Below are 57,671 nucleotides of genomic sequence, written 5' to 3' on the forward strand. Positions count from 1 at the left end.
GTCGCATCCTGGGGGTGGAGAAGCTCCCAAGGGTTGGGCTGTTCGCCCATTAAAGCGGCACGCGAGCTGGGTTCAGACCGTCGTAAGACAGGTCGGTCTCCTATCCACTATGGTCGTGGAAACTTGAAGAGGCCCTTCCTTAGTACGAGAGGACCGGGAAGGACGAAGCTCTAGTGTACCAGCTGTTCCATCAGGGGCATTGCTGGGTAGCTACCTTCGGTTAAGATAAGCGCTGAAAGCATCTAAGCGCGAAGCTGTCTCTAAGATTAGGTTTCATAGACTGGTTAGAGAATATGACCTTGATAGGCTCCAGATGGAAGCGCAGTAATGCGTGTAGTCGAGGAGTACTAATAAGTCGTTTGATTTTCCCACGCTTTTGTTTTTCAAAAATTTACATATAAAAAAGACTATTGTTTTGGTGGCTTGGCGTTAGGGTCACACCTGATCCCTTCCCGAACTCAGAAGTTAAGCCTAACAGCGCCAATGATACTTGGGCCTGAGCCCTGGGAAAGTAGGCAGCCGCCAGAACAATGGTCTTTTTTATTTATTAATATTAGCCATATTTTACTATGGCTTTTATTATTATCTTTTTAGTATTGACAAAATATATTTAATATGCTATTATATAGAGTCAGATAATATAACTTATATGTCTAAAGCCAAAGCCCTCACATATATCATAGCCATGCTAATAGTCTCAATTTTAGTCGTGGTTTCTGAATATTCATATGCCAGGGCTTTCTAAATAAATAGCTTAATTTATATAGCTAACGGTCGTCTCTCACGCGACCTTAAAAATACCGGCTTGGTAGCCGGTTTTTTAGTTGTTGGATTTTATGAAAGCAGTGTATAATGTCTTTATCAATATCAATATGCCTCTTATCAAATCAATTTCGGGAATCCGCGGGACCTTGGGTAACCTTCCGGGGGAAGACTTAACTAAGGTTGATGTCATTAATTTTACCAAAGCCTTCGCCTTATTAATCAGGGAAAAGGCCTGGGGTGATTTAGTGCTTATAGGCAGAGACGCTAGGCCTTCCGGTTTAGAATTCAGCCAGTTAATTTCCGAAACTTTTTCGTCGCTTGGTTTCCGGGTGCTTGATTTAGGCTTAGCGGCGACGCCGACTCTGGAATTAGCGGTGATATATGAAAAAGCGGCTGGAGGGGTGATGGTTTCTGCTTCCCACAATCCGATTGAGTGGAATGCTTTGAAGCTAGTTAATAATGAAGGAGAATTTTTAAGTGCTAAAGACGGTCAACGTTTGTTAGAATTAGCTGATACAAATAAGCCAGTGGCGCCGGTAACTAAGGGGATATATTCAACGGATAATGATTATGGAAACCAGCATATTGCCGCGATTGCCAAGCTCGATCTAGTTGACTTTGAAGCTATCAAGAAGTCTGATTTTAGAATAGTGGTTGATGGCATTAATTCGGTCGGTGGCCTCATTATCCCGAATTTATTAACCCAGTTGGGAGTTAAAGAAATCATCAAGATAAATTGCGAACCTAACGGGCAATTTGCTCATAATCCCGAGCCCCTAGAAAAGAACTTGGTTCAGCTAAGTGAGGCGGTGATCGTTAATCAGGCTGATTTAGGTTTAGTGGTTGATCCTGATGTTGACCGCTTAGCTTTTATTGACGAACAAGGGAAGATGTTTGGCGAAGAATATACTTTAGTTGCGGCCGCTGAGTATGTTTTGCGGCACTATTGTCCTTGTTTCTATCAAAAGATCAGTGTTTCCAACCTGTCTTCTTCCCGGGCCTTAAAAGATGTTACAGAAAGACATGGCGGCGCCTATTACGCCGCCGCGGTGGGAGAGGTAAACGTAGTAGCGAAGATGAAAGAAACTAAGGCGGTTATCGGTGGCGAGGGTAATGGCGGCGTTATCTTGTCAGAACTCCATTATGGCCGGGATGCTTTAGTGGGAGTCGCTTTGTTCTTATCAGCTTTAGCAGAGAGCGGGCAAAAGATGTCAGATTTCAAAAAGAATTTCCCGGAATATTTTATGATAAAAGATAAATTGGAGCTTAGTCCCGGTATAAATGTAGCGGATTTACTAGACAGGGCTAAGATGGAATACCAAAAGGCAGAGTATGGCGCCGAAAAAATCACCGATATTGATGGCGTTAAGATCGATTGGCCGGAGTATTGGCTGCATCTGCGCGCCTCCAATACGGAGCCGATTATCCGCTTGTACGGCGAAGCAAAAGATAAGGACTTTTTAGAATTGAAAATAAGGGAAATGAAAGATAAGATTTTGGCTTATATTAAATAATTATTATTGAAAAAAAGCTTTGAGAATGATTTGCTCAGAACATCTAAAAATGCTAGAATATAAGGGAAATTCTTTAGGATTTCCCTTATTTTTAAAGGTTAAAGTTAGAATATGAATCAAATAATTATTATGGCTGCCGGCAAAGGAACCCGGATGAAGTCAGAATTAACCAAAGTTTTAGTACCCCTTAAAGGGCGACCAATGTTAAGCTATCTTTTATCTACGATTGCCAAGATAGGCCCGGAACTTAAGCCGATCGTTGTGGTTTCTCCTGAAAATAAAGACATGATTTCCGCCGCCATGGCTGATTACGACGTTCAATATGTAGTCCAAGAGCAGCAGTTAGGTACTGGCCATGCCGTGGCTTGCACCAGAAGTTATATCGACCCGGCGGCAAGTTCTATTTTTGTTTTAAATGGTGATCACCCTTTTTATACTGAGAAGACCTTGAAAGATTTACCCTTGAAACATCGCGGGGTTTTATCGATGGTGACGATCGCTGTCCCAGATTTTACTGGTTGGCACCATAATTTTTATCATTTGGGCCGGGTTGTCCGCGATGAAAATGATAATGTTAGCCGGATCGTAGAGTTTAGAGATGCCAGTGACGACGAGAAGAATGTTAGAGAGATAAATCTTAATTGTTTTTGTTTTGATAAAGATTGGCTATTTTCACATATCGCTAATATAAATAACAATAACAATCAAGGCGAGTACTATATTACCGATTTAGTTAAGATGGCTTTTAACGAAGGGAAAATCGTTAAATCATTTTCTATTCCACCCCAAGAAGGGATGGGAATTAATAGCTTAGAAGAATTACAAATCGCTGAAAGTTTATTGGATTAATCAATATTATGCGCCAGATTCTCGATCTTCATATCCATTCCCGTTATTCCCGCGCTTGTTCACCGCAGCTGACCCTAGCTAACCTGGATCGGTTTTGTAGGATTAAAGGTATCGATATCATCGCCACCGGAGATTTCACCTATCCGGAGTGGTTTAAGAATATAAGCGAAGAACTGGAAGAAATTGGCCCGCACGCCGGTCTTTATAAGTTGAAGAGGAGTGATGGTTTAGTAAAGTTCATCCTAAGCACTGAAGTGGCTTTGATATATAAGGATCAAGATAAAGTCAGGCGCCTGCATTTAGTCATCCATGCGCCCAATCGAGAAGCGGCGAAGAGTTTGAATGAGTTTTTAGACAATAAGTATAATATTCGTTCTGATGGTAGACCGATCTTAGGGATGAGTGCGCCGGAGCTAGTAAAATTATGCCTAAGCGTCGATCCCAGGTTTCTGGTTTATCCAGCTCACATCTGGACGCCCTGGTTTTCGGTTTTCGGTTCTAAGTCCGGCTTTAACACTCTAGAAGAATGCTTCAAGGAGCAAACTGGAAATATCTATGCCTATGAAACCGGTCTATCTAGCGATCCGGCTATGAATTGGCGCTTGTCAGCTCTTGATAATTTAACCTGCTTGTCTAACTCGGACGCTCATAGCCTGGAAAATATTGGTCGTGAGGCTAATATCTTCGATTTAGAAGACATTAGTTATAATGAGATATATCGGATAATAAAGAATAGGGATTCGAATTGTCTAAAGGGTACGATTGAATTTTATCCAGAAGAAGGCATGTATCATTTTGACGGCCATCGGGATTGTAATTTTAGCTGTGAACCATCTAAGAGCCGAAAATTGAAGAATATTTGTCCGGTCTGTAGCAAGCCTTTGGTTATAGGGGTCTTTAATCGGGTGGAAGAGTTGGCTGATCGCCCCGAAGGCTTCAAGCTGGTTTCGGCGCCTAGCTTTAAAAAACTGGTCGAACTTGATAAGATTATAGCGGAGGCCTTAATGATCAAGAGTCGTAAATCCAAGCAGGTCCAGGCAGAATATGAAGTCTTAGTAAAACGGTTTGGCCCGGAATTATCTATTTTAATGGATTTAGATTTGCAGGTTTTGGAGGGCTCGGTTGATAGCCGCATTGTCGAGGCCTTGCGCCGGGTGCGGGCCGGTGAATTGATGATTAAGCCGGGCTTTGACGGGCGTTACGGCGAGATAAGAATATTTTCTGAGGATGATAGCAATAAAAAGCAGAAAGCTTTGTTATAGATATTCAATTTATTATGAACCTTCGTTTTTGGGGAAATTTTTTAACAGTCATCGGTATCCTGGGTTTGGCTATTTTCTCTTTAATTACTTTTACCGATCAAGATTTAGAGGATTCCCAAGCTGGAAATGATAAGAATTATTATATCTTTTTGAAGACAGTTAAGACTGGCCGAGAGGTTTTACGATTCTTTGAAGATCCGCGCCTAATTTTTACTAGCGATGTCTGGAAAAAGGGTAAGGCATCTTTGAGCCCGAGCCAGGCGACAAGTACCGAGCTTGCCCCCAATGAATCATCTGATCTAGATTCAGAAGAAGCGGTTAAAGAAAATAAAGAGTTCGATTTAGATGAGGAGGTTAAGGATATCAAGGAATCACTATCGCGCATCAAGGATCCAGATTGGCGCAGCCAAGAGTTGCCAGATAAAATATCGGAAACTTTGAAGGATTATTCAGAGTCTTCCTCTGATTTAATGGGTGAAAGGGGTTTTTTCTACAGAAAAACGGATGAAGGCAAGGCTATCGGTTGGCGGTCGGCCAGCGGCCGGGAGTATAAGGTAACCCTCCCCTAATTGATAATTATTTTATTATTTCTTTGATTTTTCCTGTAGCTAGTCATGCTATCATTATTTCATTAATTTAAAAGGCGTGATCAGGGCTTTTGCCCTGAGTGCGCTCCATAAAAATATGCCAAAAGAAAAAAAGAATGTCGTTTTAAACGAAGAGAAAGCTAGCGGTAAAGATCTTAAATTAGAAGCCGCCATGAGCGCAGTTGAGCAGATCAAGAATCGCTTTGGCGAGGGAGCGATCATGAAATTTGGTGAAGTAGGTAAGACTAGCGTCGATGTTGTATCGACTGGTTGTTTGTCTTTAGATTTAGCCTTCGGCATCGGAGGCGTCCCCCGTGGTCGTATCATTGAGATTTACGGTCCGGAGTCCTCTGGTAAAACAACCCTGGCTCAACACATCGTCTCCGAGGTCCAAAAATCTGGTGGAATTGCCGCCTTCGTCGACGCTGAACACGCCCTAGACCCTGATTATGCCGCTAAAATCGGCGTTAATGTAAAAGAAATGTTGCTTTCTCAGCCGGATAGTGGCGAGCAGGCCTTAGAAATCGTCGAGACTTTAGTCCGTTCTAACGCGGTTGATGTCATAGTGGTTGACAGTGTAGCGGCCTTGGTGCCACAGAAAGAGATTGAGGGCGAGATGGGAGACCAGCACATGGGGCTGCAAGCTCGTTTGATGAGCCAGGCGCTCAGGAAACTGACGGCTATAATCGGCAAGACTAAGACTGTCGTTATATTTATTAACCAGATTCGCAACAAGATCGGCGTCTTCTTTGGCAATCCAGAAACGACTACTGGTGGTAACGCCTTGAAGTTCTATTGTTCCGTGAGGGTTGAGGTGAGGCGGATGGCTCAGATTAAACAGGGAGAAAACATCATCGGCAATCGGGTTAAGGTCAAGATTGTAAAAAACAAGGTAGCCGCGCCCTTTAAGACTTGTGAATTCGATATTATGTATAATGAAGGTATTTCCGTGGCTGGTGATTTATTGGATCTAGGGGTAGATCAAGGAGTGATAAAGAAGAATGGTAATAGCTACGTCTACGGAGATATTAAGTTGGGGGTGGGACGAGAAGTCGCTAAAAAATTCATAAAAGATGATAAAAAACTGATCGCCGAATTAAGGAAGGCTATCCTGGCAGAGGTAAAAAGCAAACAGATTGAAGCTAGTAAAGAGAATTAATTTATCTTTTATTCATTCTTATGACCTATATTTTATCCCTAGGTGGATCGCTCATAGTTCCTGCTTCAGGGATAGATTACAAGTTCCTCCGACAGTTTAGACGGTTAATAGTCAGGGAAGTAAAGGCTGGCCACCGATTTTTTATTATAACCGGCGGCGGTTTGACGGCTCGCACTTACATGAAAGCTGCATCTAATGTCGGCTCTTTAAGCCAAATTGACGGAGACTGGCTAGGAATTCACTCTACCAGGCTTAACGGCCATCTCATTAGAACCATCTTAGCTGATGTCGCTCATCCCGAGATTATAACTAACCCCTTAAAGACTCTTAAAACTAGAAAGCCGGTCGTAGTCGCAGCCGGCTATAAGCCAGGCTGGTCTACTGATTATGTTGCCACCCTTTTAGCCAAAGAGTATCACATCAAGACATTGTTGAATTTATCTAACATTGATTATGTTTATGACAAAGACCCGAAGAAATTTCCTCAAGCTAAGGCGGTCAAGGAAATTAGTTGGCCCGCTTTCCGGAAGATAGTTGGTAATAAATGGAGTCCTGGCTTAAACGCTCCCTTTGATCCGGTGGCCTCTAAATTATCCCAAGCACTAGGATTAAAAGTTATAATCCTTAATGGACGTCAGATTGGCAACCTAGAGAAATGTTTGGCTGGTCAGAAGTTTAAAGGGACGATAATTTCTTAATATTTAGTCTAGTATAATAAAACCCCCATTTTCAGGGGGTTTTATGCTATAAACTATTTCTTTAGTTCTGTATAAGCTTGTTCAATCCTGGTTTCTATCTCTTCAACTGTTCCTTCGCCGTCTATCTCGATTAAACAGCCTTTAGCGCGGTAATGGTCAAGGACTGGTTTAGTGAGGTGCTCGTAGATTTCAAGGCGGTTTTTAATCGTTTCTTCGGTGTCATCCAGTCGTCCTTCTAACTTTTCCCTTTTGAGCAGTCTTTGTATCAATTCTGGCTCATTAGCTTCGAGGCGAAAGACCGCTTTTATTATTTTCCCTTCACGAGCGGTAATTTGGTCGAGAGCTTCTGCTTGAGCATTGGTCCGAGGAAAGCCGTCAAACACGAACCCTGGTAAATCAGCAAAATCTTTTAATTGTTCGTCAATGATCGAGATGACTATATTATCAGGAGCAAGGTTACCACTATTTATATACTGAGCGGCTGTCCGACCTAGTTCCGTTTCGGCCTGCATTTCTTGGCGGAGTAATTCTCCGGTAGAGATGTGCTTGAATTCATGTTTTAGAGCGAACTTTTTAGCCTGAGTGCCTTTGCCGACTCCAGGCGGCCCGAAAAAGATATAAATCTCCATATTGTATAGTTAGTTTTTAAATATTATATTTTTGAAAAATATAAATCCCGAAATTTCGGGATCTATGGTGCCCCGTGCAGGATTCGAACCTGCGACCGTTTGCTTAAGAGGCAACTGCTCTACCAACTGAGCTAACGAGGCATGATATTATTAAGTTTTTGGTGGCTGGGGAGAGGCTTGAACTCTCGACCTTGGCGTTATGAGTGCCACGCTCTAACCAACTGAGCTACCCAGCCGCATTTCGTGAAGCTTTTCGGATGCTTACGCGGTGCGCCCGGCAGGATTCGAACCCACAACCCCTTGGTCCGAAGCCAAGTGCTCTATCCAGTTGAGCTACGAGCGCCAGATGCGCCCAGTTTTGAGCGCTAGTTGAACACAGATAAATTACGAACCGATTAATCCGCTTTTTATCCTTCTTGAAACTTTTTGTTTTTAGCGTTTCCCTTTAAGGGCGAGCTTAAGGTTGTAACCAGTTTTGAATTTAGCCACCTTAACAGCCGGAATCGTAATCCTTTCATTCGGCTTTTGCGGGTTAACACCGCCGCGAGCATAACGGACTCGGGACAAGAAAGTTCCAAAGCCGGTAATTGTTACTTCGCGGTCATTTTTAAGCTCTTCGATGATAGTGTCGGTTAAGACATCAATCATCTTTTCCGCTTGTTTCTTGTTAATGCCTTCAACTTCTTGGTTTAACTTCTCAATTAGTTGGGCTTTATTCATATTATTTCGCCGATGGGCAGGCGGCACCAGGGGTGTGAGCCAGGCCCTCTCGGTTGTATATTATGTTTTGCTAATTATCGCTTAACGGGCGTATTCTAGTATCCTCATTTCCCTAATAACGTTGACTTTTATCTCCCCTGGATATTTTAACTCAGTTTCTATCTTTTTTGCAATATCTCTAGCCAAATTATAGGCTTTAAGGTCGTCGACCTCTTCTGGGCGGACAAAAACCCTCACTTCACGTCCAGCCTGGATAGCATAGGCTTTTTCGATACCATCAAAGGAAACAGCAATGTTTTCCAGCTCTTCTAGGCGTTGGAGATAGTTCTCGTAGTTATCATTTCTCGCTCCTGGACGGGCGGAAGAGATGGCATCGGCCACCTTGACGATGACTGAGACAAGGGTGGCAGGGTGGTCTTCGTGATGGGTTTCTATCGGGGCGATTATTTCTGGAGGTAGATTGAATTTTTTAGCTATATCGCGTCCAATTTCAGTGTGATTGCCCTGGATTTCATGATCAACCGCCTTGCCGATATCATGGAGGAGGCCACCTTTTTTAGCTAGGGTGACATCTGCTCCTAATTCTTCAGCGAGCATGGCAGATAAATGGGCGACTTCAATTGAATGTTTAAGGGCGTTTTGGCCATAGCTTGTGCGATATTTAAGGCGGCCGATAATCGAGACCAGTTTAGGATCAAAACCGGTTATGCCTAGTTCATACATCGCCTCTTCTCCCGCTTTTTTGATATCGATTGCCAATTCCTTCTTAGCGTTTTCCACGGCGTCTTCAATCTTAGTGGGGTGGATCCGTCCGTCTTTGATTAAGTAATCTAGGGTTTTTTTGGCGACATGGCGTCTAATTAAGGAAAAACCGGAAATAGTAATAGCATTAGGAGTATCGTCAACGATGATTTCTACCCCGGTCATCTGTTCTATCGCCTTGATATTTCGTCCTTCGCGGCCGATAATCCTGCCTTTCATTTCATCGCTAGGCAAGTCGACGGTGGTAGTAGTTAACTCAGCCGTATAGGTTGAGGCTAGGCGCTGCATAGCAACCGCCATGATATCCTTAGCCTTTTCTTCTAATTTCTCCGCATTTTCATTTTCTAACTTTTTAATCCTGACCATCAGGTCTTCGGAGCTTTTCTCTTCCACATTCTTAAGGAGAACATCCTTGGCCTGATCTTGGTTGAGACCAGCTATTTTTTCCAACTTAGCCACTTGTTCTTCCTTGATTTTTTGGATTTTTTCCTTGATTTCTTGGACTTCGTTCACCTTGTCGTATAATTTTTGTTGCTTGTCTTGGAGATCTAGTAGCTTTTGGGAGAAAGATGTCTCTCTTTGTTCCAATCTGTTCTGGAGATTGCTAATTTCTTTGCGACGGCTAGCTTCTTCGCCTTTAGCCTCTTCAATTATTTTGATGGCCTTATCTTGGGCTTTAAGCAGTAGCTCTTTTTCTTTTAATTTAGCTTCATTTAAGATTTTGTCCGCACGAGCGGCGGCGCTGCCGACTTTATTAGTAGTGCTTTTTTTGTAGAATAACCAGCCGATCAAAAAACCACCCACTAACAGAACGGCATAAATTACATATTCCATATAAGTTTAAGCACCGTTTTAGGAATCGAGGTGGCTAGTATGTATTAACAAAAAATTTCCTTTTTTAGATTAAGGTTCTTGAATGTTGTAATAATTTTTCTTTATTATTAGAGAAATAATTTTTTATCAACATAATTCAGGGGCTTTGTGGTCAAGGTAATTTTTGTTTAATTTCCTAGAAACAGTGGTTTTAAAAATTTAGATTAACATCTTTACTCTAGCATAGCTTTGGCCGCTTGTAAAGAGGGCTTATTATGTAATATTAAATAAATAGCTTGACTTTTTTGCTTGCTTAGATTAATTTAAAAGTAACAAACAAGGAGGTCATGATGAAAACGCTAAAATGTTTTTTTGCTCTTTTCTCAATGTTCCTGTTTGCAGTTGTTCCCGGGAAAGCCGGGCAGATGACTCGATGCTCAAATCAGTGTAATTCGGTCTTGGTAACCCAGATAAGCGTTCCTCTTCTGAGGGTGGCTGATTATGGTCTGCCAAGAAATTCACCAGCCCCATGGGTAGAAAAATTGAAAAATTTTTCTTTTACATCTTTTCAGGGTGTAAATTGTGAGTTTTCTTTTCTTTTTAAGAATCGAATTGTGTCCACTCTTAGTTCATTGAGTCAACAAACCCAAGTTTTTGCAAACACCGCTACGAAGGTGAAGATCTACTGGCTGTACCAGAAGGTGCCTCCGTAGCTATTATTGGGACAACTGCCGACCACTTTTTAAAAAGCCCTGAAGTTTCTTCTGAAATTTTCAGGGCTTATTTTTTTAGCATTAATTTGCTATACCAGTTCCAAGATTTTACGACCGTAGGTCTTTTTTTCTTGGGTAAAATGTATGAGTCGGCCAAAAACATTTTTTATTTTTTGGTCTTTGCTCTTCAAGAAAGTCTGGGCATTACCAATAATAATAAGTTCATTACGGGGCCGACTGAGAGCGACGTAAAGGCGGCGGATATCAGAGCTAAATCCGATTTGTCCCTCGTCGTTGGAACGAACGAAGCTTACGATAATCGCCTCTCTTTCTGACCCTTGGAAAGCATCGACGGTGTTTACCAAGTCATTTAAGATGTGGTCAATATTTTGCTGATTGACTAAGTCTGTAAAGAGGGGGTGAAATAGCAGAGTTTGGCGGATTTTTTCCTTGATGGCTTTAACCTGTCCGCGATAGGTGGCAATTATTCCTAAAGAATTAAGATTTATTTCCCCGCTCGCCTTTTTTTGACGTTGGAAGAAGTTTAGCATTTCCTGACTGGCCAGTGAAACTTCGCGGTCATTCTTATAAGAAGTGCGAACACGGGTTTCTTGGCCATCGGAATCTAGAAAAACAACGCTGCCTTGGAAATGAGGGTTAAAGCGCCCAATCCGCAATCGTTTATCAAAGACATAATTCAACAGATCGGTTATTACCGGCAGGGAGCGCCGATTGATATTTAAGTTATTGCTTTCCAGGTGGCTGTTATTAATCAAAGAATAGAACATCCCCTGCGAGAAGTTATCAAACCAATCTATGATTGCTTCTTTTGTTGTCTCGATGGGCTGGAGAGGGTGCGATTCCTCCAGGGTTGAATATAGCCTAGCTCCACGGCCGTCAGGATTTGGTATTAGTCCGCTCATTATTTTGCCCAACATTTCCTCTTTTATTTCCAGCGGGATGGGAATGTTGCCTAATTGATCCGTGTCTCCAATCAAAATTAGTTTAGAGTCAACTTTTTTTATGATTGGCAGAAATTCAAAGAAACGTCCCTTAGTGGCCTCATCGATTAGGGCGGCATCAATTATAAACTGCGGCTTAGATTTCTTCCCGTCTTCGTTATCTCGGGCCATGTATTCAGAAACTGCTATCGGCAGACTCATTTCTGTAAGCATGTAATCTTCGCCAGGGTTTCTGAGACGGTATTTTGTAATTCTATCCAATCTTTCCCAGCTATCGGAGAAATCTTGAGAGCAAGCCAGTAGTCTGTCGTGGTAGAGCAGGAGTCTTAGGGTTTCATCGAATTGGAAGGAGTTGATGGTTATACCCAGAACCAAACCTTCATTCTTGCATATTAGGCGCCAAATTTCTTCGCTCTCATAGTATATTTCCTGACTGTTGGCAAAAAAATGTTTGGCGGCTTTTTTTAGGCTTTCAGGATCATCGGCTTTTTCTTTATTCTTTTCAAGCCAGCTGGATATGAAAGCCTGGCGATCCTTCTCAATCTTTTTCCGGTATTTTTCGTGTCGATGCCAGGCGCGAGCTTTTTTAGAGTTGATCAGTTGCGGTTTATTACCAAGTCGAAAGATTTTTTTCGGGCTGACGTGTTCAGATAAAGCTTCGAGCAGGTTATCTAGTCCTTGGTTACTATGCGCGGTTACTAACACAATTTTTCCTTGTAGGACTAATTGTTTGATAGCTACCGAGCTAAGTAAGGTCTTGCCAGTGCCTGGCGGACCCTTGATCAGGCTGATAAAGTTTGGTCCTAGGATATCAGTCAAAGCCTGTATTTGGGAAGAATCTTGGAGGACGACTTTCGATTTTCCATCTAGCATCAAGCTAGAAATTGGCAGGTGCAGTTTGTTGTGATTTGGCAGATAACCGCGCAGGAAATCCTCTGGACGATAGTAGAAGTTTTCTTGTGAGTAAATGTAATCCTTTAATGATAAATCAGAATACCCAGCGCATAAACCTGTGTAAGCTTTGACCAGCAGATCTAGAAGATTGCCCCCTTTTCTGAATGATTTTTGCTGTTTTAAAGTCATTTTTGCTGTAGGGAAATCCAATAATATTTCTAAGCCTTCTTCATCCGCTGCTACTACCGTGCCTGTTAGAGTTGTGCTTTTTAGGCTTTGAGCGCAGGCTTCGTTATAATCGTAGTGGTCATAGTATTCTTCCCGTTCCATAAGGGGCGGAGCAGAAGAAAAGATTATACCTTCTCCTTCACGAAAAATCGCCTCCCCTCGGTGTTTATTGCTGAAGGGGATTATCAGCCTTCTGATTTTAGTTTCTCCCTCCAGCCTGAGGTCTAAGGAGAATTGCATTTTATTAACCTCTTCAAGCCATCCTTCGAGCCAATTAAGATAGAAACGGGAAAGGAGGACAGAGAACCAAAAAAAGTTAGCGCTAGCTTTAGCCGCCCCCCTTTTTTCTAGCTGTGGGTCGCCTTGGTAATTAATGGTGTATTCATTATCTTTCCGGGTGGCGATTAAGGAGCGGTTCTTTTCAGTTGGCGGATGTTTGATTTTGGCCCAGAAATCATTCCAGTTCTCAAACAAGAGGTATTGATGGTTTTTATCCTTATCTATTATTACTAGGTTTGGCTGGAAATCCTTTTCACCGCCGCGGCAAAGGATTATTTCCATGTCGGGATGACGAGTCTTGATATTTATAGCCTCGTTTTCGCCTTTATTGATAAGGATTAAGGAAGAATTTGCCAATTTTGGCAACTGGATGTCAAGGTCATTATAGTTTTCAATAATCTCGACTAGTATGCCCACTGGATCATTCTTAGCGCAGGCCAAGATTTTTTGGGCTAAGATATTCTTATGATCTCCATAGATTATCAATTTTTCCATTTCTTGAATTTTTAAGGGTTATTTTGGATTGTTAAGGTTCGATTTAATCATTTTACCTTAACTAATTATAGCCAAATAGTCAACCATCTCTAATTGACTAAATTAATAAAACAAAGTAAAATAAAGGCAATTGTTTATAAGGTTTTTTGCTTTAAACCTTTTATTTTTTTATGAATATTACAGAGTTAGCCCGTATTTTAAGAATTTCTCCTCAAGAACTCAGGGACCTTTTGCCTCAGATGGGTTTTGCGATTGGGCAGAAAGCCATTAAAGTAGATAATCAGACTGCCCGCAAGATTATCCGAGATTGGCCTATATTTAAAAGACGCTGGGAACAGCAGAAATTCGCTGCTACCCAAGCTAAAGTTGACGCTGAGGTCCTACCAAAAGAACGCCGGACCATTTTTATCCCTCAGGCGATTACCGTCAGATCTTTGGCTGAATTAGCCCAGTTGCCAGTTAATCGTCTATTAGCCGAATTAATGAAAAATGGTGTCTTTGCTTCTATCAACGAAAAGATCGATTTCGATACAGCTTCTATTATCGGTGATAACCTTAATCTGGACGTACAACCTTTGGCGGAAAGCGAAATAGCTCCGGTGGCCGAAGAAACTAAGTTGAGTAAAATTTTAGAATCAGAGACTGATAATGATTTGCAAAATCGTCCCCCGATTATCGTCGTGATGGGCCATGTTGATCATGGTAAAACTAAACTATTAGATTCTATCCGCCAAACCAATGTGGTGGCCGGAGAAGCCGGTGGTATTACCCAACATATCGGTGCTTATCAGATTACCCGTCAAGGGCAGGTTTTAACTTTTATCGATACTCCCGGCCATGAAGCTTTCACCGCTATGCGCAGTCGGGGAGCCAAGGTGGCAGATATTGCGATTTTAGTGGTGGCGGCTGATGATGGAGTAAAACCACAGACCGTTGAAGCTTTCAGAATTATCGAAGCGGCTAAAATACCCTATCTCGTAGCGATTAATAAGATTGATAAGCCGGAAGCCGATATCAATCGGGTGAAGCAAGAATTGTCTACCCAGCTGAATATAACCCCTGAAGATTGGGGCGGAAAGATAATCTGTGCCCCGATTTCCGCTAAAGACGGTACGGGGATCGAAGACCTCTTAGACATGGTTCTTTTAGTTTCTGAGGCCGAATCTGGTAATTTACAAGCTAACCCGGAAGCGAGCGCGGCGGGAACGGTAATCGAATCGAATGTTGATAAAGCGGCTGGTCCAGTCGCTACAATCTTGGTCCAGAACGGTACTCTTCATTTGGGTGATCAGCTTTGTTTTAACGGGGTTGTCTATGGCAAGGTTAAAGCCCTGCGGAATTATAAGGGGGAGATTATTGAAGCCGCTGGTCCCTCGACTCCAGCCAAGATTTTGGGTTTAAAAACATCGCCCGCCGTCGGTGATATTTTAGAAGTCGGCGATGGCGAAAAGATGAAAGTCAAAAAGATCAAAGGTAAGAACGAAGCCGCGCCGGCTGTCGCCGGGATTAAACAGGATAGTAATAATGAAGACAATGTCCCTCAAGTAAAGCTGATTATCAAAAGCGACTTTTTGGGGTCGGCCGAGGCGATTGAAGAGTCGCTGTTAAAAATAAATACGGAAAAAGTTAAGGTGAAGATTATTGCCAAAGGCTTAGGTTATATTACCGAAGGTGACATCAAAAGGGCCGAGGATTCGAGTGCTAAGATAGTTGGATTTAACGTCCGTTTGACACCCACGATTGAAAACTTAGTCAGAGAAAAGAAGGTCAGCGTCAAGGTTTTTTCTATCATTTACGATCTGATAAAATACGTGAAAGAAGAGATGCAGCTTTTGGTTAAGCCGGAAATCAACCACGTGAGCTTAGGTCGCTTAAAAGTCTTGGCGGTTTTTAGGAGCGAAAATAACGCCCAGATTGTCGGGGGTAAAGTTTTAGACGGTGTTATCATGAACGAAAGCTTGATTAATGTACGGCGCGGTGAGGAAATAATTGTCTCTGGCCGCTTAAGCCGTTTACAGGCCGGCAAACAAGATGTCAGCGAAGTGAATAAGGACCAAGAATGCGGCTTGCGTTTCGAGGGGAAGCCTTTGATCCAAGTCGGCGATATTCTTGAAGTATACCGAGAAGAAAGAGTGGTAGAGAAATTATAATATGTCTAAGTTGGAACAGGTTAATGAAGTGATCAAACAAGAATTAGCTTTAGCGGTTAACCGGGAAATCGCCCTGCCCGAAGCCTTGATCACTATCAGCTATGTTGAATGTAGCGCTGATTATAAATATGCTCGGGTTGGATTTTCCGTGTTACCTGACCGTTTGGCCGGGACAGCAATCAAGAAGTTAAAAGCTAGTTCGGGCTTATTGGCCGCTATCTTGAAGAAGAGAACTAAGTTACGCCGGGTTCCTCATTTTAATTGGTCGTTTGACGCGACGGAAAAGGAGGCGGCTGTTTTGGAAGATTTTATTGGCCAGATATCTTAAAATAAATAATAAAAGATAGTTATTAAATTTCCGGCTTGGCCGGATTTTTTTATCTGGACTTTTTTAGCGTTTTTCTTTATTATATAGGGTTAAATTATGACTATGGATATAAAGCAAAAATACCAATTAGCTTATCAGAAAATCTTGTCCGCTAAGCGGATACTTCTGGTTGGTCATATTAGCCCTGATGGGGATGATTTAGCCTCTCTGTGCCTCCTGGGGCGCTTGAGCGCTTCTTTAGGTTTATCGCGAGTGTTATATTGCGAAGGCGCTAGAAGCCCCGAATTTTCTTTTTTGCCGGGCATCGATGAAATCATAGATAGCAAGAACAAATTACTAGATTTTCTGTCTGCAAAGGACAAGGACGATTGGCTCGATGAATTCGACCTCTTGATCACTTCTGATTGCGGATCGATTGAGAGGACGAACCTGGCCGCGGAAATAAGAGGTAGAAAGAAGACATTTGTTATTGAATTCGACCACCACCAGAAAGTCAGTGATTATTCGGATCTAGAAATACGCCAAGCCGATAAATCATCGACGGCTGAACTGCTCTACCATTTTTTGGATGCGAATCACTTGAGCTTCGATCGAGAATCGGCCACTTGTGTTTTAACCGGCATTATGACTGATACTGGTAATTTTCTCTACCCTAGTGCTAGTGCTGACACTCTAGCCGTTGCCTCGCGAATGCTAGCCTTAGGGGTTAATGTTAATCGGATAATGGGGGCAGTTTTACAGAATAAAAAAGTAGCGACCCTAAAGTTATTAAGTCGAGCCCTGGATAATCTCAAGATTAATGATAAGCAGGGAATCGCCGTGTCAGTCCTTAGGCCAGAAGATTTTGAGAGTTGCGGACACGACTTTGCCTCGGAAGCCTTTGATGATATAGTAGCTGTTTTGGCTAACTTGGCAGACGTAAAAGCCGTATTGCTACTGCGCGAATACGAAAGCGGCAAGATTAAAGGCAGTTGGCGAAGTAAACCGGGCGGCCTGGATGTTTCGATTTTAGCTAAGAATTTAGGCGGCGGAGGGCATAAACATGCGGCTGGTTTCCAGGTAAGCGGCCATATTGTCTGGGAGAATGATTTTTGGCGTGTCCGCTGAGAAAGTATTGACATACCGAGAAGTTTCTTCTAAACTAAAAACATTCATTTAGATCTTTTATTACCTTAATCTTTTATAAACACAAAATCTTTGTCATGGAAGGAAAAAGTAGCTATGAATGGTTCCTAAAACCATTGGACGCCGACACCAATAAGGCGATCTGTAGATTTTTATTGGATAAGGGGTGTTTGGAAGAAAACATCATGCAGTCGATGCCCGATGGCGATGGCCGTAATATCCAGGTCATCAGGGTAAGAGACTATAGCGACGTAGGCTATCTGCGTGAGAGTGCTAAATCCTTGAATTTGAAATTCAAGATCTATAATCGTGCCGGTAACCGTGGCCCGATCCGGGAATGTTCTTTCTTTAATAAGAAAAAAAATCTTCAAGCAAAGCCTTAAGCTTGTGCTTAGTGATATTAAGATTCGGCCAGAAACCGAATCTTTTTTATTTATTCCGGATTATTTTTTGATTTTTTTATTATTTTCTCGCCACTCTTTTATCTTCTTATGGTCGCCACTTAGTAGGACGGGAGGAACCGAATATTTTTTTCTTTTGGCAATAAAAATTTCCGGCTTAGTGTATTGAGGATATTCTAAGACCCCAGTTTGGCTATAGGATTCATCTTTATGGCTGTCTGCGTTACCTAGGACTCCTGGTAAGAGACGGGAGATAGAATCGATTATCACTAGAGCGGGAAGCTCGCCGCCAGTCAGGACATAATTTCCGATAGATATTTTGTCGTCGATGAATTCTTCCACGCGCGCATCAACCCCTTCGTAACGCCCGCAAACGAAGACTATTTCTTGGTATTTAGAGTATTTTTTAGCTAGATTTTGGTCCCAGGTTTTTCCATTAGCCGCTAGCAGGATGACAGCCTTTTTTCCACGGTTTAACTTTTGCTTGGTCTTTTTTATATCTTCCAAGGCTTGGTAGATTGGCTCTATCTTCATAAGCATGCCAGCCCCGCCGCCATAAGGGCTGTCATCGACGCTTCGATGCTTATCTTTCGTCCACCGGCGGAGATCGTAGCTTTTAATGTCGATTATTTTTTTGTCTATAGCCCTCTTGATCATGCCCTCTTTGAGATAGGAATCAAAGATTTGCGGGAAAATACTAAGTAGATGAAAGGTCATATGTTTTTATTTATTTGATATTATTTATATTATAACAAAAAAGCCACGGTTGTGGCTTTTTTGTTTATTTGATTGATTTTTACTTAGATTTTTAAATCATCAACCGCGGAAGTATCAACGTCTTCGTGGACGCGGTTCATCCGGGAGCGGTTGCCGCCTTCCGGGTCATAAATCTTCAAGTTGACACGGGAGTTATTCTTGGCACCGACGATCTTTAACAAAGTTCTTATCGCTTGAGCAGTTTGACCCTTGCGGCCGATCACATAACCCATATCAGCTGGATCGATTTTTAAGGTCAAAAGAACCCCTCTTTCATCTACGGTTCTTTCAACTGATACCGCGTTCGGGTTACCGACAATGCTTTTCACCATTGTCTCTAAGAACTGTTTGTCTCTTTCCATAGTAGTTTTTCTCTCAAATTGACTGTTTATCAGGCAAGCTTGAAAGATTAATTAATTATATTTCTGCTTTTTAAAAAGCTAGAATAACTTTATTATAACAGATTTAGCGTATTTGTCAATATTTAGGCTTGATTTTCGCTAGTTTCAGGGATATTTTCTGCAACAGCCTCTTCTTTAGGTGTTTCTTCGGCACTAGGAGTAGAGCCAGCGGCCTTTTTATCAGCCTTCGCCTTGATTTGGGCGGCTCTTTTTTCGCTTTGGGTGCCTACTTTTGAAGCTTTTACCTTTTTCCCCTCAATCACATTTTGTCCAACCAAGAGGTTATTAACGGTATTTGTCATCTGGGCCCCCTTGGAGAGCCAATATTTAATACGTTCGGCTTTAGCTTGTAAATCCTTAGAATAAGGGTTGTAGGCGCCAAGAATCTCTAAGACATTACCATAGGGGTCACGTCCTTTTTCTGAGATAACCAAACGGAATACTTTTTTGTTGGTTTTGCCGATTTTTGACAACTTGATAGTTAGCATAATTATTGCTGATTTTAATTTATTTTATGACCAAATATTAGCTTAATAGTCCAGAAAAGTCAAGACTAGCCTTAGCGGGCGAACCGACTGGGTCGGCGTGGACCGGAAGGCCGAGCCCCCCTATCTCCTCGGTTAAAGCCATTTGTGAAGGAAGATCCATTAGATTTACCCTTTTCATCCTTCCATAAAATCTGGTTTTCCGGTAAACCTTTCATGCTCAGGTTAATCCTTCCTTGGTCGTCTATCTCTTTTATCTTGACTGTCACTATATCGCCCAGATTTAAGAAATCTCCAGGTTTTTCAATACGATAGGGGGCAAGCTCGCTAACATGGACCATGCCATCTTGGCTGCTATTTAAGGAAACGAAAGCTCCGAAGTCCAAAATACGGACGACTTTTCCCTGGATTATTTCTCCAGCCGCGAAAACGTGGACGATTTGTTTAACTTGATCTACTGCTTTTTGTACCATGGCCGCATCTGTGCCGCAGACCATGACCAGGCCACTGTCATCAATATCGATACTGACTCCGGTTTCATCAATGATTTTATTGATAACCTTGCCTCCTGGACCGATGATAGCGCCGATTTTTTCAGGATCAACATTGAAGCTGATAATTCTCGGGGCATAGGGAGAAAGTTCTGCCCGAGGCGCCGGGATAGCTTTGGTTAATACGTTCAAGATCTCATTAAGAGCCTGTCTGCCTTGGCTTAAGGTTTTAGTAATTATCTCTTCGCTTAAACCTTCCGTTTTAGTGTCTAATTGGATGGCAGTTAAGCCGCTATCTGTGCCGGTGATTTTAAAATCCATACCGCCTTCTCCGTCTTCTAAGTCTTGGATATCAGTTAGAACTTCCCAGCGACTCATGTCGGCGTTGGAAGCTAAGCCCATGGCGATGCCAGCCACTGGTTTTTTAATCGGGACACCAGCATCCATTAAGGCTAAGGAGCTAGCGCAGGTAGAGGCCATCGAAGATGAGCCGTTTGAGCCCAAGGTTTCACTAACTACGCGGACTGTATAAGAAAATTCATCGCGATTAGGAATCATAGGCATCAAGGCTTTTTCTGCTAGAGCCCCGTGTCCGATTTCTCGGCGGCCGGTGCCTCTTAAGGGGGAGGCTTCGCCGACTGAATATGGGGGGAAGTTATAATGATGCATATATCTCTTTTTGCTCTGGCCCTCAATACCTTCCAAAGACTGCTCTAAACCTGGCGCCCCTAAGGTCACGATTGACATGACCTGGGTTTCGCCTCTAGAGAACAGGGCTGTGCCGTGGTCACGCGGCAAAATTGCTACTTCGGCGGATAAGGCCCTGATTTCTGTTAAGCTGCGGCCGTCAACCCGGCGTTTATCGTCTAAAATCGCTTTAGTTATTTCAGTTTCAACCATGCTTTCTACTAATTTTTTAATTGCATAGGACCGTTGAGAGCTAGTAATGCCTTGGTTGAATAAATATTCATCGAGACCATCTTTAATAACGCTGATCGCTAGTTTTCTTTCCCCTTTAGTATAGTATATCTTATCAAATAATATTTTTTTGATATTTTCTTCTAGCCAAGTCTTGCCCAGAGCTAAGGTTTTTTCTTTTTCAAGAGCCTGTTCCTTATCTTCCGTGCTTTCCCGCTTTATTTTAGCCTCTTTATTTTTAGCCGGAACCGTCTTTTTTAGCTCCTCTATCAATTTGATTGCTCCTTGCATCTCTTTCTGTCCAGCCATTATTGCTTTAAGCATCAAGTCTTCAGGGATCTCGTTAGCGCCAGCTTCAATCATGATGGTTTTCTTGTCGGTTCCAGCCACGATTAAGTCAAGGCTGCTTTGTGCTTGCTGTTCATAGGTTGGGTTATAGATAAACTCATTATTAATCAAACCAACCCGGATGCCACCAATCGGACCCTTCCATTCTAATCCAGAGATAGCTAAAACCGCAGAAGCAGCCAAGAGGGAGACGATATCATAGTCGTTTTCCTGGTCAACCGCTAATACGGTGATGATTACCTGGACATCACGATTATCGCCTTTAACAAATAAAGGGCGGATGGAGCGGTCTATCATGCGTCCGGTCAAGATTGACTGGTCGGTTGGGCGCCCCTCTCTTTTAATCCAGCGCGAACCCTTGATGATGCCGGCTGCATATAATTTTTCTTCAAATTCCACCATCAAGGGGAAGAAATCTATTCCTTCCCGTTCAGTTTTAGCCTGAACTACCGTCGCCTGGACCACGGTTTCTCCATACTGTGCCCAAACAGCCGCATCTGCTTGTTGGGCGATTTTGCCGGTTTTGAAGCTAAGTTTTCGGTCTAGCCACTCACTGCTGACAATTTTTTCTTTATTTTCCATAAATTTTTTAGCCTGGCCGGTAGATTACAGACTATAAGAATCATCTTACAGCTCTATTTATCTAACGGACAGACACTTAATTATTTATTGTTTATTAATCATTAGTTTATAAAAATATGATGATTTTGTAAAGGTTGACTAATATTTAATTTTATTATAGTATTTTGGGATATTCGTTATTTACAACTTAAAACCCTAAATATAAATCAACATGGATCTTTCCCAATTTTCCGGCCCTAAGGGCTTAGAATTAAACCGGACCTACTGCCAGGTAGTAGCCAATGTCGTGGGCAATCAATTGTATGATGGCCACGGAACGACCCACCCCGAACCCTTGGAGGCTCTAAGGGCGATAAACTTTATGCATCAACGCCACGGCTTAAGCCTGTTTCAGGAAGCCTTACTCAGTTCCTGGTTTGACCAAGGCACGGCCTTAGGACAGATAGCTGAAATGGTGGCCGTGATGGAAGTGTTCTTTAAAGACACAGACATCTCTGTCGCCGAGATTAAGCAAAACAGTTTCGTGCCCTATCTCTTAGATAGGTTCCAGGAAACGGGCGATGAGCATTATTTGGATGATATTATATTCGTTGAGAGCAGTCGTTTCGTGTTGTGTGTCGATGGTCACGAAATTGACCCCTTGATTGAATTTACTGACCTCAAAGAATCATTACCTGAGAATTTTGTCCATGAGATTTCAGACTACCGCCCAGCTTGGGAGTTACTCACCGCCGCTAAATTGGCCAACCAGATGTTGATTATTGGCGATGAGGCGGAAGCGCAGACCCTCTATGACAGAGCCGAATCAATGTGCAAGAATTTATTGCTCACCAGAAGATTCCAATCTATCCGCTGGCTGCTTGAAGGTCAACACAAAGAAGCTTTACGTTTGGCCGAGATCGTACATGCTATCGCACCGACTGCCACCAGCCTCTATCTGCTCTATTATTTATCAGAAAATGATAAATTCTTGGTCGAGTTATCTGAAAAATATTCCGAGCTAATGCTGCCCCATGTCAAAGCTCGTTTAAAGGGTTTTCTTTAATAGTTCTTTTTGTAAACAGAAAAGAAGGTTGCCAAACAACCTTCTTTTTTCATAGTTTTATGAGATTAAGAAGCGGCGATTCGAGCCCAAGTCCATGAAGTCATCTGCCTCCTCGACCAGTCTAGATGAAGTGGTTTTTCTAAAGGCCATAACTTCAACTAAGCAGCCCTTGTTATTCTGGAGATAGGAAACCAAAGGTATGTAGTCGCCGTCGCCGGATACCAAGATGATTACGTCCAGCTTGTCAGCTAGTTTAATGGCATCAATTGCAATCCCGACATCCCAATCTGCCTTCTTGGCTCCGCCGGCGAAAATTTGTAGATCTTTCATCTTGACTTCAAATCCTTGTTGGCTCAGCGCTTCGAAAAAAGGCATTTCTTCCTCACTTTCAGTTTTAACTACGTAGGCCGTCGCCCGGACAAGTTTGCGGCCAGCGACTCCTTGATTCAAAATTTCCTTGAAGTTAACTTTTTTACTGTATAGGTTCTTGGCTGAGTGATACATGTTGGCTACATCCACCAAGAGACCGACTCTTTGTTCTTTATGTTTAATCATATAGTAATTATATAACATTAATCCGCCCTTTTGAAGGGGCGGATTAAATTTTTATTTCTCTTCTTCCTCTTCTTTCGTCTCTTCTTCGGTTTCAGGATTAATATATTTTTTTTCTTTCATCAGCTCTTCTTGTTCTTCTTCCTGCATTTTTTGGGCTACCTTTAATTTTAGCTTTTGGGCGAGTTCTAGGAAGGCGGCAGAATTTTCTTTTTGCAAGTATTTTAGCAGCTTGCGTCTTTCGCCGACTTTTTTTAGCAGACCGCGGCGGGAAGAGTAGTCATGTTTGTGCTGTTTTAGGTGTTCGGTTAGTTCTTTGATCTCTTCGGTTAGAATGGCGATTTGGACCTGTGCCGATCCGGTATCACTCTCATGGGTGCGGAATTTTTTGATTATTTTTTCTTTAGTTTTTTTGTCTAACATGTTTTTTCGCTCTATCCGAGACGTGATATCTAGCAAGCGGCTTAAGCCGATGGTCCATCACCTCCAAGAAAGAGTGGCTGTTAAATATTTTTATTTGATTGAATTGATTTTTTTCTGTAGGCGTGATTTTTTACGGGCGGCCGTATTTTTTTTAATCAAACCTTTCTTGGCAGCCTTATCCAAGGCTTGGATGGTCGCCTTGAATTCGTCTTTTACTTTCTTTTCCTGAGCTTTGATCGCATTCAGATTATTTTTCACTAGCTTTCTCAAGCCAGCCATTTGTTTCTGGTTAGCTGTTTTTCTCTTTAAGTTTTTGCGTAGTTCTTTTTTAGCAGATTTTTTATTAGGCATAAGATACTTCTTATATAATATTTTAGTACTAGGAGTTTAACAGAATTGTATATAAAAGTCAATGGTCGGGGTGGTGAGATTCGAACTCACGATCTTCTGGTCCCAAACCAGACGCCTTAGACCAACTGGGCCACACCCCGCTAACTAAATTTTGTTTTTAAAGCATCAACCCAGCCAGAAAGGCGGAAAAAGGCGTTTACATTGTTTATTCTTAGATGAATTGTGCCGTATCTAAGTTTAGTGGAAATCCTCTTTTTGCTAGATTTACTTAGGGTCGTATGAGTTTTGAAAAAATTTTCTTTTGGTATACCTGTTAGATTATGCCAGAAAGATTTATATTTTTCAATATCATCGCCTTCATGGCCCATGATTTGGATTTTAATGTTTTTCTTCTCTATTTTTAAATATTTTTGAAAGAATAGGATTATAATCCTTATCATTGCTGGGTCAGAGTTAGCAAAATCTATACTTTTCCATTTACTTTTTTCCCAGCCCTTTTTATAGCCTTCGGCCCAGTATAAAGAAGTGCCAGCGATAAATAATGGTTCCCGGGATAGGTGATTGGCTTCTAAGTTTGCCGTCAGTCTTATTTTTTGATGTTTAGCCTTGGCTAGAATCGTTTGCCGCCTATTCCTCTCGACTAGCTTAGTAATAGACAGCTTGTTTACACGTGAGGCTATCTTTAATTGAGCCCGCTTGCCTAACTTGACATCCTTTAGCCAGATGCTGAGGGTGCTTTTGGGAATATTTAAAATTTCATGTATTTGATTATACGATTTCCCAGAAAGCCTGAGTTTAATTGCTTGTAATTTGTCGGAACGCATAAATAAAAAATTGAACTCACAGTATAAGTAATAGTATCGTAAGTTCAATTTTTTATTTACTTAATTGTGCCCCGGGTCAGAATCGAACTGACGACACAAGGATTTTCCTTGGATTTGGCTTGAGTTTCCTCAAGGTTCGGACTATATCATCCCCGTTTAATTTCTTAAATACGGAGTCGGGCGCTCAAGGCGGGATTATTGTTGGGCTCACCCGCTAGTCTCTACACCTTCTTTGATCTTAAACCCGATCAAAGCTTGGCTCGGGATTACCTTTCTGTTATCTATTTGGATAAAGTTAAGGCTTCCCCGAATTCACCCGATTTGCATCCCGATGTTTCCATCAGGTGGACCGAAATTCAGTCCTTTGCTCTACCACTGAGCTACCGAGGCATTAAGTTGTAAAACAGGTTGCGGGGGTCGGATTCGAACCGACGACCTCTAGGTTATGGGCCTAGCGAGCTGCCAACTGCTCTACCCCGCTATAAATGACTGGTTGTATTTATTACTAGTCGGTGGGCGATGGAGGACTCGAACCTCCGACCTCAACATTATCAGTGTTGCGCTCTAACCAGCTGAGCTAATCGCCCCGATTGAATGATAAAAAAAATAAGTTCTGGCAAATTATGGATAAAATATAACAAACAACTTATAAAAAAGCAAGAGCTCAAAGTTCGGCTATTATTAAGTTTATTTCGGTTTTTATGTCTCCTTGGCCGCTTTTATTCAAGTAATCTATCAGCAGGAGGCGGTCAAGATAGTTTTTTAATTCTGCCAGAGAAAAATTCTTCACTGTCCCAATCGCCTTTTTAACAACATAAGGATGAATTTTGAGTTCTTGGCTGATTTTTTCCTGATTTAGATTTTTACTCAGAGCGTCTTTTATCTGTAATAAGATCTTGAATTGGCGATACAGCATATTTAATAGATATTCAGGGCTAGAACCAGCCAGGTATTGTTCTTCTAAAAGCGCTAGAGCTAGTTTTTTATTTTTCGCGCTAAAAGCATCGGTTAAGGCGAAAATATTTTCTTCATAGCCATTGCTAACTAGCTTGGCGATATCCTCGGGTTTGATCTCACTCCCTTCTTGGTAATGGGACAGCTTATTAATCTCTTGATGCAGACGCCATAGATCGGGACCGGTCAAAGCGATTAAGTGCTCTAAAGCTCGAGAGCCGATTTTCTTGCCATACAATTTAAATTCATTCTTGACGAATTGGCTTAGTTGCTCATTGTTTAAAGCCTTGAATTCTTGGACATATTTTTGTTGGTTGAGCCAAACAAAGAAAGCTTTGGCAGCAGCCGGTAGGGGCTTATCTTTCGTGTTTAATTCTTGGTCGTAGAAAATAATAATAGTCTGTTCGTCTTGGGCTTGGGCGACCGACAGGCGTTTGAAATACTCTAGAAGTTCCTTAAATATTTCTTTTTTCTTGTGACTAAAGACATTCTCAATGACGACCATTCTTTTTTTAACGAATAAAGATCCGGTGGCGATGGCTTCATTAAGATTGCCCAGATTCATATTGGGGCCAGCCAAAGAGCTCAAACTGCTTGATCCGGGATCAAGTTCCTTAACGAATTTATCCTTAAGTTCTTGGAGTTTGCGTCGGCTACGGAAAGTATCGGCGCCATAAATGAAGATTATCATATTACCAGCTTAGCTTTTCGGCTGATTTCATCTCCCGGGGGAGGAATCTCTTGCCTAGAATTAAAAATTTTTTCGGATCATCAGAGGTATAGAAATATCTGCCCGCCTTCTTATTTTTATCAAGTTTTAATTCGGGGTGTTTTTGCAGATATGTTTTTAGGCTTTTAGCTACGATTACCCCGGGGTCAGGTACAAAACATTTTTTATCCATAATTTTACGGATGTCTTTAATCAAGATCGGGTAGTGGGTGCAGGCCAAAATCAACATCTCAATTTTTTTATTTTTTAGGTTTTTTAAATATTTTTGCAAGATGCTGGTAGTTTCATTCTTATGGATCCAGCCTTCTTCAATAAGAGGCACTAGCAATGGCGCTGCCTGTTGGTAGACCAGTAAGCTAGGTTTGAGATGTTTTAATTCTTTGATGTAGGATTTAGAAGCAACGGTTGAACTGGTGCCAATAACGCCAATGCGGTTAAAATCTTTGTGTTGAGCGGCAGCCTCAGCCAGGGGCCGTATTACCCCTAACACTTTAAGTTCTGGATATTTTTTAGGTAAATATTCTTGTTGTATTTTTCGGAGGGCTTGAGCCGAGGCGGTATTGCAAGCCACTATAATGAGACGGCAACCTTTATGATATAGAAAATCGATTGCTTCTCGAGTATATTCATAGATAAGAGCCTGTGATTTATTACCGTAGGGAACTCGGCCATTATCACCTAAGTAGATGTAATTATATTGAGGCAGGACTTTTAGAAAATGGCGCAACACTGTAAGTCCGCCTAGGCCAGAGTCAAAGACCCCGATGCTTCCTTTTTGTTTAACTGAATTTTTTAACATAGTTTTTAAATTGTTGTCCACGGTCTTTATAGTTTTTAAATAAACCAAAGCTAGCGCAGGCGGTTGATAGTAGGACAATATCTCCATTTTTGGCCTGCTTATTAGCTTCTTTGACGGCTTGAGACATGTTAGCCGCTTCCCAGATTTTCTGTGTAGGGAATTTGGCTTTTTTTAAAGCTGATTTAAGTCTGACGGTGCCGGCTCCTGGGAATAGAATTAAGAATTTAACCGTTTTTTTTATGGTCTGGGCTAAATTGGAAAAATTCGCCCCCTTATCCGCTCCTCCCGCTAGCAAGATAATAGATCTTTTAAAAGATTTTAAATCCATTTCTGTGCTTTCCGGAGTAGTGGCAAAGCTATTGTCGTAATATTTAATGCCATTTTTTTCTTTAAGTAATTCTAGTCGATGTTCTAAGGGGTGAAAGTCTTTCACGGCTTGGCTAATGAATGATGGCTTAATTTTTAAGATATTAGCCACAGTGACAGCCGCATCGATATTTTCTTGATTGTAAGTGGCCGCTAAGCGGCTTGGTAGTTTGTTGCTAGTAAAATATTTAATTTTACTTTTAAGACCCTTCTCTTTGTCTAAAATATCCTTAAATTTTTTATTGAATACCAGATAATCTTGCGTACCTTGGTGTCTAGCAATATTAAATTTTGCCTTGTAGTAACTCTTTAAAGAAAGGTGATAGTTGGGATTCAGTGGGTCGGCTGGAGCTAGGTGTTCTGGAAAAAGATTAGTGATGACGGCAATCTTTGGACTATATCCCAAATCTTCTAACTGAAAGCTGGATAGCTCCAAAATCACCCAATCATTCTTTTTTAATTTAGGTAAGAAGGCAAATGGCGCTAAGCCAATATTGCCCCCCAGATAAACCTTCTTGCCAGCTTTTTTTAGAATTTTATAAATTAAGCTGCTGGTGGTACCTTTGCCCTTAGTGCCGGTCACGCCGATGATGTTATTTGTCGGACATAAAGCAAAGAAGAGGTTCATGGCGCTGGTTATAAAAACCTTTTTGCTTTTTACAGCTTTCTGTATGCCGGGGCAGAATAGTGGCCAGCCCGGAGAACGGAATAGTATATTATAATTATCCAGATTCTGGTTATATTTTTTTCCTAGGAGATATTTTATCTGAGGAGGCGGGGGCATTATAGCTTTAAGGGTCTTTAGATCGCGACGGTCACAAACAGTCATTTCCCCATCAAACTTATTTTTCAAAAAAAAATTCATTACAGCTCGATTTTCTAAGCCAAATCCTAAAAAGGCGATTTTTATAGCATCTTTGGCTTTGTTTTTTTGTCTAGACATAATGATTTTTTTGTGGTTAGATATTTTTAGTTCTTACCAAAATTTAATACTCGTGCCTATGACTTTTACGGAAGCAAAAATCAATCTGCAGAAGAAAATTTTTTTCTGGAAAACAGGCTTAGCCATTATCGTTATTTGGCTAGTTGCCCTGATCGTCTATCTTCCCCCTTTGATTAAGGGTGGGCTTAGCTCTATATCATTTCAAGATATCGCTGAGCTCGAATTTATCGACATTCATTATTTGATTTCCCGTTGGCTTGATCCGCTCTTTATTCTGGTTTGGCTTTTATTCATAACAGTCTTCTCCTGGTTCTTGCAAGCTAGGCGTTTGTTGCTAGCTGACCAGAAATTGCATTCCAAAAGCATGAATAAGACGAAAGATTCAGCCTCGCAAGAGAAAGAAGCGGAAGAGGAAAGCTTTATGTTGGATTCCTATCTTTTCTGCTTTGTCTTCGGGGGCACGGCCGTCGGTTTGTGGGCGGCGATCTCCTTCGGGGCCGCTTTTTATGGCTTAATTTCCCACCTGCTTTTTACCGTCTATCTTCATGTCTTCATGTTCGCAATGGCCATTATCTGGTCATTTCTCTCGCCGATACGCCGATTTTTATCGGAGAAGTTTCGGTTTTAGAGCCTCTAATCAATATAGCGGCTCTTTTTATTTTAACTCCCCCCAATTATCTCCTTGGCTGTATTCAGCTATTATTGGTACTTTAAGTTTGATAACCTCTTCCATTGCTTTTTTGATTTTGGGAGCGTAAAAGCCTATCTTATCTTGTCTGATTTCAAAAATCAACTCATCGTGGACCTGGAGCAGAAGCTTTATCTCTTCCGGTTTATCCTTAATCATTTCATGAATCTTAATCATCGCCATTTTTATCAAATCGGCGGCCGTTCCTTGTATCGGGGTATTGATTGCCATCCTCTCGGCCGCTTTTCTTGCCATGACTATCTGCGAGTTGATGTCGCTTAGCGGACGTTGCCGGCCGAAGAGAGTGGAAACGAAACCGTCGCGGCGGGCCAACTCGATTGTCCGGTCCATGAGTTTTTTGATTTTGGGATAGGAAGCGAAATACTTATCAATAAATTCTTTGGCTTTGAAATAAGGGATGCCGGCACCTTGGCTCAAACCATGCGGTCCCTGGCCGTATATAATCCCAAAATTAACCGCCTTGGCCTCATTTCTCATCTTCTTTGTCACCTCTTCTAAGCCGACTCCATTAATCGCTGCCGCTGTGATGGTATGGATATCCTTATTATCCCGGAAAGCCTGGATTAAGGTGGGATCGTTAGCGATATCGGCGACAATCCGGAGTTCAATTTGAGAATAGTCAAAACTGACCAACTTATATCCTTGATCCGCCACGAAGGCTGCTCTGACTTGGCGCCCAATTTCGGTCTTGGTAGGAATATTTTGCAGGTTAGGATCGTTAGATGATAATCGGCCGGTGGCTGCGACCGTTTGGTTATAGTTAGTATGGATGCGGCCGGTTATGGGGTTAATCAAATTAGGCAGCGCTTTGATATAGGTGGATAATAATTTTGATAGTTCGCGGTAATCTTTGAGCAAAGGGATGATGGGATGTAATTCCCAAAGCTTGTTTAATTCATCTTCAGCGGTAGAAAATCCGGTTTTAGTCCTTTTTACGTTGTCGGTTGGTATGTCTAGTTTTTCAAATAAGATTTCTTTGAGTTGTTTCGTGGAATTGATATTGAATTTTTGGCCGGCCACCTCGTGGATTTTTTTCTCTAGTTCAGCTAGATTGCGGCTGAGCTTTTTATCTAAAACTTTGAGGAAGTTTTTATCAACCTTTATCCCCCAATTTTCCATATCAGCTAGAACCGTGACTAGGGGAAGTTCAATTTTGTTAAAAAGGTTTTCTAGCTTGGCTGTTTTTAGTTTCTTTTTAAATATTTTAGTCAAGCGAGCGGTGCAATCTGCGTCTTCGACAGCGTAGAGGGCCATCTTGGCGGGCGGAACCTCTGGCCAGGAAATTTTTTCTTTGCCTTTTCCTAGAAGGTTTTCTTTGCTTATTTTTTCCCATGACAACTCGGAGAAACTCAAAGAGTCTAAGCCATGTTGGCGATTTTCTGGATTTAGAAGATAAGAGGCGATCATGGTGTCAAAACTTAAACCGTTGATCTCAAGGCCCTGAGCCTGGAGGACCCGAAGATCAAATTTCAAGTTATGGCCGTATTTTTCAATTTCTTTATCTTTGAATATCGGTGCCAAGGCTTTGAGCCAGGGGTGTAAGTCCTGCGTTTTTTGGTCGGTAGCTTGATATGAAAACAAGTCTTTTTTGCCGGCCGTATTAATCTTTTTTTCTGGAGTGCGGAGACTAAGGAAATAGCCTTCGCCCGCTTGCCAGGAAAAACTTATACCTAGTAGCCCAGCAATTAGAGGGTCGAGGCCGCTGGTTTCCGTGTCAAAAGCAAAAGCCTTGGTTGTTTTTAATTTTTTTAAGAAATTATGGAATTCTTTATCCGAATCGATTAGGTGGTATTTTAATTTTTGGGAGTTACGCTGGAACTTAGCTTCGCCGTCTTGGTTGCCTTGCTCTTTAGGCTTGATATGATCACGTAATTCTTTAACTTTATTCAATAGGGATTTAAATTCTAAACGCTTAAAGAGTGATACGACTTCATCCAGATTAAAATTAGAGAAATTTATATTTTCCAATTTAAAGTTGATGGGAGCCTGGAGATTAATGGTCGCCAACTCTCGGGATAGAAAGGCTTCAGGCTTGTTTTCTTGGAGCCTTTCTAAGATCCTCAGCGGTATCTTAGGGTTTTTTTCTCTAACAGCCTGGTATAACTTATCTAAATCTTTGAATTCTTTTAATAGTTCGGTTGCTGTTTTTTCTCCGATGCCTTTAACTCCGGGGATGTTGTCACTGGGATCGCCGCGCAGGGCCTTATAATCTATGATCTGGTCGGGTTTTAATTCATATCTTTCAAAAACCTTAGCTTCATTATATATGACCGTATCATTTAGGCCGCGGCTCATGGTGTAGACTTCGGTTCTTTGGTCCACTAATTGCAAGGTATCCATGTCCCCAGTAATTATTATCTTAAGCAGGTTTTTTTCGTCTTTTAGCTGGGCACAAATTGTACCGATTAAATCATCAGCCTCGTAGCCACTTAGTTCAAAAATAGAGATGTTTAAAGAATCGGCGACTTCTTTAACTAAAGGAATTTGTTCATATAGTTCGTCAGGCGCCTTTGTCCTGGTGGCTTTATAGTCAGAGTATGCCTCATGTCTGAAGGTCGGTCCTTTTTTATCCAAGGTAAGAACGACATATTCTGGCTTGAATTCTAGCAGAGCTTTTAATAAGAATGAGGTGAAGCCATAAACGGCGTTCACCAAAAGGCCATCCTTAGTTTTTAGGCTGGGGGGCAAGGCATGGAAACTACGGTGAATTAGGGCATTTCCGTCAATGATTATTAGTTTTTTCATCTTCATATAAGTACATCTATCTTAACATTTTTATCACCTTCAAGCCAGTAATCAAATCTATTTAGATAACAAAAAACCTGTCCTTTTATTTTGGACAGGCTTTTTGAAAAGTGCGATTTAGATCCCGCTCGTTTCTCCTTTTAAAGGAGATTTTTTTTTGCATCTGGTTTTTATAGGAAATAATATGAATAAACGACCAGGCCGTCCACTATTAAGCCGCTTAGGCCGATTATCAGTAATATTATAATCATCCATCTGGGTAACGGTTTTCTGTTTAAGGCAATTAGAGCTAGGACGATTATGAAAACAAAGCCAAAGAAGCCGAAGATATCGAAGAATTGTGGTTGAGGTAATAACATACTGAGCATTTTAGATAAATGAAACTCGTTATTCCATCTGGAATTTTACCTTGTTTGTTTCCTCTAGAATTTCAATGGTTGCTTTTACCGAAACATTGCTAGTATTTTTTAGGAATAAATTATTTTGATATTTTTGTTGAAGCGGCGACAAGAATTCATCTCCCCAGGAGGGTGAAAAAGTCGTAATATCTAAAAAATCAATAATGATTTTTTCAGTATTTTCTTTGGGCAGTAGAGGGGATATAGCAGCCAAAGATTCTTTTCCGAGTTGCCGCGAAGTCAATAAATTGCCAAATTTTTTTAGTTCAATGAGCATATTCTTAAAAATTAATTAAAGCTAAACACCCCCGAAAAGAGATGTCGACTTGTTCGATTTTTAAATTAGTCGTTCTGCTATCTAGAATAGTGAAAGCATTTCCAGACTGGAAATATAATTTTAATTGTGTATCTTTTTGAATATCAACAACTACCTTTTTAACGTATTTTAGCCCATTGCCGCGATTCTCTGGAGACCGTCCAGAAATTTTTTCCGTGAATGCCGTCAATAAAGCTTCGCTATCATTTATTAAAGTCGGGAGGACTCTTTTGAGGGTAGTTAAAATGCCTTGGCCTCTATCAGCTAAGACGATTTGTTTTTTATTCAAATCGTAGGCGAAGAAGATACCTCTGATATCTGGCCATGATCCCAGATTGTGGTCGAAGGAATTATTGCCTATTTCCCCAACTATCGAACTAATAAGAGGAAAATCTTTTTTGAGTTCAGGAATTTTTTGCAGGCCTGCTTCTAAATGGTTTAGCCTGGATTGGAAAGTTGGCGCATCTAGACAAAAAAATTGGTCATCAGGCTCGATAGCCGTTGATTCAAGAACCCATTTTTTGGCCAAAGAAAAAATATCTTTAGTGATTAGTCGGATATCTGCAAGTTTGTAGTAGCGGTAACCTTTAGGGTTAATTCGAAAAGACTTAAGCCGATTAGATTTGTCCCAACGTCGCAAGGTTTGCATATTAACGCCAAGCATTTTTGCAGCCTCGCTGATTTTTATTAATTCAGTTTCATTTAACATAGTTATACAAATACCATTAAATTATACAAAGTTATACATTATTATATCAATATATACATTGTATATCATAGTGTCAGTAATGTCAACAAAAAAGACTTGGCTGGTACCAAGTCTTCTAAGGTGGACCTTAAGGGATTCGAACCCTTGACCCCCTGCTTGCAAAGCAGGTGCTCTAGCCAGCTGAGCTAAAGGCCCCTAGTTATAATTGTAGATTATTATATTATTTATTGTATTTCAAGAGCGGGCCTAATATCCAGTTTAAGAAGCCGCCCATTCCGCCGCTTAATTCGATGATGCCCAAGATGACTATCAGGAGGCCGATCAGCTTATAGCCTAGACGTGATCCGCCCTCTGTACCGAATTTATCTTCAAACCAAGCCATTCTACCGAAGTTCTGAAGCAGCCATTCAGTTTTGATAATCATCATTGTGCCGGCTGCCATAATTATTAAACCCCAGACAATGTGCATATATTTGTTATCTTATATAATTCAAAGGATTATATTTGCTGCCGCTTATAATAATCTCAAAGTGGAGATGGGGACCGGTTGATCGGCCAGTTGAGCCCATGGCGCCGATGTTTTCACCCTTATCAACGCTGTCGCCGACTTTCACGAATAATTTTGACATATGGCCGTAGCGGGTTTTTTTGCCGCCGCCATGATCGATAACGATAGTGTTCCCATAGCCGCCGTTCCAGCCGCCTTGGGAGATGGTTACTACGCCGCTGTCAGCCGCATAAATCGGCGTTCCGACTTTCGCAGCGATATCAACGCCGGGATGGCGCCAAGAGAAGTATTGGGTGATGCGATAGGCGCCGGCCGGCCAATTCATCTTACTCGCCGCCGCCGGAGCTTTAGGGGATTTTATCAGGTTAGAAATAACACCGACTCCGGACACGCTGGTCGTGCTTGGTTTTTTAGCGATTGTGGCCGTGCTCAACTTCTTTCCGCCAGGAATTATTATCTTTTGCCCGATCACCAGATGTTCCCCTAGATTATTACTACTACTAATCTGGTCTTCGCTGACGCCGTAATTTTTAGCTATTTTGCTTAAGGTATCGCCTTTAGCCACTACATATAAAACGCCTGAAGAGGGCAGGATCATCAGTTTATCTCCTGGACGGATCAAGCTAAAAGCGCTTAGGTTATTAGCCCATAAGATCGTATTGACACTGATATTGAATTTCCTAGCAATAGTGCTAATCGTATCTCCAGTCCCGACGCTATAGTATATGATTTCTTGCCTTTTAGCTACGCTGGAGACCGAGCTATTAATATCGCCGGCTACTACTAAGAAGTTCGGTTTGAAGACCGAGCTGTTGTCATCGCTGAAAGCGATGTCTGAGCTATTGTCAGTAATTTCTAGGTTGGCGTGCAAAGGATTAACCGCCTTATTTTCTTCAGCTAGATATTTGTCTTGTATGTTTTGTAGGCTATCAGCCGGACTGTTGTCTTCAATAAATTCTTGGTCGGCAATATTGCCAAATTCATTGGGAATCAGTTTTGCTAGGACAGTTTTGTATGTTTCATTGGAGGCACTCTTGGCGCTGCTACCATTACTGAGGTTTAGGATGAAAATGAAGATTATTAGGATGAAAATCAGAAGATGTCTTAAACGAGTGCTGCGTAAGTCCTGTATTGGCCTGCCAGTCCAGCCAGATTGGCGCATCCGGAAAAAACCATAATAAAATTTGACTAATATCTTATAGAATAGAAGTCGGGTAATAAACTTTAGAGGCCGAAAACTTAGTTTGACCAACTTCACCCCTAAATTTTTAAGTAAGATTACGGATTTTATAAGGGCAAGAGAGATTTGGACTAAAGCTTTGACTAGTTTACTGGGCGCTTGTTTCTCTATATATTTAGGATTTTAAACGGTTTTTCATATTATTTATCCTACCATCATTGCGCCTCGAGCGTCAAACATGGTATAATAATAAAAAATAAATAGTATAAATCAAAAAATTACTTATTTAGACCCCAAGGCTCTAAGTTGGTAAAAAATTTATGTCTAAAAAAAGCCTCTTTGGCTTAGGACTGATTTTTGCTTTAGTCCTCTTGCCAAGCCTAAGTTTCGCAGCTCCGGCGACTCCGACCCTAGTTTCGCCGAGTAATAATGCAAAGAATTACAATCACACAGTCACCACTCTTTATTGGAGCAAGATTCCAGGCGCTGCACGCTATGAATTACAGATTAGGAAAGATAATAATGGTTTTACGGACAGTGATTCCGTGACAGACGCTAATGGTTGGCTCAATACTAATAATTATATTAACCCCGGGCAAGTTACGACTGCTAATATTCCTTTTCTGACTGGTGGTCTAGAGCCAAATAAAACATATTTTTGGCATGTAAGGGCGTGTGATGCCACGGACTGCGGTAATTGGTCGCCTGCTTATAAATTTTCGACCGCTGCCTCTCCAGCTAAAACCACTCTTAGCTCACCCAAGTTTACCAGCAAGACAGTAAATGGTGTTACCACCTATTCTTATCCGACAATATATAAAAACAAGCCCCAGGAATTTAAATGGAATATGACCAATGGTTCCACTTATAGCGTTCTTAGGGTGTATGCTGCGACTATCCCTAACTTCACTTCTGCTCCTGTTTGCTCAATTACTGAAAAAATCAACATAAAATTAGAAGGCACAGCTATTGGTTCCGGAATCTTGTCGAATACGCCAGCTGGCAATTATTGCTGGACGGTTACTACTTATAATAACGTCGGTCCTGGAGCTGAAAGCGACCCTCAGTTTTTTATCTTGAAGAATAGTATTATTAATCCAGAAAATATATTTGCCCAGACAGGCTTTTCTTCGGCGGTTTTCTATTGGACCAACAACGGTGGCACTAACCCCACGATTGCCGTTAGTACTAAAGAATCTTTCCCTAATGACGTGAATTCAACTAGTGAGGATATCGTTGGCGCTAGTAATTTTGCGTGGTTAAGCTCCGGATCTTACGTTTATGATTTTATCAAGACTCATCCGAACGTTAATTTGTTCTGGAAAGTTAAAACTGCTGATTCTGGTTGGTCAAAAGCTAGAGCCTTTAAGTCTAATTTCTTAAAAGATCCTGTAATCTCTTGGCCAAAAGGCCAGACGATTACCGCTACATCTTCTGTCTTTAAGTGGGCAGCTAGCCCGGGAGCTAAATTCTATAAGATGACAGTCTCCGATGCTAATGGAGTAGTAAAGACCGTCTATTCTACTAATTCCACCTACAAGATCCCTAGCGGCTGGAATCTTTCGGCCGGAGCCTATACTTGGAAATTAACGGCTATTAATGATTTTGGTGAGAGTGGAGAAGTTACTGGTGGCTCATTCACTGCTCAATAATTATTTGTTCAGTTCAAATTAAAGCAGCCCGGCTCAGCCGGGCTGCTTTTGTTTATTCTAAGCATGGATTATGTTATAATCAAAATGTTTGGAAATATTTATTTATGACAAAAGTAGTTTTAATACGCCACGGGCAAACAACTTTTAATAAGAAGGGCTTGTTTTGCGGCTGGGTTGATGCCGGCTTGACTGCTCGGGGCAGGCAAGAGGCAATTAAGGCCGGAAAGGATCTAAAGCGCCGAGGGTTCGTTTTTGATGTAGCCTTTGATTCTTATTTGCGTCGCAGTAGCCAGACTTTATCCTTAATCCTAAAGAGCTATCCCGGTAAGCGTCCGAAAATAGTTAAAGATTGGCGCTTGAATGAACGTCATTACGGTGATTTACAAGGTAAGAACAAGAAGGAATCAGTTAAGGAATTCGGCTTGGAACAAGTAATGCTTTGGCGTCGTTCCTATTCGGTCCGCCCGCCCAAGATTTCCGCCTCTAACCGTTTCGATCAAAGGGATGATGCTAAGTATAGCGGTCTCCCGGTGCCTCGCACCGAGAGTTTGCAAGATGTAGAAAAAAGAGTTGTCGCCTTTTGGCGTGACATGGTGATTCCGGTTCTCAAAGAGGATAAGCGAGTGATCATTTCTGCCTCTGGCAATAGTTTGCGCGCCCTAGTTAAACACCTCTCGAAACTATCAGCTAAAGAAGTGGTAGATTTTAATATTCCGACCGGCATCCCCTTAGTTTACGAATTATCTAAGAAGTTTAAAGCCGAGAAGCGTTATTTTCTGGCTTCAGCCAGAGATTTGGCTAGAGCAGTGGAAGAGGTTAAAGGGCAGGTTAAAGTTAAATAGTCTGAAAAAGAACAACCCGGTTGACTAAGGGTTGTTTTTTATTTATCATTAGCTCATCGCTTTTTACAAATTTCTTTAACCCTCTAAAACCATTAACATGGAAGGATTAAGCAAAGAAAAAGTTTTGGCCGATTTAAAAGGAATGGCCACGAGCAAAGGCCTTGACCCCGATGATGTCGATCTGGAGGCTAGCCCGGCTGATGTCGGGTTTGATTCCTTAGACATTGCCGAATTGGTAATGGATATCGAGAAGAAATACGATATCTCTATCTCTGATTCGGAAACTAAGGCCCTGGCCACTTTCGGTGACATTTGCGACCTGATTCTGGAAAAAGCCTGAATCTGTGCCCACCAAAAAAGGACCCTTGGGTCCTTTTTTTTAATTTCCTGGGACGATGATGGCGAAAGGCTTTGTTTGCCCGTATGGTTTCGGGCCAGATTTAAGGCAATATTCGGGTAGGCCTCTTTTGAAATAAGGCGGTTTTTGTTTTTGGATAAGGCCAGCTAGATAATAGGCTAAAGCTAAAACGAGGGCGAAATTAGACTTTTGGGGCAAATTTATTTCCCAGCGCTGATTCTTTTCTCCAAAATAATCATTTTTCCCAAGACTGACAATCATCTCTTTGGGTGATTTACAGATAAATTTAGCGTGCCTGGCCGCACCCTCGGGATAGGCGCGCAAGCTAGCGTAGGGCCCAAAGAGTTCGTCATTCTTAACATTCAGCATATCGACGATCGCCTTGTATTTATCTGGCAGGATAAAAGTGAAGAAGGATTGTTTCTTGAAACTACTAGGAACATTTAGACGAGAAATGAAATCTTTTATCGCTTTAGGGTCCTCTTTAGTGGAACTTAGGATCATTCCTAGGTAGGTAGAGAAATTATAAGAATAAGGTTCAGCTATTTTTCGGAAACAGAAAACCTGATCGGCGATTTTAGCTCCGCTGGACTCAGCGTTGCAAGTTAGAAGGCTAGTTTTGAGCCCAGCTTTCTGGGCGGCTTTTATCTCCCAGATGGAATCTTTTTCTCCGGAAGCTGAAATAATGATCGCTTCTTTGATAGTTCCTTGCTTTATTAGATGGCGATAAGTTTTGAGTGCATCCTTAAAACTGCCCTCATCTGCCAGGAAGGCGGATTGTCCATGAAATAGCATGCGCCCGGTGTTATAAGCATTTACGCTGCCGACGACGAAGCGAGTCGAGCCTTTTGTTAAACTAAGCCTGGGCGGTTTGTTTTTTTGGAAAAAGTCCAAGCCGGCCAAGACGATATTATCTAGATTGGGGATATTTTTTGAAAGCATAAATTTATTATTTAAACCTCGCCTTTTCATTATAATTTAGATTGATTTTTATTTCAATTTGCGCTAAAGTCAAGTTAGAAAATCAAGTTTTTATTTGTTTTTAATTTACCCTTAAAACCTTTTATTTTATGTCCGGACACTCAAAATGGGCGACTACTCATCGTCAAAAGGCCATAGTCGACGCTAAGCGCGGCGCGGTTTTTACCAAGATGGCTAATATTATCACGATTGCCGCCAGGGAGAGAGGCGGAGACCCGAATGCTAATGCCAGCCTGAGATTAGCGATTGACCGTGCTCGGGCCGCAAATATGCCTAAAGATAATATTGAGCGAGCAATTAAACGTGGTACAGGTGAGCTCGGCGGCGCTCAGGTAGAAGAGTTGTATTATGAAGCTTTAGGCCCGGCTGGCGTCCAGTTCGTAGTCAAATGTTTGACCGATAACCGTAATCGCAGCGCTTCGGCTGTTAGGCATCTTTTTACTAAAGTCGGCGGCGCCTTTGGAGCTGTGCTTTGGAATTTTCAGCAACTAGGGGTAGTCAGGATCGACCAGGAAGAAATAGCTGGCAAGGGAGTTGATATGGAAAATTTCGAATTAGAGCTCATCGATCAGGGAGCAAGCGACCTAATCAAAGAAACAGAAGGTATAAGCATCTATACTGATCCGAAAGATTTACACAAGGTTCGGGAATTTATTGAAAAGAAAGGCTTGAAAGTGGCTAGCGCTGATTTGGAGTATGTAGCCAAAGAAAAAGTGAGTCTAGACCGTTCAGACCAGGAGAAAATTGATAAGCTAATGGATGAGCTGGAAGATAATGAAGATATCAATGACTATTATACTAACTTAGCTTAAGTATCATCTTCTCATGTCTAAGATAATCTTAGGAATAGATCCGGGCATTGCCGATACCGGCTACGGTTTTGTCAAAGCCGAAGGTTCAAGCCTGACTTGTTTGGCTTACGGTTCGATTAAGACGCCGGCTCATGCCGAATTGGCCGACCGCTTGGCTGAGCTATATAAGGATTTGGATAAATTAATAGAGAAGTATAAGCCGCAATTAGCCGCTGTTGAGGAATTATTTTTTAATAAGAACGTAAGGACGGCATTGATAGTCGGTCAGGCTCGTGGTGTGGCTCTCTTAGCTTTAAGGCATAATCAAGTACCGCTTTTAAGCTTTACGCCTTCACAAGTCAAACAGGCAGTGTCCGCTTATGGACAAGCTTCTAAATTGCAAGTCCAAAAAATGGTCAAACTGATTTTAAATTTAAAAGAACTGCCCCAGCCAGATGACGCCGCTGATGCTTTGGCGGTGGCAGTCTGCGCTCTAAACCATCGTTTATGCCTAAAAAATTAAAAATAATCCATATCAGTTCCGAGGTTGCTCCTTTTTCTAAGACTGGCGGCCTCGCTGATGTGGCACGTAGTCTGCCCAAAGCCTTACATCGTTTGGGCCATCAAGTCAGGATCATCACTCCTCTCTACGGGCAGATGATCGACAAAAAAAAGAACAAGCTCAAGCTCTTATTTGCAAACGTTCCCGTTTTTTTGAACTCAGCCGAATCTATCAAGGTTAACTATTGGCAATCTGAGCTTTTACCGGGCCTGCCTGTCTATTTTATCGAGAATAAGAAATATTTTTCTAAGCATAAGCGTTTGTATGGTTCTAGCCACGAAAACGCTCGTTTTTTAGTTTTTAATATCGCCGCTTTAAAATTAATCTCTTTGCTTAAGTTCCCGGCGGATATCGTCCATTGCCACGATTGGCAGACAGGTTTGATCCCTTATTACCTCAAGACTGATTTCCGCTATTCCAAGACCCTGAAGAATGCCAAGACTATTTTCACCATCCATAACCTTATTTTCCAATTAGGTCATAACTGGTGGGAAATCCCTCCGGAAAAGAAGGATTATGGTCGCACCCGGATTCCCCATCTAAGCGATCCCAATCTAGAGAATATTAATTTTGCCAAACGGGCCATCTTGTCGGCCGATATCATTAATACCGTCAGCGAACAGTATCGGGAAGAAATCATGACTAAAAAATTCGGACAGGATTTGAATCGCATTTTACTAAATCGCCAGAAGCGCCTGTTCGGGATAATCAATGGCATTGATTATAATGCTTATAACCCTCAGAATGACAAGGCGTTAGTGCGCCGCTATAATCACCAATCCCTGCTTGGCAAGTTTGATAATAAGAGGGCCTTGCAGAAGAAGTTTGGTTTGCCGCTTAACCCGGAGCTGCCGATTTTTTGCACGACTTCGCGGGTTACTTTCCAGAAAGGTTTCGCCTTGATTCTGAAAATATCACAGCAACTAATGCGTCTGGATGCCCAATTCATCATTATTGGTGCTGGAGATAAGCATTATTTGAAAGACTTGCAGAAGCTAGCTAAAAAATATCCGAAAAAACTAGTAGTTATTCCTTCCCATGAAAAAAATCAAAAGTATGAGACCTTGGTTTACGCTGGTTCTGATTTTTTCTTGTTGCCATCCAACCATGAACCTTGTGGCATCAACCAATTGATTGCGATGCGCTATGGCTGTGTGCCGATCGTTCGGGAAATCGGCGGGCTCTATGACACAGTAGAAAATTTTTCTGCTGGTGGCCAGAAAGGGAGCGGCTTCACCTTCAAGCACGAGGATGAGTTCGCTTTCTACGGCGCTATCATCAGGGCTCTGGAGAATTATAAAAATAAGAAACTCTGGCCCAGCCTAGTAAAACGGGTAATGAAGCAATCTAACAGCTGGGAAATACCAGCTAAAAAATATTTAGAGTTATATAAGAAAGTTTTAAAGGCGGACAAAGCCTAAATTTATGTTGTGGCTTAATTTTCTCCATCTATACCAACCAGCTAATCTAGATCCCTATTACATCAAGGAGGCGGCTGATAAGAGCTATCGCCGTTTGGTTAATCTCTTAGAAGAGCATCCCCGTTTGAAATTTACCATAAATATCAGTGCCTGCCTCTTGGATCGTTTAGCTGATATCGGCTATCAAGACCTGTTGCTCCGTTTGCAAAAATTAATTTGTCGCGGCCAGATCGAGCTTGTCGGCTCGGCTGCTTATCACGCTTTTCTTCCTCTCTTACCCGACCAAGAGATTATCAAACAGATTAAGGAGCAAGAACAGATAATAAAAAAGTATTTCGGCCCGGTCAAGTTAAAAGGTTTTTTCTCTCCGGAGATGGCTTATAGCCATAAATTGGGGCGTATCATCAAATCTCTTGGATATAAATGGCTGATATTAGACGAGATAGCTTTTAATGGTAAATTAAATGCTAATCTAGATTTTAGTCGCGTTTATTTAGATAAGAATAGCGGTTTGAAAATTATTTTCCGTGACCGGAAGCTCTCTAATTCCTATGTCCCAGATTCGATTTTAACCCTGCTTAAAGAGGAAAAGAAAAGTATAGCTATCAGCGCTACCGATGGCGAACTGTATGGCCTGCGCCATGAAGACCCGACGGCCGAGTTAGAGAAATTAGCAAAAGCCAATAATTTGCAGAGCCAAATTATTTCTGAATTCATCGCGGATTTTCCCGCGAAATCTTTAGTTTCCGTCAATTTGCGTCCCTCGACCTGGGAATCGACCCCGGCCGAACTGCGCTGGCGCCGACCCTTCTGGCTTTGGCGGGCACCCCAAAACAAGATCCATTCTTATACTTGGCGCTTGGCTGAGCTAGCTATGGATCTTGATGAAAGCTATCAGAAGGATAAGAATCATTATTATTGCCGCTGGCATTTGGTTAGAGGTTTGGCTAGCTGTACTTTCTGGTGGGCCAGCGGTCGTAATTTTTCCCATAATTTCGGCCCCTTAGCCTGGAGTCCGGACGAAGTCGAGCGCGGCCTGAACGACCTGATCCGTTCCGTGCGTTCTCTTCAGGATCCCCGGACTAAAAACGCTAAAATCAAGGCAGAAAAATTATATATCAAAGCCAAGGGCTTGCTGTGGCGCCGCCACTGGGAGAAATATTTTTAAATCTATGAATAAAGGTAATTTATTATTCGATGAGAAATACTTGAACGATTTATTTATTAAGGAAATTTTGCCGCTTTATCCTGATTTCGTGAGCATAGAAAAGATCGAGGTCAAGCCTTATAAGAAATTGATGTGGGAGACCACTTACCATTTAGTAGTTAAATATTTAACTCATTTCATTAATCATGAAGGGGAAGTTGTTAAGGTGCCGATAGTAGCGACAGCCCATAGCAGCGAAGAAAGGGAAAATGTTTTTTTAACCCTATCTTATTTATGGGAACACCATTTAGCTGATCGGGAAATCAGCTTGCCTCGGCCTTTGTTTTATCATTCGGATTTAAGAGCAACTTTTTATCGGGCGATCGAAGGGCGGAATCTCTTATATTTTATAAAAGACCAAGCTTGGCCAGAGATCGAAGATGGCGTAATTAAAGCGGCCAGGCTGTTTGCCAAGCTCCACTCCTTACCTTTGGAGGGAGGCTATCAATTCAATCTCGATAACGCTAGGGTAGCTACGGTTTTGCCAGGAGTAGAGTTTACTTTGAATGAACTTAAGTCTCGTTTTTCTGGGCGTTATTTTGATTTTATAAAATCAGCTTATGAAGTTATCATCGCCAAAGAAAATAACTTCTTAGACAATACTTCTCAGCGTTGGCTAGTCCATGGTGATGCTCACCCCGAGAATCTTATTAAGCTGCCTTCGGGTAAGATCGGCTTAATCGATTTTACTGATTTTTGTCGGGCTGATTTCGCTCGGGATCTAGGCGCCTTCAGTCAGCAACTTGAATACAAGATTATCACCAAGGCGAAGTATGTGGCTGAGGCGGGAAAAATGAAAGACCTTTTTATTAGTGAATATTTTAAGAACTCGCAATTAAAATTAACCCCAGAGATAGCTGAGCGAATAGCCTTGTATTATAATTTTGCCTCCTTGCGCACCACTGTTTATTGGTTGTTAAAGCATGATTGCGACCCGAGTCGAGCTGAATTCTTGATAGATAATATCAGGCGAAGCCTAAACTTGAAAGTTTAAGTTATGTCTTTAGATAAGAAAAAAATCAAGATCGCTCACGTCCATGTTTGGGACCAGAAAAATAAAGGAGACGTGGCTATAGTTTTAGCTGTCCAAGAGCTGCTGAGGAAAAAATTTCCGGCTAGCCGGATTTTAGATTTTCCCGTTGAGACCCTCAAGGAATACGACCAGAAAAAGATTGACCGTATCAACCAAAGCGATGTACTTATCTTCGGCGGCGGCGGTTTATTTTATCATTATTTTTTGCCCTATAACCTTAGAGTGATCGCAGCCATCAAGGTGCCGATAATCATTTTCGGTGTCGGCTATATCCAGGAAATCGGCGCCTCAGGATTAGACGCTACCAAGCTCCATAGCTTGTTGGCTTTGGCCAAGAAAGCCAAGCTAGTCGGAGTGCGCGATTTTTATACTAAGAATTTTTTGTTAAGAAACAAGATGAGTGCTAGGAAGATAGAGCTGATTGGCGATCCAGCCACTTTGCTGAGCGAACAGGTTCCTATGGTTTCTATCCCTAAAGACCGAGTGAAGATAGGTTTGAATTTGAATTATTCTGGTTGGCTTGGTTTTGGTCAGTGGCAGGATGATATTCTCAAGGCTTATCAGGATTTAGCAAATTATTTTATCAAGGAATATAAAGCCAAGGTTTATTATCTTAAACATCATCCCGGGGAAGATAATATTTATCGCGCTTTAAAGATACCGCGTTTGGAAGTAATTGACTTATCGCCTCGGGAACAAAAATATGTTTACGGCCAATTAGACCTGGTTGTCGGCATGATGCTCCATGTCGGGGTTATGTCTTTCGGTGCCTTGACCCCAGAAATAAATGTCGCCTATGATTTGCGTAATTATAGTTTTGCCCGGTTTATCAATTGTCCTGAATTGGTAATCGACCTAGAAAAATTAAAGCATGGGGAGCTGCTTAAAAGCGCAAAAACAGTCTGGTCCGGGCGTGACGCTTATATCAAGAAATTCGAACGTCGGCGGCGGTTTATCAGAGAACAGCAGTTAGCGTTTCTAGATAAGATAGCCAGTCTTTTTTAAAAATATATGCTAGGTAAAGATTTTTCTAAAACTGCCGGTTTCTGGCCGGTATTAGCCGCCCTTTTGGGTAATTTTTTTGTTGGTATCGCCAAGTTTTTCGGTTTCTTAGTATCAGGTTCCGGCGCCCTCTTCTCTGAGTCCATCCATAGTTTGGCAGATACCGCTAACCAGTCGCTTCTTATTATCGGCGTTCGCCGCTCGGTGAAACAACCCACAAAGCTTTTTCCTTATGGCTATGGTCGGGAAAGATTTATCTTTGCTCTAATCTCGGCTTGCGGCATCTTTTTTATCGGCTGTGGTATAACTGTTTATCATGGCTTGAATTCTTTGATCCATCCTGATTTGGTTCACTTTAAGCCGGTTACTCTTTATATCTTGTTTTTAGCCTTATTGATCGAATCCGGCACCCTATGGTTGGCAATCAGAGACATTAGAAAGCATTTCCCTAAAAGCAAATTAAAGATTATTTTGAGGGAAGCGGATCCAACCACCTTAGCTGTCGTCTATGAGGACGGCTTGGCCGTCATCGGCGTTTTAGTAGCCTTAGCTAGTATCGTCCTAACTTATATGACTGGCCAAGTTTATTGGGATGCCATCGGCTCGATTATCATCGGGTTGCTTTTAGGGGTGGCTGCCATCATCCTGATTAATAAGAATCGTCATTATCTGATTACCAAGTCTATTCCCAAAGGCCTGGAAGACGAGCTGATTGAGTTGATCGAAAGCGATCCTTTCGTGGAAAAAGTTTCTGATTTTAAATCAGCCATCTTGGACGTTGATAAGTATCTGATTAAATGCGATATCGAGTTTAACGCCTCAGCCTTGGCAAAAGAACTTTCAGAGCATGGTTTTTTAGAGGACGAGTATGAAGAGGTTAAGGAAAGCTATCAGAATTTCATGAAATTTTGCGTTGAATATGCTGACCGTGTTCCTAGGATGGTGGGACAGAAAATAGATGGCCTGGAAAAAAAGATCCGGCAATTAGTGCCTCAGGCTGTTTTTATCGATATTGAAATCAATTGATTCTTTGGTTTTTTTTTGCAAAATACTCCGCTTTTTTAATAGAATCGCCTGTGTTATACTAAATAAAGGTAAAAATATTTTAAGTCTGAATATATGGGTCGCCACAAAAAAAAGAAAGAAACCAACCCGCTTGATTACGTAAATCTACCGAATCTTAGCTTAGACGAACGGGCCAAGAAGAGTATCGGCATAGTCTTTATCTTTGTCTTGGGCTTGATCAGCCTTTTGGGCTTATTTGATCTATCAGGTAAGACTGGGCAATTTTTATCTAGGTATTTAGCCCTTATTTTCGGCTATGGTAAATGGTTGGTACCCTTGGTTTTTATCTTTTGGGGCATACTCTTAAGCAAGGGAAAAAAATATCATATCCGTTTTAGTGATTATTTAGGGCTTTTTCTATTATTTATCTCCTACCAGACCATTTTCCATTTTTTCATCAAGCAGGCTAATTGGGAGTTAGCGGCTGACAGCGGGGCAGGCGGAGGATATATCGGTTTTTATCTATCACAATTTTTCGTTTATTTATTCGGTTTTTGGGGTGGTCTGATCGTCATCTTAGCTTTATTCCTGATTTCCCTGGTCCTCGTCTTTAACACCTCTCTGTCTAAAATCATCGGTCATGAAAGCTGGTTGGCCAACATCTTCAAGCCTTTACTTGGTCTAGCGCAGTCCATGTTCAGCCGTTCAGAAGATGAAGGGGAATCTTTAGACCAAGCGCAGCTAGCTTCTATCCAAAATACCGCCCTTAATTCCTGGCAGCAAAAAGATTTACAGCCTGAGGCCGGGACGGCCGTTGATAGTAACAGTAAATCAGAAGTAGAGCCTGAACCGAGCCTGGCTCATCGTGCCCAGCCCAAAGCCCAGGAAAAGATCGTCTGGCCCAAGAGCAAGGTAAAGATAGATTTGCCTTTAGAGTTACTGAATAATAAATTTTCTAAAGCGATTGGAGGCGATACGGCTGCTAACGCTCTGAAGATAAAAAAGACTTTAGAGAATTTTGGTATCGCGGTCGAGATGGGAGAAATAAAAGTCGGTCCCACAGTCACCCAATATGCTTTTAAACCGGCGGAGGGTATCAAATTATCCCACATCACCACTTTAAATAATGATCTTAGCTTGGCTTTAGCAGCTCATCCTTTGCGGATAGAGGCTCCGATTCCCGGTCAGTCCCTAGTAGGCATAGAGGTGCCTAATAAGGCCAAGGCGATCGTCGGCCTGAGAGAAATCTTAGAAGATAACGTCTTTAAGAATCGGAAGAATAATCTGATGGTAGCCTTAGGTAAAGATGTCGCTGGCACGGCCTGGATGTATGATATTTCTCGGATGCCCCACCTATTAGTGGCTGGGGCCACCAATTCCGGCAAATCAGTTTGCTTGAATACAATAATCGTTAGTCTCTTATACCAGAATAATCCGGATGATTTGCGCTTTATCATGGTTGACCCTAAGCGCGGCGTCGAGCTTAATTTCTACAATGGCATCCCCCATCTTTTAACTCCGGTCATTACGGAAGTTTCCAAAACCATCAATGCTCTGAAGTGGTGTTTGAATGAGATGGAGAGGCGCTACGATCTTTTAGGCAAAGCGGCTAAGAAGAATATCCAATCATATAATGCTAGTGCCAGTGAGAAATTACCCTATATAATTTTCATTATCGATGAATTAGCGGATTTTATGATGACGGCTGGCAAAGACTTGGAAGCGGCTATCATCCGTTTAGCTCAGATGTCTCGCGCTATTGGCATCCATTTAATCCTAGCTACCCAAAGACCGAGCGTTAATGTTATCACTGGTTTGATCAAGGCGAATATCCCGACTCGGATTGCTTTTGCCGTCGCTTCAGCGGTTGATTCTAAGACTATCTTAGACGCTAGCGGAGCTGAGAAACTCTTGGGGCAGGGAGACATGCTCTTTAGCTGTTCAGAATTTGCCAAGCCGAAGCGGATCCAGGGCGCTTTCTTAAGTGAAGGTGAAATCGTCGAGGTGGTGAATTACATAAAAGAAAAGAGCGGTCCAGCGGAATATTTGGAAGGCGTGACTGATCGGCAGAAAGTAGCTGGAGTCGCCGGCGTCGGCTTAGATGGGATCCACGGCGATGAAGATGAGCTGCTTTTGGAAGCGAAGTCTATAATCTTGAAGGCAGGAAAAGCTTCAACCTCTCTACTGCAAAGACGTCTGAGCATCGGCTATGGTCGGGCGGCTAAGATTCTGGATATGTTAGAAGAAGCTGGAGTCATCGGACCGGCCAACGGCTCTAAGCCTAGAGAAATATTGATCAGTGGCTCTGATTTTGTGAGCGCCACGCCTTTACATCATCGATCAGAGACGGATGCCCCAGACAGCTATCTAGATGAGGACGAGGGCGATGATGGAACCTTAGCTTTTAGCGGCTCAGATGAAGAGGCGGAAGATATAGAAGAGGCCGAAGAGGAATTAGAGTTAGATTCGCAAGAATTAGATGAAGTAGTGGAGGATGAAGATGAAATTTTAGAGGATATTAAGGAAGATGAGCCCCAAATTGAAGCAGAAGAGCCGCTAGTAACGCCCAAAGCACCAAAAATTGAGAAACATGCGAAAAATCTAGATCCCAAAGATGATGATGATGAGGGGATGTACTTTGCTCGGTAGATTTAATTTAATATTAGCTATAAATTACTTAAAATCACTGTTGTCGTCAGTGATTTTTAGTTGATATTGACAAAATTATTAAAATGTAGTATTATATAAGCATATTTATGGCTAATATTGTAGCCTTAAATGTTTCTTTGACAATTAAATCATTAATAATAAAAACCAAAAACAGTAAACCATGAAAAATCTTGTAATTGTATTATTTACTTTGTTGATTTCAGTCAATTTTGGCTTCGGTCAAGTGAATGTCCAGTTCTCTCAAAATAACCAGTTTGAGGCCTGGAACGATTCGGTATTTAACAGCGATGGGTATTATTGCAATACTAACCTGTTAGCTTACCATGATTTCTCCCTCGCCAATGGCGATAGTATCACTAAGTGGGTGTGGATCTTTGAAGGTGCCACTAATTATGACACGTTGGAAATGACCCCAAACAATTATCAGATGCATATCTGGGTGTATTATCCTAATATCCCGGGTAGCTACCAAACCACTTTAACGGTTTATGCATTTAATTCCGCTAACGTGGAATATTTTTCTTCAGTGACTGTAACGGTTCATATCGGGCTTGCTAGTATATTTGGTGGCGACTATTATGAAGTTACTCCTGATGACTCTGTTACTCTTAGTTCCTATTCTTCATCTGGCCCCGGTCATTTTATCTGGTCTAAAGATGGAGTATTCATTCAGGAAAGCTTCAATTCTAACAGTAGCTACTTGACGGTCAACGAGGTTGGGGAATACATGGTAACCTATATTAACGATCAATCGGGTTGTGAAACTTTCGATTTTAATTATGTTGATTGGGTTTGGCCTGGGTCAGTTTGCGCCATGTTTGGCACTGACGACAGCCTATCTCTTGGCGGCGGATATTTCTGCAACCAAGCCTCTATCACCTTTTATGACTTGTCGAGCGTTTACTCGACCGCCCAACTCTATCATTGGACTTGGCGGGTTAAAACAGGCGATGGCAATACGGTTTTACAAGAGATTGTTTTCAACCAGGCTAATTATCAGCCTTCGATTACGATCCAGTTCGCTGACAGCACAGCCTACTACCGCGTAGAGTTAGCTGTATCGAGTTACTCTCCTGGTACCTCAACGCTTAACGTCGGCTTACACTTAGGATTCTCTGACGTATCCGCTAGCCCTGATGTTACTATCGCCCCTGGCGATTCCGTAACTTTATCTGCCTATACCAATTATGGACCGGGGAATTTTCTCTGGTACAAGGATGGTTTTTTAGGTTTTACCAGCAACGCCAATGTTAGCTATTTATCGGTAGCTGATTCGGGAATGTATCTGGTAAATTACCATGGTAACGGTTGCGAGTCTTGGGATTCGGTGATGGTTAAGTGGGCCGATCCTATGCCAGCTCCGGTAGCTAGCTTCTCGGTTAATAGCCCAAACTATGCTCCGGTGGCCTATTTCTGTAATACGATCCAGGTCTACTGTTACAACCATTCTATTTGCAGTAATATTACCAAATCAGTCTGGGTAATTACTCAGCAAAACCAGACCAGCTCCATCACTTTAACCGGCCCCAATGCTCTTGATTACATAACCGTGAATCTGATTCCTGGGAATGACCATGTCGACTTGGTTAAACTGTTCGTCTATAGTTTTGACGGTAATTATAATGTCGAATTGGTTGATTCAATTGAAACTCAACTAGTAATGGGCTTCTCTGATATCGTAGTATCAGATCCGGTCGTTGAACTGACAGCCGGTTCAACGGCTAGCCTGCATGCTTATACCACCTTCGGACCGGGGACTTTCATCTGGACAAATCAGAGTGGAGATACCCTGGCGGTTACAAGTAACGCCATTCAAAGCAACCTGCTTGTTTCCGACACCGGAGTTTATTGGGTAAAGTTCGTTAATGTTTTGGGAAATTGCGAAAATATCGCTTCTATAAAAGTGATTTATGCCATTACCACCAATTTATCCGAACTGACCCACGCTAACACCCAGGTTTATCCCAACCCGACATTTGAGAGATTCACAGTGGATAATTTCTCTGGGAAGGTAGAGATTTTTTCTGCCACTGGACAGCTGATTTTCAGCCAGACAGTGTCTGAAAAAACAAGTATCTTATGCCAGGACTGGAAACCTGGTTTCTATTTCATCCGTCTCAAAACTCTTTCCGGTGAGACCGAAACGGTCAAACTGGTAAAGCAGTAAATAGCACATTGTAAAATGATCAGGACCCTCGGACTCAAGTTTCGAGGGTCTTTTTTTATTATCAGGAATCACTTATAATGGATTTATATGTTGGCACAGATCAAGAAAATAATTCCGCTCCGCTTATTTAAAATTCTCCAACCGCCCTATCATTACCTGATGAATCTAGCGGCGGCTTTAACGTATAGATTTCCTTCCCAGAAATTGATCGTTATCGGCATTACCGGCACGACTGGCAAAACTTCTACGGTTTATCTGGCTGCTAAAGCCTTAGAAGCCAATGGATATCGGGTTGGCTATAGTTCGACCGCGCAGTTCAGTGACGGCCGGAAAGAGTGGTTGAATGACAAGAAGATGACAATGGTCGGGCGCTTTTTTACGCAAAGACTATTACGGGAGATGTTAAAAAATTCTTGCCAATACGCGATTATCGAAACGACCTCGGAAGGCATTAAGCAGTTCCGCCACCGTTTCATTAATTACGACATCCTGTTATTTACTGGCTTATACCCTGAGCACATCGAGTCCCACGGCAGCTTTGAAAAATATAAAGCAGCTAAGAGTGACTTGTTCAAGCATCTAAAGAATTGCCGGACTAAATATGTTAATGACAAGAAGCTTGTCTGCCGTCCGAAGAGCGAGCTAAAAAAGCTCGACCTGGAACGTGTTAAAAAAACCATTATCGTTAATGGTGATGATGACCACGCTGCCCATTTCTTGTCTTTTTGGAGCGAAAATAAGTTTATCTATAGTTCGAGCTTGGCTGATCGGAGCGAAGCGGCAAAATATTTCCGTTTAGATCCCCTAGCTAAAGATTGGCATTTTTTAGGCTATCATAGCGTGAGGGCCAGTGCTGATGGTACTGAATGCATTATTGACGGGCAGGGCGTCCAACTTTCTCTGCTTGGTGATTTTAACGCTCAGAATGCCACCGCTGCCTACGCGGTTACTGTTAGCCAGAATCTAAAGGCTGATTTGAGTCTGCGAGCCCTGGAGAGCGTTAAAAGCCTAGCAGGGAAATTAGAGAAGATTGATCTCGGTCAAAATTTTTCCGTGATTGTCGATTACGCCTTTGAACCTAGAGCTTTAGAAAAAGTTTATCAGGCTATTTATCTGTTAGAACCCCAACGCATCATCCATGTTCTAGGTTCAACCGGAGGCGGGCGCGATGTCGCGCGGAGGCCGGAACTGGGCAGGATAGCCGGAGAAAGGGCAGATTGCGTGATCGTCACTAACGAGGACCCCTATGACGATAATCCACAATTAATCATTGAGCAGGTAGCTCTAGGCGCGGAAAGAGCTGGGAAAGAACTGGATAAGGATCTTTTTAAGGTTCTAGATCGCCGTTTGGCCATCAGGCAGGCCCTAAGCCTGGCTCAAGAGGGTGATTTAGTCTTAATCAGCGGCAAAGGCGCCGAACAATATATATGTGTCGCTGGCGGCGAGAAAGTCCCTTGGGATGACCGGAGGGTAGCCAGGGAAGAGTTGACAGCCCTTTGTGGATAAAATGTGTGTTGACAAGCCTCAAATAATATAATATTATTACTTAGACAACTATTATTAAGTAAAAAATGGATAAAGCGGTGATAAAAGCTTAATTTTTTTGTATTATAGCTATTCCGTTTTTTTTGTTATATTAGTGAAATATTCTTTTTTAAATCTTTATTTTAAAAAAGTGGGCGCCAACAACTCAAATTAACTTAATATCTTTATTTTAACTCAACCATCAGGATTGAGATTTTTTGTTTATATAAATTTGTCGGTCTAAAAATTTTAGTCTTGCCAATTTTTAATCTAAATTTATGTCCAAGCTCAAACATGAAGGCCATAAAACCGAGGCTCGCCGTTTCTTCAAGGATTTTCAAGAAGTCACGGAAATGCCGGAGCTAATCGAGATTCAGAAAGATTCTTATCATTGGTTTTTAAAGGAAGGCTTGATGGAATTATTCGATGAGATTAATCCGGTGACCGATTTCATCGGTCGTGACTTAGAATTATATTTTGAAGACTATTATCTGGATGAGCCTAAATTTACCGAAGTGGAAAGCCGGGAAAAAAATATTACCTATGAAGCGCCCCTTAGGGTCAAGACTCGTCTTTTGAATAAGAAGACCGGAGTCGCTAATAGCCAGGAGGTTTATTTGGGAGATTTTCCCTTGATGACCGATAAGGGTACTTTCGTTATCAACGGTATCGAGAGAGTGGTTGTCTCACAGTTGATCCGTTCCGCCGGTGTCATGTTCACGGCTGAATTTGTGAAAGGCAAGAAATGCTATGGTGCTAAGATTATCCCTAACCGCGGCGCCTGGTTAGAAATAGAAACAGATTCAAACAAGGTGATTTGGGTAAGGATAGACCGTAAGCGTAAAGTCGCTGTTACTTCATTATTACGCGCTTTTGGTTATGCTGATGATGAGTCGATTCGCGCTCTATTCAAGGATGTCGATCTAGTAAAAAATAAGGATGAAGAGACATATATCGATGCGACGATTGCTAAAGATGCGGCTAAGGATGAAGCTGAAGGATTGCAGGAGGTCTATAAGCGTATTCGTCCAGGAGATTTAGCCTCAGTTGAAAACGCCCGCCAATTGATCTATTCCATGTTTTTCCGCTTTGACCGCTATGACTTTGGCCGGGTCGGCCGCTATAAGCTGAACCGTCGTTTCGGTTTGGATTTAGCCAACAAGAAAGAGAACCGCGTTTTACGTAAAGAAGATCTAGTTTTGATCGTTAAAGAGGTTATCCGTTTAAATATTACTAAAGAACCGGAGGATGATATTGATCATTTAGGTAATCGTCGTGTCCGGGCGATCGGCGGTCTAATCCAGAATCGTTTCCGCGTCGGTTTAGCCAGAATGGAGCGCATCATCAAGGATCGCATGAGTACTAGCGATATCGCTACCTTATCTCCCGCTAAGTTAATCAATGCTCGTCCGGTTATCGGAGTGGTCAAAGAGTTTTTCATGTCTTCCCAATTATCGCAGTTCATGGATCAGACTAACCCTTTAGCCGAGCTCGAACATAAGCGTCGTCTATCAGCTATGGGTCCAGGCGGCTTAGCCAGGGAAAGGGCTGGTTTCGATGTTCGCGATGTGCATTCTACCCATTATGGCCGTATCTGTCCGATCGCTACTCCTGAAGGCCCGAATATCGGCTTAGTCGGCCACTTGGCCAGTTTTGCCCGTTTAAATAGTTATGGATTTTTAGAAGCTCCATACCGCAAAGTCTTGCACGAGAAAAATGGCAGCCGTCTGAGCGATGAGGTTGTCTATCTCGATGCTTTTGAAGAAGAAAAATATATCACGGCCGATGCTACCATCCCAACCGATGAGAATGGCCGCTTTTTAGTGAATAAATATGAGGTTAGAAAATATGGTCAACCTTCAGTCGATGAGGTGAGAAAAATAGATTTAGTCGGCGTAGCCGCTAATCAGATTATTTCTATCGCCACTAGCTTGATTCCTTTCATGGAACATAACGACGGCCAGCGTTCTTTAATGGGCACGAACATGCAACGTCAGGCTGTGCCTTTAATCAAAAGCGAGGCTCCGATTGTCGGCACAGGTGTTGAGGCTAGAGCGGCTCGTGATAGTGGCCATGTCGTTATTTCCAAAGAAGATGGTGAAGTTACTAGGGCGGATTCGGCGGTAATCGAAGTTAGTAACAAGAAGGGACAAACCACTAAATATGTTTTGAATAAATTTTTACGTTCCAACTCTTCCACCTGTATCAATCAACATCCGATTGTAGAATGCGGCGATAAGGTCAAGGCCGGCCAGGTTTTAAGCGACGGCCCTGCGATTGATAATGGGGAATTGTCTCTGGGCCGTAATGTTTTAGTTGCTTTCATGACCTGGGAAGGCTTTAACTATGAGGATGCGGTGATTATTTCAGAAAGATTAGTTAAAGAGGATATCTATTCCTCTATCCATATTGAAAATTATTCGATCGATGTTCGTGATACTAAACTTGGTCCCGAAGTTATCACTAACGATATTCCTAATATCAGTGAGGAAAAACTTAAGAATTTAGATGAAGACGGTATTATTCGTATCGGTGCTGAAGTGTCATCTGGCGATATCTTGGTTGGAAAGATCACTCCTAAAGGTGAAACCACTTTGTCGGCTGAAGAGAAATTGTTGCGCGCCATCTTTGGTGAAAAAGCCAAGGATGTTCGTGATTCTTCTTTATATCTAGAACACGGCGAACATGGTAAAGTAGTCGATGTAAAAATCTTCTCTCGGGAGGAAGGCGACAAGTTGTCGGCTGGTGTCTTGCAATCCATCCAAGTCTCGGTAGCTAATTTGCGCAAGATCCAAGTGGGCGATAAGATGTCAGGCCGTCACGGTAACAAGGGTGTTATTTCTAAAGTCGTACCAGCCGAGGATATGCCTTATATGGCTGACGGTACGCCAATCGATATTATTTTATCACCTTTAGGTATTATTTCCCGTATGAACCTGGGCCAGTTGTTAGAAACTCATTTAGGTTTTGCGGCCAAAAAGCTTGGCTATCGCGTAGCTACTCCAGCCTTAAACGGTATCAGTGAAGATCAGATCAAAGAGGAGCTTAAGAAAGCCGGCTTACCTGAAGATGGTAAAGTCACCTTATATAATGGTAAGACTGGTGAAGCCTACGATCATAAGATTACGGTTGGTTATAAGTATGTTTTGAAACTGAACCATATGGTCGAAGATAAGATCCATCAGCGCTCTATCGGTCCTTATTCCTTGATTACCCAACAGCCTTTAGGCGGTAAGGCCCAATTCGGAGGTCAGCGTTTCGGAGAAATGGAAGTGTGGGCCCTTGAAGGTTATGGCGCCGCTCATACTCTGCAGGAGATCTTAACCATTAAGTCTGATGATGTTACTGGCCGTAGTAAAGCCTATGAGTCCATCATTAAGGGTGAAACTATCGAAAAACTCAATGTCCCGGAATCATTCAATGTCTTAATCAGGGAGCTTAAGGGTTTATGCTTGGATGTTGAATTGCTAGGGGGAAGTCCGATGCCCGAGCCGAGCCGGGAAGATCTTGAGGCCGATCTCCCAAGAAAGAAAGATGATAAATATGATTATGACAAGCCGGAGATAATCGCGGCTGAAGATAAATCTAGCGATAGCATGGATTAAATTTAATTGATAATTAAACTCATATATATGCTTAATCCTATAAAAACCAGCGATTTCGACGCTATCCGGCTCAAATTAGCTTCGCCTGATAATATCTTGGCTTGGAGCCGGGGCGAAGTTTTACGCCCGGAAACGATTAATTATCGCACTCAAAAACCGGAAAAGGACGGTCTTTTCTGCGAAAAGATTTTCGGACCGGTTAAAGACTGGGAGTGTGCTTGCGGTAAATACAAGAAGATTCGTTATAAAGGAATTATCTGTGACAAATGCGGCGTCGAAGTTACTCGGAGCGTCGTCCGTCGTGAGCGGATGGGGCACATTACCCTGCAGATCCCTTGCTCTCATATTTGGTTTCTACGCGGCTTATCTTCTAAGATCGGGCTTTTGTTAAATCTAGGAATCCAATCTCTGGAAAAGGTTATTTATTTTGCCAGCTTTATAGTTACCGAGGTGGATGAGAATCTCAAAGAAGCAACCATTGAGCAAATCAAACAGGAATATAAGTCTAAGCGCAAAAGCATTGAAAATGAATTTAATAACGCTAGCCGTCCTAAAGATAAGGAATTGTCAGCTGGCGATCTCAAGGATTTAACCAGAGTTAAAGAAGAAAGATTGAAACAGTTAGATGAGGATTTCGCGGCCGCCCAGAAAGAGTTGAAAGAGTTGAAGCCGCTTTTAATCTTATCCGAGAATCAGTATCAGACCCTTAGTTTGAAATTCGGCCACATCTTTGAAGCAGGTATCGGTGCTGAGGCTATCAGGTATTTATTATCTAAGATAGATTTAGCTAAAAGCATCAAGAAAGTAGAAGAAAAGCTGGTAGATGCCATAGAATCAAAGAAGGACAAGCTGACTAAGCGCTTGAAGCTTTTAAAGAGTTTTAATAATAATAACATTCGTCCAGAATGGATGATTTTAAATATCTTGCCCGTCGTTCCGCCTGACCTTAGGCCGATGGTAGCTCTAGACGGTGGCCGTTTTGCGGCTTCCGATCTTAATGATCTTTATCGCCGGGTAATCAACCGTAACAATCGTTTAAAGCAGTTGATAGAACTTAACGCTCCTGAGGTTATTTGCCGCAACGAAAAAAGAATGTTGCAGGAGGCCGTCGATGCTTTGATTGATAATTCGGCTCGGCATACTAAAACCGTGACCGCTTCTACCGGACAGAAACGCCAGCTAAAATCATTAGCCGATGCTTTGAAAGGCAAACAGGGCCGTTTCCGCCAGAATTTATTAGGTAAGCGTGTGGATTATTCTGGACGTTCGGTCATCGTCGTTAATCCGAAATTGAATTTAGATCAATGCGGCCTCCCCAAGATAATGGCACTAGAATTATTCAAGCCGTTTATCATTAGTCAGTTGATTAAGCGCGAGATAGTCCATAATGTCCGCAGTGCTTCCCGCTATATCGAAGCTGGACATGACGAAGTTTTCGATATTTTAGAAGAAACGGTTAAGGAATCTTATGTCCTTTTAAACCGTGCCCCGACTTTGCATCGTTTAGGTATCCAAGCCTTTAAACCTATCTTAATCGAAGGTAAGGCGATCCAGATCCATCCTTTAGTTTGTACCGCTTTTAATGCCGACTTCGATGGCGACCAGATGGCTGTCCATGTCCCTTTGACGATTGAAGCGCGAGCCGAGGCTAAAGATTTAATGTTGTCTTCCCATAATCTATTGAAACCGGCTACCGGCGATCCAGTGGTAGCGCCAAACCAGGATATCGTTTGGGGTACTTATTATATGACTCTGGAAGACAAGGTTTCAGCTCTTAAGTCTGACAAGGAATTGAAGAGTTTTTATAGTGAAGATGAAGCCTTATTAGCCTACGAAAGCAACTTTATCGATTTGCATGAGACGATTCGTATTAAGTTCAATCAGGGCGACTTGATTAGAACTACGGTCGGGCGCATAATTTTTAATTTAATCCTTCCGGAGAAATTACGCTTCATCAATGACGTGGTCGGTAAAGGGAAATTAAA

The 57,671-nt window shown here is 42.0% G+C and carries 48 protein-coding genes, 7 tRNA genes, 2 rRNA genes and 1 pseudogene (1 of these 58 running past the window's edge); 29 read left to right on the forward strand and 29 right to left on the reverse strand.

The window, feature by feature from the left end; translation table 11 throughout:
• The 8 genes from WC441_00005 to pyrH all read left to right on the forward strand — a co-directional run.
• Positions 1–372 (forward strand): 23S ribosomal RNA (locus WC441_00005); the annotation flags it as partial.
• Between the two features lie 42 nt (positions 373–414).
• Positions 415–528: ribosomal RNA gene (rrf, locus tag WC441_00010) — 5S ribosomal RNA — on the forward strand.
• Positions 529–836: 308 nt separating this feature from the next.
• The gene (gene glmM / locus WC441_00015; GenBank protein MFA5162902.1) at positions 837–2,279 is read left to right on the forward strand and encodes a phosphoglucosamine mutase; all 1,443 of its coding nucleotides are present in this window, start codon (positions 837–839) and stop codon (positions 2,277–2,279) included.
• A 111-nt stretch (positions 2,280–2,390) separates the two neighbouring features.
• Positions 2,391–3,128 (forward strand): NTP transferase domain-containing protein, encoded by a 738-nt coding sequence (locus WC441_00020; protein MFA5162903.1) that lies wholly within the window; start codon positions 2,391–2,393, stop codon positions 3,126–3,128.
• Positions 3,129–3,136: 8 nt separating this feature from the next.
• Complete coding sequence (locus WC441_00025; GenBank protein MFA5162904.1) at positions 3,137–4,390, forward strand: endonuclease Q family protein; 1,254 nt, start codon at positions 3,137–3,139, stop codon at positions 4,388–4,390.
• A 14-nt stretch (positions 4,391–4,404) separates the two neighbouring features.
• Entirely contained in the window at positions 4,405–4,959 is a 555-nt protein-coding gene (locus tag WC441_00030) for a hypothetical protein (GenBank protein ID MFA5162905.1), read from the forward strand.
• A gap of 115 nt (positions 4,960–5,074) precedes the next feature.
• Positions 5,075–6,136 (forward strand): recombinase RecA, encoded by a 1,062-nt coding sequence (recA, locus tag WC441_00035; GenBank protein ID MFA5162906.1) that lies wholly within the window; start codon positions 5,075–5,077, stop codon positions 6,134–6,136.
• Between the two features lie 20 nt (positions 6,137–6,156).
• Positions 6,157–6,834, forward strand: coding sequence for a UMP kinase (pyrH, locus tag WC441_00040; protein MFA5162907.1), 678 nt, complete (start codon positions 6,157–6,159; stop codon positions 6,832–6,834).
• A gap of 53 nt (positions 6,835–6,887) precedes the next feature.
• Here the strand turns inward: pyrH and WC441_00045 are convergent, their stop codons facing one another.
• The 7 genes from WC441_00045 to WC441_00075 all read right to left on the reverse strand — a co-directional run bounded on the left by WC441_00045 (position 6,888) and on the right by WC441_00075 (position 13,329).
• Positions 6,888–7,463, reverse strand: a complete 576-nt coding sequence (locus WC441_00045) for an adenylate kinase (GenBank protein MFA5162908.1) — start codon at positions 7,461–7,463, stop codon at positions 6,888–6,890.
• A gap of 65 nt (positions 7,464–7,528) precedes the next feature.
• Positions 7,529–7,604 (reverse strand) — tRNA-Lys (locus tag WC441_00050).
• A gap of 18 nt (positions 7,605–7,622) precedes the next feature.
• Positions 7,623–7,699 (reverse strand) — tRNA-Met (locus WC441_00055).
• A gap of 33 nt (positions 7,700–7,732) precedes the next feature.
• Positions 7,733–7,806 (reverse strand) — tRNA-Arg (locus tag WC441_00060).
• Between the two features lie 89 nt (positions 7,807–7,895).
• Entirely contained in the window at positions 7,896–8,183 is a 288-nt protein-coding gene (locus tag WC441_00065; protein MFA5162909.1) for an HU family DNA-binding protein, read from the reverse strand.
• 81 nt (positions 8,184–8,264) lie between these two features.
• The gene (gene rny / locus WC441_00070; GenBank protein ID MFA5162910.1) at positions 8,265–9,779 is read right to left on the reverse strand and encodes a ribonuclease Y; all 1,515 of its coding nucleotides are present in this window, start codon (positions 9,777–9,779) and stop codon (positions 8,265–8,267) included.
• A 781-nt stretch (positions 9,780–10,560) separates the two neighbouring features.
• Positions 10,561–13,329, reverse strand: a complete 2,769-nt coding sequence (locus WC441_00075; GenBank protein MFA5162911.1) for an AAA domain-containing protein — start codon at positions 13,327–13,329, stop codon at positions 10,561–10,563.
• A gap of 170 nt (positions 13,330–13,499) precedes the next feature.
• Here WC441_00075 and infB point away from each other — a divergent pair, with 170 nt between their 5' ends.
• From infB to WC441_00095, 4 genes are all read left to right on the forward strand, one after another.
• On the forward strand, positions 13,500–15,479 hold the full coding sequence (gene infB / locus WC441_00080; protein MFA5162912.1) for a translation initiation factor IF-2: 1,980 nt from the start codon (positions 13,500–13,502) through the stop codon (positions 15,477–15,479).
• A 1-nt stretch (position 15,480) separates the two neighbouring features.
• Positions 15,481–15,807 (forward strand): ribosome-binding factor A, encoded by a 327-nt coding sequence (locus tag WC441_00085; protein ID MFA5162913.1) that lies wholly within the window; start codon positions 15,481–15,483, stop codon positions 15,805–15,807.
• A gap of 102 nt (positions 15,808–15,909) precedes the next feature.
• Entirely contained in the window at positions 15,910–16,914 is a 1,005-nt protein-coding gene (locus WC441_00090; GenBank protein ID MFA5162914.1) for a DHH family phosphoesterase, read from the forward strand.
• 95 nt (positions 16,915–17,009) lie between these two features.
• Complete coding sequence (locus WC441_00095) at positions 17,010–17,315, forward strand: hypothetical protein (protein MFA5162915.1); 306 nt, start codon at positions 17,010–17,012, stop codon at positions 17,313–17,315.
• A 60-nt stretch (positions 17,316–17,375) separates the two neighbouring features.
• On the opposite strand, the gene trmD is transcribed toward WC441_00095, so the two are convergent.
• The 4 genes from trmD to WC441_00115 form a co-directional block, all read right to left on the reverse strand.
• Positions 17,376–18,050, reverse strand: a complete 675-nt coding sequence (gene trmD / locus WC441_00100; GenBank protein MFA5162916.1) for a tRNA (guanosine(37)-N1)-methyltransferase TrmD — start codon at positions 18,048–18,050, stop codon at positions 17,376–17,378.
• A gap of 83 nt (positions 18,051–18,133) precedes the next feature.
• The gene (locus WC441_00105) at positions 18,134–18,451 is read right to left on the reverse strand and encodes a KH domain-containing protein (protein MFA5162917.1); all 318 of its coding nucleotides are present in this window, start codon (positions 18,449–18,451) and stop codon (positions 18,134–18,136) included.
• A gap of 122 nt (positions 18,452–18,573) precedes the next feature.
• Positions 18,574–18,978, reverse strand: a complete 405-nt coding sequence (rpsP, locus tag WC441_00110; GenBank protein ID MFA5162918.1) for a 30S ribosomal protein S16 — start codon at positions 18,976–18,978, stop codon at positions 18,574–18,576.
• A 71-nt stretch (positions 18,979–19,049) separates the two neighbouring features.
• The gene (locus WC441_00115; GenBank protein MFA5162919.1) at positions 19,050–21,314 is read right to left on the reverse strand and encodes a polyribonucleotide nucleotidyltransferase; all 2,265 of its coding nucleotides are present in this window, start codon (positions 21,312–21,314) and stop codon (positions 19,050–19,052) included.
• Between the two features lie 211 nt (positions 21,315–21,525).
• On the opposite strand from WC441_00115, the gene WC441_00120 reads away from it, so the two are divergent.
• Entirely contained in the window at positions 21,526–22,359 is an 834-nt protein-coding gene (locus WC441_00120) for a hypothetical protein (GenBank protein ID MFA5162920.1), read from the forward strand.
• A 57-nt stretch (positions 22,360–22,416) separates the two neighbouring features.
• Here the strand turns inward: WC441_00120 and WC441_00125 are convergent, their stop codons facing one another.
• The 10 genes and pseudogenes from WC441_00125 to murD form a co-directional block, all read right to left on the reverse strand.
• The gene (locus WC441_00125; protein ID MFA5162921.1) at positions 22,417–22,914 is read right to left on the reverse strand and encodes an NYN domain-containing protein; all 498 of its coding nucleotides are present in this window, start codon (positions 22,912–22,914) and stop codon (positions 22,417–22,419) included.
• Positions 22,915–23,073: 159 nt separating this feature from the next.
• Positions 23,074–23,334, reverse strand: a pseudogene (rpsO, locus tag WC441_00130) (30S ribosomal protein S15).
• Between the two features lie 90 nt (positions 23,335–23,424).
• A complete protein-coding gene (rpsT, locus tag WC441_00135; protein ID MFA5162922.1) occupies positions 23,425–23,685 on the reverse strand; it encodes a 30S ribosomal protein S20 in 261 nt (86 codons plus the stop codon).
• A gap of 62 nt (positions 23,686–23,747) precedes the next feature.
• Positions 23,748–23,825 (reverse strand) — tRNA-Pro (locus WC441_00140).
• Positions 23,826–24,509 carry a helix-turn-helix domain-containing protein gene (locus tag WC441_00145; GenBank protein MFA5162923.1) on the reverse strand — a complete coding sequence of 228 codons (684 nt, stop codon included), beginning with the start codon at positions 24,507–24,509 and terminating at the stop codon, positions 23,826–23,828. It abuts the tRNA gene before it with no gap.
• Between the two features lie 408 nt (positions 24,510–24,917).
• Positions 24,918–24,990, reverse strand: a tRNA-Met gene (locus WC441_00150).
• Positions 24,991–25,022: 32 nt separating this feature from the next.
• Positions 25,023–25,096, reverse strand: a tRNA-Ile gene (locus tag WC441_00155).
• A gap of 77 nt (positions 25,097–25,173) precedes the next feature.
• The gene (holA, locus tag WC441_00160; protein ID MFA5162924.1) at positions 25,174–26,154 is read right to left on the reverse strand and encodes a DNA polymerase III subunit delta; all 981 of its coding nucleotides are present in this window, start codon (positions 26,152–26,154) and stop codon (positions 25,174–25,176) included.
• 1 nt (position 26,155) lies between these two features.
• On the reverse strand, positions 26,156–26,992 hold the full coding sequence (gene murI / locus WC441_00165) for a glutamate racemase (protein ID MFA5162925.1): 837 nt from the start codon (positions 26,990–26,992) through the stop codon (positions 26,156–26,158).
• A complete protein-coding gene (gene murD, locus WC441_00170; GenBank protein ID MFA5162926.1) occupies positions 26,973–28,301 on the reverse strand; it encodes a UDP-N-acetylmuramoyl-L-alanine--D-glutamate ligase in 1,329 nt (442 codons plus the stop codon). The genes murI and murD overlap by 20 nt, the downstream gene beginning before the upstream one ends.
• Positions 28,302–28,359: 58 nt before the next feature.
• Between murD and WC441_00175 the strand changes: the two genes are divergently transcribed.
• Positions 28,360–28,929, forward strand: coding sequence for a hypothetical protein (locus WC441_00175; GenBank protein ID MFA5162927.1), 570 nt, complete (start codon positions 28,360–28,362; stop codon positions 28,927–28,929).
• Positions 28,930–28,956: 27 nt separating this feature from the next.
• On the opposite strand, the gene polA is transcribed toward WC441_00175, so the two are convergent.
• From polA to WC441_00210, 7 genes are all read right to left on the reverse strand, one after another.
• A complete protein-coding gene (gene polA, locus WC441_00180) occupies positions 28,957–31,761 on the reverse strand; it encodes a DNA polymerase I (GenBank protein MFA5162928.1) in 2,805 nt (934 codons plus the stop codon).
• Positions 31,762–31,925: 164 nt separating this feature from the next.
• Positions 31,926–32,114, reverse strand: a complete 189-nt coding sequence (locus tag WC441_00185) for a hypothetical protein (protein ID MFA5162929.1) — start codon at positions 32,112–32,114, stop codon at positions 31,926–31,928.
• A gap of 28 nt (positions 32,115–32,142) precedes the next feature.
• Positions 32,143–32,430, reverse strand: coding sequence for a hypothetical protein (locus WC441_00190; GenBank protein ID MFA5162930.1), 288 nt, complete (start codon positions 32,428–32,430; stop codon positions 32,143–32,145).
• A 4-nt stretch (positions 32,431–32,434) separates the two neighbouring features.
• On the reverse strand, positions 32,435–33,178 hold the full coding sequence (locus WC441_00195; GenBank protein ID MFA5162931.1) for a MerR family DNA-binding transcriptional regulator: 744 nt from the start codon (positions 33,176–33,178) through the stop codon (positions 32,435–32,437).
• Positions 33,179–33,299: 121 nt separating this feature from the next.
• Positions 33,300–33,373 (reverse strand) — tRNA-Ala (locus tag WC441_00200).
• Between the two features lie 25 nt (positions 33,374–33,398).
• Positions 33,399–33,647 (reverse strand): hypothetical protein, encoded by a 249-nt coding sequence (locus tag WC441_00205; GenBank protein MFA5162932.1) that lies wholly within the window; start codon positions 33,645–33,647, stop codon positions 33,399–33,401.
• 7 nt (positions 33,648–33,654) lie between these two features.
• The gene (locus WC441_00210; protein ID MFA5162933.1) at positions 33,655–34,848 is read right to left on the reverse strand and encodes a M23 family metallopeptidase; all 1,194 of its coding nucleotides are present in this window, start codon (positions 34,846–34,848) and stop codon (positions 33,655–33,657) included.
• A gap of 338 nt (positions 34,849–35,186) precedes the next feature.
• Here WC441_00210 and WC441_00215 point away from each other — a divergent pair, with 338 nt between their 5' ends.
• From WC441_00215 to WC441_00225, 3 genes are all read left to right on the forward strand, one after another.
• Positions 35,187–36,518: a hypothetical protein gene (locus tag WC441_00215; protein MFA5162934.1), complete on the forward strand. Its 1,332-nt coding sequence runs from the start codon at positions 35,187–35,189 to the stop codon at positions 36,516–36,518.
• 104 nt (positions 36,519–36,622) lie between these two features.
• On the forward strand, positions 36,623–37,360 hold the full coding sequence (locus tag WC441_00220; GenBank protein MFA5162935.1) for a 2,3-bisphosphoglycerate-dependent phosphoglycerate mutase: 738 nt from the start codon (positions 36,623–36,625) through the stop codon (positions 37,358–37,360).
• 97 nt (positions 37,361–37,457) lie between these two features.
• The gene (locus tag WC441_00225; GenBank protein MFA5162936.1) at positions 37,458–37,700 is read left to right on the forward strand and encodes a phosphopantetheine-binding protein; all 243 of its coding nucleotides are present in this window, start codon (positions 37,458–37,460) and stop codon (positions 37,698–37,700) included.
• Positions 37,701–37,739: 39 nt separating this feature from the next.
• Here WC441_00225 and WC441_00230 read toward each other — a convergent pair whose 3' ends face one another.
• A complete protein-coding gene (locus WC441_00230; protein ID MFA5162937.1) occupies positions 37,740–38,660 on the reverse strand; it encodes a hypothetical protein in 921 nt (306 codons plus the stop codon).
• Positions 38,661–38,788: 128 nt separating this feature from the next.
• On the opposite strand from WC441_00230, the gene WC441_00235 reads away from it, so the two are divergent.
• From WC441_00235 to rpoC, 12 genes are all read left to right on the forward strand, one after another.
• Complete coding sequence (locus tag WC441_00235) at positions 38,789–39,511, forward strand: YebC/PmpR family DNA-binding transcriptional regulator (GenBank protein MFA5162938.1); 723 nt, start codon at positions 38,789–38,791, stop codon at positions 39,509–39,511.
• 13 nt (positions 39,512–39,524) lie between these two features.
• A complete protein-coding gene (ruvC, locus tag WC441_00240; GenBank protein MFA5162939.1) occupies positions 39,525–40,013 on the forward strand; it encodes a crossover junction endodeoxyribonuclease RuvC in 489 nt (162 codons plus the stop codon).
• Positions 39,998–41,473 (forward strand): glycogen/starch synthase, encoded by a 1,476-nt coding sequence (locus tag WC441_00245; GenBank protein MFA5162940.1) that lies wholly within the window; start codon positions 39,998–40,000, stop codon positions 41,471–41,473. The genes ruvC and WC441_00245 overlap by 16 nt, the downstream gene beginning before the upstream one ends.
• Before the next feature lie 4 nt (positions 41,474–41,477).
• Positions 41,478–42,641, forward strand: a complete 1,164-nt coding sequence (locus WC441_00250; GenBank protein MFA5162941.1) for a hypothetical protein — start codon at positions 41,478–41,480, stop codon at positions 42,639–42,641.
• Positions 42,642–42,645: 4 nt separating this feature from the next.
• A complete protein-coding gene (locus tag WC441_00255; protein MFA5162942.1) occupies positions 42,646–43,674 on the forward strand; it encodes an aminoglycoside phosphotransferase family protein in 1,029 nt (342 codons plus the stop codon).
• A gap of 3 nt (positions 43,675–43,677) precedes the next feature.
• Complete coding sequence (locus WC441_00260; GenBank protein MFA5162943.1) at positions 43,678–44,718, forward strand: polysaccharide pyruvyl transferase family protein; 1,041 nt, start codon at positions 43,678–43,680, stop codon at positions 44,716–44,718.
• A gap of 6 nt (positions 44,719–44,724) precedes the next feature.
• Entirely contained in the window at positions 44,725–45,741 is a 1,017-nt protein-coding gene (locus WC441_00265; GenBank protein ID MFA5162944.1) for a cation diffusion facilitator family transporter, read from the forward strand.
• A gap of 93 nt (positions 45,742–45,834) precedes the next feature.
• The gene (locus tag WC441_00270; protein ID MFA5162945.1) at positions 45,835–48,369 is read left to right on the forward strand and encodes a DNA translocase FtsK; all 2,535 of its coding nucleotides are present in this window, start codon (positions 45,835–45,837) and stop codon (positions 48,367–48,369) included.
• 181 nt (positions 48,370–48,550) lie between these two features.
• A complete protein-coding gene (locus tag WC441_00275) occupies positions 48,551–50,557 on the forward strand; it encodes a T9SS type A sorting domain-containing protein (protein ID MFA5162946.1) in 2,007 nt (668 codons plus the stop codon).
• A gap of 87 nt (positions 50,558–50,644) precedes the next feature.
• Entirely contained in the window at positions 50,645–52,063 is a 1,419-nt protein-coding gene (gene murE, locus WC441_00280) for a UDP-N-acetylmuramyl-tripeptide synthetase (GenBank protein ID MFA5162947.1), read from the forward strand.
• A 296-nt stretch (positions 52,064–52,359) separates the two neighbouring features.
• Positions 52,360–55,686: a DNA-directed RNA polymerase subunit beta gene (rpoB, locus tag WC441_00285; GenBank protein ID MFA5162948.1), complete on the forward strand. Its 3,327-nt coding sequence runs from the start codon at positions 52,360–52,362 to the stop codon at positions 55,684–55,686.
• Between the two features lie 27 nt (positions 55,687–55,713).
• Positions 55,714–57,671: the start of a DNA-directed RNA polymerase subunit beta' gene (gene rpoC, locus WC441_00290; protein ID MFA5162949.1), read on the forward strand. Its footprint extends 1,987 nt past the window's final position; 1,958 of the gene's 3,945 nt are visible here — the first part of the coding sequence; its start codon is at positions 55,714–55,716; the stop codon falls past the right edge of the window.

This window comes from Patescibacteria group bacterium, assembly GCA_041651355.1.
In the GTDB taxonomy this organism is placed as follows: domain Bacteria; phylum Patescibacteriota; class Patescibacteriia; order Patescibacteriales; family UBA12465; genus JAPLVX01.

What these genes read in the sequence shown, in the direction of transcription:
- WC441_00210 (MFA5162933.1), bottom strand. Translation starts at nt 34,848, where the DNA reads ATGCGCCAATCTGGCTGGACTGGCAGGCCAATACAGGACTTACGCAGC.
- WC441_00220 (MFA5162935.1), top strand. Translation starts at nt 36,623, where the DNA reads ATGACAAAAGTAGTTTTAATACGCCACGGGCAAACAACTTTTAATAAG.
- rpsT (MFA5162922.1), bottom strand. Translation starts at nt 23,685, where the DNA reads ATGCCTAATAAAAAATCTGCTAAAAAAGAACTACGCAAAAACTTAAAG.
- WC441_00115 (MFA5162919.1), bottom strand. Translation starts at nt 21,314, where the DNA reads ATGGAAAATAAAGAAAAAATTGTCAGCAGTGAGTGGCTAGACCGAAAA.
- WC441_00205 (MFA5162932.1), bottom strand. Translation starts at nt 33,647, where the DNA reads ATGCACATTGTCTGGGGTTTAATAATTATGGCAGCCGGCACAATGATG.
- WC441_00185 (MFA5162929.1), bottom strand. Translation starts at nt 32,114, where the DNA reads ATGTTATTACCTCAACCACAATTCTTCGATATCTTCGGCTTCTTTGGC.
- WC441_00275 (MFA5162946.1), top strand. Translation starts at nt 48,551, where the DNA reads ATGAAAAATCTTGTAATTGTATTATTTACTTTGTTGATTTCAGTCAAT.
- murE (MFA5162947.1), top strand. Translation starts at nt 50,645, where the DNA reads ATGTTGGCACAGATCAAGAAAATAATTCCGCTCCGCTTATTTAAAATT.
- WC441_00255 (MFA5162942.1), top strand. Translation starts at nt 42,646, where the DNA reads ATGAATAAAGGTAATTTATTATTCGATGAGAAATACTTGAACGATTTA.
- WC441_00245 (MFA5162940.1), top strand. Translation starts at nt 39,998, where the DNA reads ATGCCTAAAAAATTAAAAATAATCCATATCAGTTCCGAGGTTGCTCCT.
- WC441_00175 (MFA5162927.1), top strand. Translation starts at nt 28,360, where the DNA reads ATGACTTTTACGGAAGCAAAAATCAATCTGCAGAAGAAAATTTTTTTC.
- glmM (MFA5162902.1), top strand. Translation starts at nt 837, where the DNA reads ATGAAAGCAGTGTATAATGTCTTTATCAATATCAATATGCCTCTTATC.
- WC441_00045 (MFA5162908.1), bottom strand. Translation starts at nt 7,463, where the DNA reads ATGGAGATTTATATCTTTTTCGGGCCGCCTGGAGTCGGCAAAGGCACT.
- WC441_00235 (MFA5162938.1), top strand. Translation starts at nt 38,789, where the DNA reads ATGTCCGGACACTCAAAATGGGCGACTACTCATCGTCAAAAGGCCATA.
- WC441_00195 (MFA5162931.1), bottom strand. Translation starts at nt 33,178, where the DNA reads ATGTTAAATGAAACTGAATTAATAAAAATCAGCGAGGCTGCAAAAATG.
- infB (MFA5162912.1), top strand. Translation starts at nt 13,500, where the DNA reads ATGAATATTACAGAGTTAGCCCGTATTTTAAGAATTTCTCCTCAAGAA.
- WC441_00215 (MFA5162934.1), top strand. Translation starts at nt 35,187, where the DNA reads ATGTCTAAAAAAAGCCTCTTTGGCTTAGGACTGATTTTTGCTTTAGTC.
- WC441_00075 (MFA5162911.1), bottom strand. Translation starts at nt 13,329, where the DNA reads ATGGAAAAATTGATAATCTATGGAGATCATAAGAATATCTTAGCCCAA.
- WC441_00065 (MFA5162909.1), bottom strand. Translation starts at nt 8,183, where the DNA reads ATGAATAAAGCCCAACTAATTGAGAAGTTAAACCAAGAAGTTGAAGGC.
- pyrH (MFA5162907.1), top strand. Translation starts at nt 6,157, where the DNA reads ATGACCTATATTTTATCCCTAGGTGGATCGCTCATAGTTCCTGCTTCA.
- rpsP (MFA5162918.1), bottom strand. Translation starts at nt 18,978, where the DNA reads ATGCTAACTATCAAGTTGTCAAAAATCGGCAAAACCAACAAAAAAGTA.
- murD (MFA5162926.1), bottom strand. Translation starts at nt 28,301, where the DNA reads ATGTCTAGACAAAAAAACAAAGCCAAAGATGCTATAAAAATCGCCTTT.
- recA (MFA5162906.1), top strand. Translation starts at nt 5,075, where the DNA reads ATGCCAAAAGAAAAAAAGAATGTCGTTTTAAACGAAGAGAAAGCTAGC.
- WC441_00265 (MFA5162944.1), top strand. Translation starts at nt 44,725, where the DNA reads ATGCTAGGTAAAGATTTTTCTAAAACTGCCGGTTTCTGGCCGGTATTA.
- rpoB (MFA5162948.1), top strand. Translation starts at nt 52,360, where the DNA reads ATGTCCAAGCTCAAACATGAAGGCCATAAAACCGAGGCTCGCCGTTTC.
- WC441_00030 (MFA5162905.1), top strand. Translation starts at nt 4,405, where the DNA reads ATGAACCTTCGTTTTTGGGGAAATTTTTTAACAGTCATCGGTATCCTG.
- WC441_00095 (MFA5162915.1), top strand. Translation starts at nt 17,010, where the DNA reads ATGGAAGGAAAAAGTAGCTATGAATGGTTCCTAAAACCATTGGACGCC.
- WC441_00105 (MFA5162917.1), bottom strand. Translation starts at nt 18,451, where the DNA reads ATGGAAAGAGACAAACAGTTCTTAGAGACAATGGTGAAAAGCATTGTC.
- WC441_00090 (MFA5162914.1), top strand. Translation starts at nt 15,910, where the DNA reads ATGGATATAAAGCAAAAATACCAATTAGCTTATCAGAAAATCTTGTCC.
- trmD (MFA5162916.1), bottom strand. Translation starts at nt 18,050, where the DNA reads ATGACCTTTCATCTACTTAGTATTTTCCCGCAAATCTTTGATTCCTAT.
- WC441_00230 (MFA5162937.1), bottom strand. Translation starts at nt 38,660, where the DNA reads ATGCTTTCAAAAAATATCCCCAATCTAGATAATATCGTCTTGGCCGGC.
- WC441_00260 (MFA5162943.1), top strand. Translation starts at nt 43,678, where the DNA reads ATGTCTTTAGATAAGAAAAAAATCAAGATCGCTCACGTCCATGTTTGG.
- WC441_00025 (MFA5162904.1), top strand. Translation starts at nt 3,137, where the DNA reads ATGCGCCAGATTCTCGATCTTCATATCCATTCCCGTTATTCCCGCGCT.
- WC441_00120 (MFA5162920.1), top strand. Translation starts at nt 21,526, where the DNA reads ATGGATCTTTCCCAATTTTCCGGCCCTAAGGGCTTAGAATTAAACCGG.
- WC441_00190 (MFA5162930.1), bottom strand. Translation starts at nt 32,430, where the DNA reads ATGCTCATTGAACTAAAAAAATTTGGCAATTTATTGACTTCGCGGCAA.
- murI (MFA5162925.1), bottom strand. Translation starts at nt 26,992, where the DNA reads ATGTTAAAAAATTCAGTTAAACAAAAAGGAAGCATCGGGGTCTTTGAC.
- polA (MFA5162928.1), bottom strand. Translation starts at nt 31,761, where the DNA reads ATGAAGATGAAAAAACTAATAATCATTGACGGAAATGCCCTAATTCAC.
- rny (MFA5162910.1), bottom strand. Translation starts at nt 9,779, where the DNA reads ATGGAATATGTAATTTATGCCGTTCTGTTAGTGGGTGGTTTTTTGATC.
- holA (MFA5162924.1), bottom strand. Translation starts at nt 26,154, where the DNA reads ATGATAATCTTCATTTATGGCGCCGATACTTTCCGTAGCCGACGCAAA.
- WC441_00145 (MFA5162923.1), bottom strand. Translation starts at nt 24,509, where the DNA reads ATGCGTTCCGACAAATTACAAGCAATTAAACTCAGGCTTTCTGGGAAA.
- WC441_00020 (MFA5162903.1), top strand. Translation starts at nt 2,391, where the DNA reads ATGAATCAAATAATTATTATGGCTGCCGGCAAAGGAACCCGGATGAAG.
- WC441_00250 (MFA5162941.1), top strand. Translation starts at nt 41,478, where the DNA reads ATGTTGTGGCTTAATTTTCTCCATCTATACCAACCAGCTAATCTAGAT.
- WC441_00085 (MFA5162913.1), top strand. Translation starts at nt 15,481, where the DNA reads ATGTCTAAGTTGGAACAGGTTAATGAAGTGATCAAACAAGAATTAGCT.
- WC441_00270 (MFA5162945.1), top strand. Translation starts at nt 45,835, where the DNA reads ATGGGTCGCCACAAAAAAAAGAAAGAAACCAACCCGCTTGATTACGTA.
- WC441_00225 (MFA5162936.1), top strand. Translation starts at nt 37,458, where the DNA reads ATGGAAGGATTAAGCAAAGAAAAAGTTTTGGCCGATTTAAAAGGAATG.
- WC441_00125 (MFA5162921.1), bottom strand. Translation starts at nt 22,914, where the DNA reads ATGATTAAACATAAAGAACAAAGAGTCGGTCTCTTGGTGGATGTAGCC.
- ruvC (MFA5162939.1), top strand. Translation starts at nt 39,525, where the DNA reads ATGTCTAAGATAATCTTAGGAATAGATCCGGGCATTGCCGATACCGGC.